The 56801-nt window shown below is 45.1% G+C and carries 64 protein-coding genes, 2 tRNA genes and 3 pseudogenes (2 of these 69 only partly in view); 35 read left to right on the forward strand and 34 right to left on the reverse strand.

Annotated elements, in window-relative coordinates; translation table 11 throughout:
* The 12 genes and pseudogenes from HFV01_RS11730 to HFV01_RS11785 all read left to right on the forward strand — a co-directional run.
* Positions 1 to 4, forward strand: the final stretch of a protein-coding gene (locus HFV01_RS11730) for a glycosyltransferase family 4 protein (RefSeq protein ID WP_006670207.1). Its footprint begins 1211 nt before the window's first position; only the last 4 of its 1215 coding nucleotides appear in the window; the start codon falls outside the window, past its left edge; the stop codon is at positions 2 to 4.
* 39 nt (positions 5 to 43) lie between these two features.
* Complete coding sequence (locus tag HFV01_RS11735; protein ID WP_318286244.1) at positions 44 to 808, forward strand: hypothetical protein; 765 nt, start codon at positions 44 to 46, stop codon at positions 806 to 808.
* A gap of 463 nt (positions 809 to 1271) precedes the next feature.
* Positions 1272 to 1595 carry a hypothetical protein gene (locus tag HFV01_RS11740; protein WP_006625613.1) on the forward strand — a complete coding sequence of 108 codons (324 nt, stop codon included), beginning with the start codon at positions 1272 to 1274 and terminating at the stop codon, positions 1593 to 1595.
* 89 nt (positions 1596 to 1684) lie between these two features.
* Positions 1685 to 2671: a hypothetical protein gene (locus HFV01_RS11745; protein ID WP_318286245.1), complete on the forward strand. Its 987-nt coding sequence runs from the start codon at positions 1685 to 1687 to the stop codon at positions 2669 to 2671.
* Between the two features lie 104 nt (positions 2672 to 2775).
* Positions 2776 to 3384, forward strand: a pseudogene (locus tag HFV01_RS11750) (IS607 family transposase).
* A complete protein-coding gene (locus HFV01_RS11755; protein WP_235720262.1) occupies positions 3347 to 4456 on the forward strand; it encodes an RNA-guided endonuclease InsQ/TnpB family protein in 1110 nt (369 codons plus the stop codon). Before HFV01_RS11750 ends, HFV01_RS11755 begins: the two are co-directional and overlap by 38 nt.
* Positions 4457 to 4661: 205 nt before the next feature.
* Positions 4662 to 5654 carry a chlorophyll synthase ChlG gene (chlG, locus tag HFV01_RS11760; RefSeq protein WP_006625329.1) on the forward strand — a complete coding sequence of 331 codons (993 nt, stop codon included), beginning with the start codon at positions 4662 to 4664 and terminating at the stop codon, positions 5652 to 5654.
* A complete protein-coding gene (locus HFV01_RS11765; protein ID WP_006625330.1) occupies positions 5644 to 5820 on the forward strand; it encodes a hypothetical protein in 177 nt (58 codons plus the stop codon). The genes chlG and HFV01_RS11765 overlap by 11 nt, the downstream gene beginning before the upstream one ends.
* A 10-nt stretch (positions 5821 to 5830) precedes the next feature.
* A complete protein-coding gene (locus tag HFV01_RS11770) occupies positions 5831 to 7951 on the forward strand; it encodes a transglycosylase domain-containing protein (protein ID WP_008051241.1) in 2121 nt (706 codons plus the stop codon).
* A gap of 102 nt (positions 7952 to 8053) precedes the next feature.
* Complete coding sequence (locus HFV01_RS11775) at positions 8054 to 8266, forward strand: ssl0294 family protein (protein ID WP_006619291.1); 213 nt, start codon at positions 8054 to 8056, stop codon at positions 8264 to 8266.
* 161 nt (positions 8267 to 8427) lie between these two features.
* Positions 8428 to 10029, forward strand: a complete 1602-nt coding sequence (locus tag HFV01_RS11780) for an iron uptake porin (protein WP_193521114.1) — start codon at positions 8428 to 8430, stop codon at positions 10027 to 10029.
* Between the two features lie 9 nt (positions 10030 to 10038).
* On the forward strand, positions 10039 to 11670 hold the full coding sequence (locus HFV01_RS11785) for an adenylate/guanylate cyclase domain-containing protein (RefSeq protein ID WP_006625333.1): 1632 nt from the start codon (positions 10039 to 10041) through the stop codon (positions 11668 to 11670).
* 10 nt (positions 11671 to 11680) lie between these two features.
* Here HFV01_RS11785 and HFV01_RS11790 read toward each other — a convergent pair whose 3' ends face one another.
* On the reverse strand, positions 11681 to 12601 hold the full coding sequence (locus HFV01_RS11790; RefSeq protein WP_006625334.1) for an NAD(+) kinase: 921 nt from the start codon (positions 12599 to 12601) through the stop codon (positions 11681 to 11683).
* Between the two features lie 89 nt (positions 12602 to 12690).
* On the opposite strand from HFV01_RS11790, the gene HFV01_RS11795 reads away from it, so the two are divergent.
* The 3 genes from HFV01_RS11795 (at position 12691) to HFV01_RS32305 (ending at position 14474) form a co-directional block, all read left to right on the forward strand.
* Positions 12691 to 13383: a ComF family protein gene (locus HFV01_RS11795; RefSeq protein ID WP_006625335.1), complete on the forward strand. Its 693-nt coding sequence runs from the start codon at positions 12691 to 12693 to the stop codon at positions 13381 to 13383.
* A gap of 99 nt (positions 13384 to 13482) precedes the next feature.
* Positions 13483 to 14064, forward strand: a complete 582-nt coding sequence (locus HFV01_RS11800; protein WP_006625336.1) for a TIGR04376 family protein — start codon at positions 13483 to 13485, stop codon at positions 14062 to 14064.
* 242 nt (positions 14065 to 14306) lie between these two features.
* Positions 14307 to 14474 carry a hypothetical protein gene (locus HFV01_RS32305; RefSeq protein WP_488193805.1) on the forward strand — a complete coding sequence of 56 codons (168 nt, stop codon included), beginning with the start codon at positions 14307 to 14309 and terminating at the stop codon, positions 14472 to 14474.
* A 298-nt stretch (positions 14475 to 14772) separates the two neighbouring features.
* On the opposite strand, the gene ald is transcribed toward HFV01_RS32305, so the two are convergent.
* Positions 14773 to 15858: an alanine dehydrogenase gene (gene ald / locus HFV01_RS11805; RefSeq protein WP_006625337.1), complete on the reverse strand. Its 1086-nt coding sequence runs from the start codon at positions 15856 to 15858 to the stop codon at positions 14773 to 14775.
* Positions 15859 to 16191: 333 nt separating this feature from the next.
* Here ald and murA point away from each other — a divergent pair, with 333 nt between their 5' ends.
* The 3 genes from murA to HFV01_RS11820 all read left to right on the forward strand — a co-directional run bounded on the left by murA (position 16192) and on the right by HFV01_RS11820 (position 18626).
* Complete coding sequence (murA, locus tag HFV01_RS11810) at positions 16192 to 17583, forward strand: UDP-N-acetylglucosamine 1-carboxyvinyltransferase (RefSeq protein ID WP_006625339.1); 1392 nt, start codon at positions 16192 to 16194, stop codon at positions 17581 to 17583.
* Positions 17584 to 17690: 107 nt separating this feature from the next.
* Complete coding sequence (locus HFV01_RS11815; RefSeq protein ID WP_006625340.1) at positions 17691 to 18566, forward strand: M48 family metallopeptidase; 876 nt, start codon at positions 17691 to 17693, stop codon at positions 18564 to 18566.
* Positions 18545 to 18626: transfer RNA gene (locus HFV01_RS11820), tRNA-Leu, on the forward strand. The genes HFV01_RS11815 and HFV01_RS11820 overlap by 22 nt, the downstream gene beginning before the upstream one ends.
* Positions 18627 to 19490: 864 nt before the next feature.
* Here the strand turns inward: HFV01_RS11820 and HFV01_RS30500 are convergent.
* From HFV01_RS30500 to HFV01_RS30520, 17 genes and pseudogenes are all read right to left on the reverse strand, one after another.
* Positions 19491 to 19820: a hypothetical protein gene (locus HFV01_RS30500; protein WP_006668239.1), complete on the reverse strand. Its 330-nt coding sequence runs from the start codon at positions 19818 to 19820 to the stop codon at positions 19491 to 19493.
* Positions 19813 to 20085 (reverse strand): hypothetical protein, encoded by a 273-nt coding sequence (locus tag HFV01_RS11825; protein WP_006622134.1) that lies wholly within the window; start codon positions 20083 to 20085, stop codon positions 19813 to 19815. Before HFV01_RS11825 ends, HFV01_RS30500 begins: the two co-directional genes overlap by 8 nt.
* A gap of 59 nt (positions 20086 to 20144) precedes the next feature.
* Entirely contained in the window at positions 20145 to 20390 is a 246-nt protein-coding gene (locus HFV01_RS11830; protein ID WP_193521115.1) for a hypothetical protein, read from the reverse strand.
* Between the two features lie 57 nt (positions 20391 to 20447).
* A pseudogene (locus HFV01_RS32085) lies at positions 20448 to 20657 on the reverse strand (hypothetical protein).
* A 36-nt stretch (positions 20658 to 20693) separates the two neighbouring features.
* On the reverse strand, positions 20694 to 21611 hold the full coding sequence (locus HFV01_RS30505; RefSeq protein WP_318286246.1) for a hypothetical protein: 918 nt from the start codon (positions 21609 to 21611) through the stop codon (positions 20694 to 20696).
* A gap of 358 nt (positions 21612 to 21969) precedes the next feature.
* Positions 21970 to 22602, reverse strand: coding sequence for a hypothetical protein (locus HFV01_RS11845; RefSeq protein ID WP_228116357.1), 633 nt, complete (start codon positions 22600 to 22602; stop codon positions 21970 to 21972).
* A gap of 104 nt (positions 22603 to 22706) precedes the next feature.
* Positions 22707 to 23084, reverse strand: coding sequence for a hypothetical protein (locus HFV01_RS11850; protein ID WP_006622127.1), 378 nt, complete (start codon positions 23082 to 23084; stop codon positions 22707 to 22709).
* Complete coding sequence (locus HFV01_RS11855) at positions 23081 to 23494, reverse strand: DUF1064 domain-containing protein (RefSeq protein WP_048895126.1); 414 nt, start codon at positions 23492 to 23494, stop codon at positions 23081 to 23083. The genes HFV01_RS11850 and HFV01_RS11855 overlap by 4 nt, the downstream gene beginning before the upstream one ends.
* Complete coding sequence (locus HFV01_RS11860; RefSeq protein ID WP_006668235.1) at positions 23484 to 23828, reverse strand: hypothetical protein; 345 nt, start codon at positions 23826 to 23828, stop codon at positions 23484 to 23486. The genes HFV01_RS11855 and HFV01_RS11860 overlap by 11 nt, the downstream gene beginning before the upstream one ends.
* Before the next feature lie 63 nt (positions 23829 to 23891).
* Positions 23892 to 24383, reverse strand: coding sequence for a hypothetical protein (locus HFV01_RS11865; protein ID WP_006668234.1), 492 nt, complete (start codon positions 24381 to 24383; stop codon positions 23892 to 23894).
* A 589-nt stretch (positions 24384 to 24972) separates the two neighbouring features.
* Positions 24973 to 25320 carry a hypothetical protein gene (locus HFV01_RS30510; protein ID WP_006668232.1) on the reverse strand — a complete coding sequence of 116 codons (348 nt, stop codon included), beginning with the start codon at positions 25318 to 25320 and terminating at the stop codon, positions 24973 to 24975.
* Between the two features lie 77 nt (positions 25321 to 25397).
* The gene (locus HFV01_RS11875) at positions 25398 to 25643 is read right to left on the reverse strand and encodes a hypothetical protein (protein ID WP_006622122.1); all 246 of its coding nucleotides are present in this window, start codon (positions 25641 to 25643) and stop codon (positions 25398 to 25400) included.
* 261 nt (positions 25644 to 25904) lie between these two features.
* Positions 25905 to 26285 (reverse strand): hypothetical protein, encoded by a 381-nt coding sequence (locus HFV01_RS11880; RefSeq protein WP_006622121.1) that lies wholly within the window; start codon positions 26283 to 26285, stop codon positions 25905 to 25907.
* 384 nt (positions 26286 to 26669) lie between these two features.
* Entirely contained in the window at positions 26670 to 26927 is a 258-nt protein-coding gene (locus HFV01_RS11885; RefSeq protein WP_193521116.1) for a hypothetical protein, read from the reverse strand.
* On the reverse strand, positions 26928 to 27185 hold the full coding sequence (locus tag HFV01_RS11890; protein WP_008052552.1) for a hypothetical protein: 258 nt from the start codon (positions 27183 to 27185) through the stop codon (positions 26928 to 26930).
* A 234-nt stretch (positions 27186 to 27419) separates the two neighbouring features.
* Positions 27420 to 27548 (reverse strand): hypothetical protein, encoded by a 129-nt coding sequence (locus HFV01_RS30515; RefSeq protein ID WP_257720166.1) that lies wholly within the window; start codon positions 27546 to 27548, stop codon positions 27420 to 27422.
* A gap of 20 nt (positions 27549 to 27568) precedes the next feature.
* Positions 27569 to 28266 (reverse strand): annotated as a pseudogene (locus tag HFV01_RS30520) (hypothetical protein); the annotation flags it as partial.
* 597 nt (positions 28267 to 28863) lie between these two features.
* Between HFV01_RS30520 and HFV01_RS11910 the strand changes: the two are divergent.
* From HFV01_RS11910 to HFV01_RS11925, 4 genes are all read left to right on the forward strand, one after another.
* Entirely contained in the window at positions 28864 to 29214 is a 351-nt protein-coding gene (locus HFV01_RS11910) for a hypothetical protein (protein WP_006625354.1), read from the forward strand.
* A 40-nt stretch (positions 29215 to 29254) separates the two neighbouring features.
* On the forward strand, positions 29255 to 30121 hold the full coding sequence (locus HFV01_RS11915) for a hypothetical protein (RefSeq protein ID WP_235677535.1): 867 nt from the start codon (positions 29255 to 29257) through the stop codon (positions 30119 to 30121).
* A gap of 125 nt (positions 30122 to 30246) precedes the next feature.
* Positions 30247 to 30546, forward strand: a complete 300-nt coding sequence (locus HFV01_RS11920) for a hypothetical protein (protein WP_006625356.1) — start codon at positions 30247 to 30249, stop codon at positions 30544 to 30546.
* A complete protein-coding gene (locus tag HFV01_RS11925; protein WP_006625357.1) occupies positions 30504 to 30860 on the forward strand; it encodes a hypothetical protein in 357 nt (118 codons plus the stop codon). The genes HFV01_RS11920 and HFV01_RS11925 overlap by 43 nt, the downstream gene beginning before the upstream one ends.
* 623 nt (positions 30861 to 31483) lie before the next feature.
* Here HFV01_RS11925 and HFV01_RS11930 read toward each other — a convergent pair.
* The 4 genes from HFV01_RS11930 to HFV01_RS11945 form a co-directional block, all read right to left on the reverse strand.
* A tRNA-Ala gene (locus HFV01_RS11930) sits at positions 31484 to 31556 on the reverse strand.
* Between the two features lie 163 nt (positions 31557 to 31719).
* Complete coding sequence (locus HFV01_RS11935) at positions 31720 to 31932, reverse strand: hypothetical protein (RefSeq protein WP_006625359.1); 213 nt, start codon at positions 31930 to 31932, stop codon at positions 31720 to 31722.
* A gap of 108 nt (positions 31933 to 32040) precedes the next feature.
* On the reverse strand, positions 32041 to 32826 hold the full coding sequence (gene hisF / locus HFV01_RS11940) for an imidazole glycerol phosphate synthase subunit HisF (protein ID WP_006616338.1): 786 nt from the start codon (positions 32824 to 32826) through the stop codon (positions 32041 to 32043).
* 41 nt (positions 32827 to 32867) lie between these two features.
* Positions 32868 to 34292 carry an alanine/glycine:cation symporter family protein gene (locus HFV01_RS11945; RefSeq protein ID WP_006625361.1) on the reverse strand — a complete coding sequence of 475 codons (1425 nt, stop codon included), beginning with the start codon at positions 34290 to 34292 and terminating at the stop codon, positions 32868 to 32870.
* 182 nt (positions 34293 to 34474) lie between these two features.
* Between HFV01_RS11945 and HFV01_RS11950 the strand changes: the two genes are divergently transcribed.
* Positions 34475 to 34651 carry a hypothetical protein gene (locus tag HFV01_RS11950; RefSeq protein ID WP_006670319.1) on the forward strand — a complete coding sequence of 59 codons (177 nt, stop codon included), beginning with the start codon at positions 34475 to 34477 and terminating at the stop codon, positions 34649 to 34651.
* Positions 34652 to 34731: 80 nt separating this feature from the next.
* Positions 34732 to 34857 carry a hypothetical protein gene (locus HFV01_RS30525; RefSeq protein ID WP_006670320.1) on the forward strand — a complete coding sequence of 42 codons (126 nt, stop codon included), beginning with the start codon at positions 34732 to 34734 and terminating at the stop codon, positions 34855 to 34857.
* Between the two features lie 6 nt (positions 34858 to 34863).
* On the opposite strand, the gene HFV01_RS32090 is transcribed toward HFV01_RS30525, so the two are convergent.
* Together HFV01_RS32090 and HFV01_RS11955 are read right to left on the reverse strand one after the other, a co-directional pair.
* Positions 34864 to 35127 carry a type II toxin-antitoxin system RelE family toxin gene (locus HFV01_RS32090; protein ID WP_006670321.1) on the reverse strand — a complete coding sequence of 88 codons (264 nt, stop codon included), beginning with the start codon at positions 35125 to 35127 and terminating at the stop codon, positions 34864 to 34866.
* Positions 35124 to 35342 carry a hypothetical protein gene (locus HFV01_RS11955; RefSeq protein ID WP_193521117.1) on the reverse strand — a complete coding sequence of 73 codons (219 nt, stop codon included), beginning with the start codon at positions 35340 to 35342 and terminating at the stop codon, positions 35124 to 35126. Before HFV01_RS11955 ends, HFV01_RS32090 begins: the two co-directional genes overlap by 4 nt.
* Positions 35343 to 35485: 143 nt before the next feature.
* Here HFV01_RS11955 and HFV01_RS11960 point away from each other — a divergent pair, with 143 nt between their 5' ends.
* The 4 genes from HFV01_RS11960 to HFV01_RS11975 all read left to right on the forward strand — a co-directional run bounded on the left by HFV01_RS11960 (position 35486) and on the right by HFV01_RS11975 (position 41500).
* Positions 35486 to 39025 (forward strand): CHAT domain-containing protein, encoded by a 3540-nt coding sequence (locus HFV01_RS11960; RefSeq protein WP_193521118.1) that lies wholly within the window; start codon positions 35486 to 35488, stop codon positions 39023 to 39025.
* A gap of 76 nt (positions 39026 to 39101) precedes the next feature.
* Positions 39102 to 39527 carry a hypothetical protein gene (locus HFV01_RS11965; protein ID WP_193521119.1) on the forward strand — a complete coding sequence of 142 codons (426 nt, stop codon included), beginning with the start codon at positions 39102 to 39104 and terminating at the stop codon, positions 39525 to 39527.
* Positions 39509 to 41029, forward strand: coding sequence for a hypothetical protein (locus HFV01_RS11970; RefSeq protein WP_193521120.1), 1521 nt, complete (start codon positions 39509 to 39511; stop codon positions 41027 to 41029). Before HFV01_RS11965 ends, HFV01_RS11970 begins: the two co-directional genes overlap by 19 nt.
* Positions 41030 to 41500 (forward strand): hypothetical protein, encoded by a 471-nt coding sequence (locus tag HFV01_RS11975; protein ID WP_193521121.1) that lies wholly within the window; start codon positions 41030 to 41032, stop codon positions 41498 to 41500.
* On the opposite strand, the gene mrdA is transcribed toward HFV01_RS11975, so the two are convergent.
* The 5 genes from mrdA to HFV01_RS12000 all read right to left on the reverse strand — a co-directional run bounded on the left by mrdA (position 41484) and on the right by HFV01_RS12000 (position 47573).
* Positions 41484 to 43277, reverse strand: a complete 1794-nt coding sequence (mrdA, locus tag HFV01_RS11980) for a penicillin-binding protein 2 (RefSeq protein WP_193521122.1) — start codon at positions 43275 to 43277, stop codon at positions 41484 to 41486. The genes HFV01_RS11975 and mrdA overlap by 17 nt on opposite strands.
* A gap of 91 nt (positions 43278 to 43368) precedes the next feature.
* On the reverse strand, positions 43369 to 44106 hold the full coding sequence (locus HFV01_RS11985) for a DUF502 domain-containing protein (RefSeq protein WP_006625371.1): 738 nt from the start codon (positions 44104 to 44106) through the stop codon (positions 43369 to 43371).
* Between the two features lie 123 nt (positions 44107 to 44229).
* Positions 44230 to 45486, reverse strand: a complete 1257-nt coding sequence (rodA, locus tag HFV01_RS11990) for a rod shape-determining protein RodA (protein ID WP_006670328.1) — start codon at positions 45484 to 45486, stop codon at positions 44230 to 44232.
* Between the two features lie 63 nt (positions 45487 to 45549).
* A complete protein-coding gene (locus HFV01_RS11995; RefSeq protein WP_006625373.1) occupies positions 45550 to 45912 on the reverse strand; it encodes a VOC family protein in 363 nt (120 codons plus the stop codon).
* An 80-nt stretch (positions 45913 to 45992) separates the two neighbouring features.
* On the reverse strand, positions 45993 to 47573 hold the full coding sequence (locus HFV01_RS12000) for a photosystem II high light acclimation radical SAM protein (RefSeq protein ID WP_006625374.1): 1581 nt from the start codon (positions 47571 to 47573) through the stop codon (positions 45993 to 45995).
* 261 nt (positions 47574 to 47834) lie between these two features.
* On the opposite strand from HFV01_RS12000, the gene HFV01_RS12005 reads away from it, so the two are divergent.
* From HFV01_RS12005 to HFV01_RS12020, 4 genes are all read left to right on the forward strand, one after another.
* On the forward strand, positions 47835 to 48218 hold the full coding sequence (locus HFV01_RS12005) for a DUF1830 domain-containing protein (RefSeq protein WP_008051205.1): 384 nt from the start codon (positions 47835 to 47837) through the stop codon (positions 48216 to 48218).
* Positions 48219 to 50046: 1828 nt separating this feature from the next.
* The gene (locus tag HFV01_RS12010; RefSeq protein WP_006670329.1) at positions 50047 to 50607 is read left to right on the forward strand and encodes a hypothetical protein; all 561 of its coding nucleotides are present in this window, start codon (positions 50047 to 50049) and stop codon (positions 50605 to 50607) included.
* A gap of 108 nt (positions 50608 to 50715) precedes the next feature.
* On the forward strand, positions 50716 to 51144 hold the full coding sequence (locus tag HFV01_RS12015; protein ID WP_006625378.1) for an EVE domain-containing protein: 429 nt from the start codon (positions 50716 to 50718) through the stop codon (positions 51142 to 51144).
* Positions 51144 to 51881, forward strand: coding sequence for an ABC transporter ATP-binding protein (locus HFV01_RS12020; RefSeq protein ID WP_193521123.1), 738 nt, complete (start codon positions 51144 to 51146; stop codon positions 51879 to 51881). The genes HFV01_RS12015 and HFV01_RS12020 overlap by 1 nt, the downstream gene beginning before the upstream one ends.
* A gap of 267 nt (positions 51882 to 52148) precedes the next feature.
* On the opposite strand, the gene HFV01_RS12025 is transcribed toward HFV01_RS12020, so the two are convergent.
* The 3 genes from HFV01_RS12025 to HFV01_RS12035 form a co-directional block, all read right to left on the reverse strand.
* Complete coding sequence (locus tag HFV01_RS12025) at positions 52149 to 52316, reverse strand: hypothetical protein (protein WP_193521124.1); 168 nt, start codon at positions 52314 to 52316, stop codon at positions 52149 to 52151.
* Between the two features lie 120 nt (positions 52317 to 52436).
* Positions 52437 to 52931 (reverse strand): type II toxin-antitoxin system VapC family toxin, encoded by a 495-nt coding sequence (locus tag HFV01_RS12030; protein WP_318286247.1) that lies wholly within the window; start codon positions 52929 to 52931, stop codon positions 52437 to 52439.
* On the reverse strand, positions 52882 to 53154 hold the full coding sequence (locus HFV01_RS12035; RefSeq protein WP_231296376.1) for a hypothetical protein: 273 nt from the start codon (positions 53152 to 53154) through the stop codon (positions 52882 to 52884). The genes HFV01_RS12030 and HFV01_RS12035 overlap by 50 nt, the downstream gene beginning before the upstream one ends.
* Before the next feature lie 7 nt (positions 53155 to 53161).
* On the opposite strand from HFV01_RS12035, the gene HFV01_RS12040 reads away from it, so the two are divergent.
* On the forward strand, positions 53162 to 53548 hold the full coding sequence (locus HFV01_RS12040; protein WP_193521125.1) for a hypothetical protein: 387 nt from the start codon (positions 53162 to 53164) through the stop codon (positions 53546 to 53548).
* Positions 53549 to 53624: 76 nt separating this feature from the next.
* Here the strand turns inward: HFV01_RS12040 and HFV01_RS12045 are convergent, their stop codons facing one another.
* Complete coding sequence (locus tag HFV01_RS12045; protein ID WP_006625383.1) at positions 53625 to 55031, reverse strand: UDP-N-acetylmuramoyl-tripeptide--D-alanyl-D-alanine ligase; 1407 nt, start codon at positions 55029 to 55031, stop codon at positions 53625 to 53627.
* A gap of 198 nt (positions 55032 to 55229) precedes the next feature.
* On the opposite strand from HFV01_RS12045, the gene HFV01_RS12050 reads away from it, so the two are divergent.
* On the forward strand, positions 55230 to 56522 hold the full coding sequence (locus HFV01_RS12050; protein WP_006625384.1) for a Sll1247 family protein: 1293 nt from the start codon (positions 55230 to 55232) through the stop codon (positions 56520 to 56522).
* Positions 56523 to 56740: 218 nt separating this feature from the next.
* Positions 56741 to 56801, forward strand: partial view of an RNA-binding regulator gene (rbp, locus tag HFV01_RS12055; protein ID WP_006670338.1) — the beginning only. It continues 221 nt past the right edge of the window; only the first 61 of its 282 coding nucleotides appear in the window; its start codon is at positions 56741 to 56743; its stop codon lies beyond the right edge, outside the window.

The raw sequence follows: 56801 nt of genomic DNA on the forward strand, positions 1-56801 counted from the left end.
TTGAAGGTCATCACCATAAAGTTAGGGGAGTCAGTTGCCAAATATGAACAATAGACAAGTCCGATTTAATCGACCCATAGACAAGAAATCCAGGGGGACTAATCAGAAACGCCAAGCTGTTTCACCCAGCCGCCAGAAACAACCATTATCACAGCAGCCCCCTTCCCGCCCCTTAGCCCAAAAGCCCAACGTGGCGGGTCAGGGCGGGGGCAATATCGGCCACCATAAACACAAGCCAACTGTCAGAACTCGCCAGTCCCCAAGCCCCCTATCAGTAGCACTAAAAAAGTGGTTAGCCGATAGTCTAGCCTTTAGCCTACTATTTGGTGGTTCAGCCCTATTCAGCGTCAGCGCTTGGTTTAGTTACCAACTGATTCTCAATCCTGACGTAGGAATTTGGCTTAATCAATTTCTACCCGCGAGTACCCAAATTCCCCTAAAACCCAACGATTATCTTTATAGCCTGGAGCAAATCCGAGAAGAACTCAAAGCCCAAGGTCGTTTTTTTGCTGAACCCCTACCCCTTCCTAATCGAGAAGTTTTAGGGGATATGAGCAATAGTGTCAGTACAGCTAGGCTAGAGGAAAGGTTATTCGCCCAAAATCCCTACCTCAAACCCTGGCGCTCATTCCTACTCCCCCATGAATCCCTCGTTCAAACACCCGTAGATCTGTTAATTCCAGTAATGCAGACCCGCGAATCTAGTACAACCATCCCCTGTCCCACTGGTTGTAAAGAAATTGTGGAACTGCGAGTTTATAAATCAGTACAAACTCCCTATCAAGCGGTGGGGACTCCTGAGTGGTAGGGGTCGAAAGGAAAGTCACCTTTCCCAACTCCCATTCAAAACCGTGCTTGAAAGTTTCCCTTCACACGGCTCCTGATGTGGATACCCTCTTTGTCAAAGGAACAAGGTTACTACCCCCTGCTTTATGACTTCAACTTTGGGAGCTATATGCTTGCGTTAGTCTTTAAACTCGCTTTCGCCATTAAACTCTTACTTATCGCAGTCTCTATATCCATATCGTGACTAGTGGGCATATCCCAACCATTACAGTTAGGCATTGGCTTTCAGTCACATCCCTTCCCCTTATGGGCTTGCGCTTACACTTTTCACTACTCTACGAGATGTACTCGCAGAGAGCCCAACAGGGGTTTCAACGTTCCGTATATATGGGCATTCCATCTTTAGATTTGTCCTATCCACCGGGGTACATTTTAAAGGTCTGTGTAGGTGATGACATAATTACCCTACTTTTCCCCTTGTCCTTTTGGACGCAGCGTATCAGCCTATTTCGCTGCTAACTAGTTACGGTGGTTCAAGCCAGACATTCGGTTTCCCTAATCATGGATGGTTGGCAGTGGTCGCCTCTGGTAGTAGGTTCTACTTCACGCCTTCCGTTCCCCGCTTCAATCCCAGATTTGTGATTTCTGAAACTGGGGGTGGCTACCGCCTTTACTCTTTCCCAAATCACCCCAAGTGGGTTGAAATACTCCTCCTTGTAGTATACTTGGAAGATAAAAGTGTATTCTGTGATTTCTTAAATGGGATTGACCCTGAGTTCCCTGCCTTGCTTAGATTCACAACTCCCTAAGCGTCGGGACATATATACAGTTGAGGGGTTAGACCGATACTGAGTAACCGTGTAAAGGTCTAATTGCCCTCTAGGAGGTTATTTCGGCATTGCAGCCTTATTTGACTCCTAAACGTTTCGCACTATATCGCCTAGTTTATGAACTACCCGTCAACGGACCAGCAGAGTCTTTTGTACTGGCATCTTTGATTGGAACTCGTGCTAATCAGCAGGGCGGTAATAGACCACTACCCCTAACTGATATCACGACGTTTAAAAATAGGGTTCCTGAATCGGGAGTATGGTTTAACTTATATGGAACCCGTCTGGTGGGGGATACCCGAGTTCCCTACGGACATATAATTCATTACAACCCCAAACATTATCACCTCAGTTCGATGTTGGAGTGGAAAAGTGCTGCGGGACAGCATCCTATATGGGAAAACGTCACCGGGGGACCTTACCCAGAATTATTAGTTGAACAAACCATGGGACTTGAGCCACAATTCAGCATTTATCAAGTCCGACCCCGCCGCTTTGTTCCTAACCCCATTGAGTTAGTTAGCATCTCCCTAGATCAAGAAGTTGTTGACCACTATGCTTATCGAAGAGCTATTAGACTAGCTCGCAGCGGTTTGTGGTCTCCGGCTTTAAGTCTGATGCAACCCCTCAAGAACAATTCCGGCACCGGTGGCGATTATCCCCAAAAATGGCCAGCATTAGCGGAGGCACAACTGCAATTAATTCAGTTCCATGCCAGCATTACAGATGCTCAGGCTACAGCAGCTTGGGCAAGTCCGACTCAAAAGGTACTCGCGGGACTTATTGATGGTCGTTGGAGTGAAGCCCTAAATGTGGTTCAAAGCGCGAGCCTTAACCAAACCGAACTGTTAAACCTCCTACAGGCTGACGGGGGAAGAATCAAAAACCGCATTCAAGCAGCGCTGCTGGAAAACCCAGAAGAACCAGATTTGCAAGCCTGGGGCGCTCTCATTTTGGTGGCCCAATTCGGGAGAGATGAAGCGATCGCATGGTTAGAAACCCAATCTCAAGCCTCCCCAGACAACAAAACCCGCATTCGCCAATTGTTAGATTAATCCATTGGCTCTGGTGCTCTCTTAGGAGCATGATTTAATCTCAAATTAGGTTAATATTTTAGGGCAATATGGTATAAGAAGCGAGAAGAGTTGAGGATAAACCTATTGCCAGATATGTCAAACCCAAGGAAGCGGCTCAAATCCTTGGAGTCCATGAAAGAATACTCCGCAGATGGGACAAAAATGGCTCAATCGAGACCATCAGAACCCCCGCTGGGCAACGACGATACAACGTTGAGTCATATTCTGATTCCATATCAGGCAGTGACAAACGCAAAGTCGTTATCTATGCCAGAGTTAGTAGCCGCGCCCAGCAGTCCGACCTCAACCGACAGGTGGCCGCACTGTCCAACCTCTACCCCGAAGCAGAAGTCGTCTCAGAAATCCGAGGCGGGCTCAACTTCAAGGGAAAGAAAATGCTGGCCTTACTGGGACATCATTTGTCAGGAGATGTCCGCATGGTTGTCGTTGCCCACAAAGACTGATTGGCAATATGGGGATTTGACTTGTTTCGATGGCTCTGTGAGCAAAACAGGTGTTCACTCATGGTTCTCAACCAGACAAGTCTCAGTCCAGAACGAGAAATGGTTGAGGACATCCTCGCCATCCTCCACTGCTTCAGTTCCCGATTATACGGACGGAGTAAATACAAAACTCAGGTCAAAGAAGATCCGGATTTACCCCAGCCCCGAGCTAAATCAAGTCTGGCGTAAATGGCTGGCTGCTTGTCGGTATTGCTACAACCAAGCAATTGCATTATCCCGGAGTGGTAAACGACTAAGCAAGTTAAAGTTACGCAATAAAGTGATGCAGAGCGACTTACCCGAATGGGTCAAAGAAACACCCTGCCACATTCGGCAAAATGCCATCTTTGATGCCTATCAGGCTTTGAGCGCCAGTCCTGATGCCAGGTTTAGAAGTTGTCGTGACAGCTCTCAAGGGATTAAGTTCAATAATACTAATTTCTCTTCAGGGAGTTGGTATCCAAGACTCACGAAAGGATTAACTTTCATGGTTTCCGAAGCTATCCCTAAAACTTGCGGGCAAGGGACTCAGTTGGTGTTTACCAAAGGTCGATGGTTGGCGATTTTCCCTGAACCAGTTGCCGTTACCCCAACTGAAGCGAATGGCGTAATTGCATTAGACCCGGGTGTGCGAACTTTCATAACTGGGTTTGATGGCTCTCGATTTCTGGAATTGGGCTCCGGGGATATTGGACGCATTACTAGGCTATGTCAACATTTGGATGATTTGATGAGCCGAATCGCCAAGGAACCCTGTCGTTCAAGAAGGCGACGGATGAGGCAAGCGGCTCAACGAATGAGAACCAAAATCCGCAATCTAGTTGATGAAGCCCACAAACAAATTGCTCACTACTTGACTCACAACTACAGCATAATTTTTCTGCCGACCTTCGAGACTTCCAACATGGTTGCCAAAGCCAAGCGGAAAATCAAATCCAAGACTGCCCGCGCCATGCTGACATGGGCGCATTATCGATTCAAACTAACCCTGAGACATCAAGCCGAGATAACTGGAACCACAGTTGTAGATGTGACGGAAGAATACACCAGCAAAACCTGTACTCACTGTGGTCACATGCATTCCCAGCTAGGTGGCTCAAAAGTGTTCCGATGTCCGGAGTGCGGGTTCACTCTACCCAGGGACTGGAACGGTGCTTTTGGAATCTTTCTAAAAGCTTTGCGGGATACCGCCTCTGTTACCTTAACGGGTAATAGTGCTATCGTCGCATTGTCAGGCAATAGCCGGATAAATGTCGCGTAAATGTATCAGCAGCCAGATTCTCCGTTTCCCCATATTATTGATGTGTCTGACGCACCCGGCGATAATGCGCTAAAATTCTCTTCGGGTTTTTTCGTAATTGTCAATCTGTGCCTTGCCAATCAATCCCGACACTGGTTTATTGGGATCAGGCAGGCCTTATCAAAAACCATAGCGATAACCCCGAAATAATAGCTAAAAAAATACTATGTCTGATTCCCCAACCCCCGAAACCTCTTCAGAAGCTATCCCTAACTCCGGGTCAAAAACCCGCCAGTTACTAGGGATGAAAGGGGCCGCCCCCGGAGAAACATCCATCTGGAAAATTCGCCTGCAACTGATGAAACCAATCACCTGGATTCCCCTAATTTGGGGTGTAGTCTGTGGTGCGGCTTCCTCTGGAGGCTATAGCTGGACACTAGAAGATATCCTTAAAGCAGCCGCCTGTATGCTGCTGTCGGGTCCTTTAATGGCAGGGTATACCCAAACCCTCAACGACTTCTACGATCGCGACCTAGATGCCATTAACGAGCCATATCGCCCTATTCCCTCCGGTGCAATTTCCATCCCTCAAGTCGTATCCCAGATTCTGATTCTCCTGGCTGCAGGTATCGGTCTTGCCTATATCCTAGATGTCTGGGCAGGTCATGAGTTCCCCATGGTCACAGTTCTCTGTATTGGCGGCGCTTTCGTTTCCTATATCTACTCTGCGCCTCCCCTAAAACTCAAGAAAAACGGCTGGTTAGGTAACTATGCTCTCGGAGCCAGTTATATTGCCCTTCCCTGGTGGGCGGGTCATGCCCTATTCGGAGAACTCAACCCCACTATTGTGGTACTCACCCTATTCTACAGCTTGGCGGGGCTAGGTATTGCCATTGTTAACGACTTTAAGAGTGTCGAAGGCGATCGCCAACTTGGCTTACAATCCCTCCCCGTTATGTTTGGCGTAACCACCGCCGCCTGGATCTGTGTATTAATGATTGACATTTTTCAAGCCGGAGTTGCCCTATACTTGATCAGCATTAAGCAAAACCTTTATGCCACCATCTTGTTATTACTCGTGATTCCACAAATTACCTTCCAGGATATGTATTTTATTCGCAATCCCCTGGAAAATGATGTTAAATATCAGGCAAGCGCTCAACCTTTCCTTGTCCTAGGAATGTTGGTTGTGGGTTTAGCCCTAGGTCATGCAGTTTAGTGGGGGAGCAATTGGTGCGTCAGATGAACCAGATTTTGCCTTGACCTATCTCATGGATTTCTCCGACGCACCCTACCAGCTTATCAATAACGCTTTTCAAGATTATATCTGGGCAATTGCCACCAGTCGTTTTTCCTCCCCTTTTAGCAAGGGGCTTCCCACATAAGGAGGTTTACGTGACAGAATTTTCCCCAAAAATTACCGACGAATCTAGGGATAGTCAAAATACTATGCCCCCTACCTCCGTTTTGCACCAAGACTCCGAGGCTCCAGCCCCGCCTCCCCCTGCCGAAACCCCCCTGGGGGTAGGACCCCGTCGCCGTCCAATTAGGCGTTGGCAATGGAAACCTCGCCCTAGATTGTGGATAGGCGTTGGTATCATTACTATAGTCGGAAGTGCGATCGCATTAGGAGCTTATCAGTTCCATCGCCTTGAACAAAGTTTACCCGAGATTTCTGACCTATCAGCCTACAACCGAGATGGAACCCTAACCATTCAAGCCGCAGATGGTACCATTATCATGCAAACCGGACCATCTACCAGGGAGCAGGTATCTCTCGACCAGATCCCAGAGGAGTTAGTCCAGGCATTTATTGCCATAGAAGACCGACGCTTCTATGAACATCGTGGCATTGACTACCAAGGTATTATCAGAGCTTTATCCGCTAATGTCATGGCTACAGGTGTAGTCCAGGGAGGTAGCACCATCACTCAACAATTGGCTCGGATGGTGTTTTTAGACCATGAACGCAGCCTGACTCGTAAACTTAGGGAAGCTATCCTCGCTCAAAAACTTGAGAAAACTCTCACCAAAGAAGAAATCCTCGAACGCTATCTTAATTTAGTCTATTTGGGTTCGGGAGCTTATGGGGTAGCTGATGCAGCTTGGGTCTATTTCAGCAAACCCGTAGAACAACTCACCCTCTCGGAAATGGCTACCTTGGCGGGTTTGCCTCCCGCTCCTAGTCAATATTCGCCCCTGGTGAATTTAGACCTAGCTACCGAACGCCGGAATGTTGTACTGCGCCGAATGCAGGAAATGGGCATGATTTCTGAGGGTCGCGCCAATTCACTGATTCAAAGTGACCTAGTTGTAAATCCTAGCCCCCATAAACGTCTACAGGTTAAGGCTCCCTATTTCGCTAATTTTATTCAAAAGGAACTACCATTATTTGTATCAAAAGAAGCCCTAGAAATTGGGGGCTTGGTGGTGGAAACGAGTTTAAATCTGCAATGGCAGGAAATAGCCGAGCAGGTTGTTAGAGAAGCCGTAAAAATAGACGGGCGCGCCGCTGGGTTTGACCAAGCCGCATTAGTGGCGATCGACCCTACTACCGGAGAAGTTCAAGCTATGGTAGGGGGTGCAAATTACGGGGAAAGTCAGTTTAATCGCGTGACCCAAGCTCAACGACAGCCCGGATCGACTTTTAAAGGGTTGGTCTATGCGGCGGCGATCGCAGCAGGTTTCTCCCCCTATGATAGCTACAATGATGAACCCTATCGAGTCGATGGATATCGCCCCCAAAACTATGGAAACCGTTACGGTGGTTGGCGATCGATGCTTAACGCCCTCAGTAATTCCACTAATGTTATTGCCGTTAGAGTCCTAATTGATGTCGGCTTTGAACCCGTTATTTCTCTCGGTACGAGCATGGGTATCAAATCTGAACTCAAACCCACCTATTCCCTCGCCTTGGGAGCCTATGAAGTTAATCTTTTGGAACTAACCAACGCCTACGGAACCCTCGCCGCCCAAGGCCAATATATCCCCGCTCATGGTATCCGCCGAGTCATCAACCAGAAAGGCGAAACTATCTATCAGGCTCAGTTTACACCTAAACAAGTTCTTGACCCCGACAGCGCCGCTATTACTACCTGGATGCTAACTGGTGTGGTACGCAACGGCACAGGTGGGGCCGCTTACCTTGCCGATCGCGATGTCGCAGGTAAAACTGGCACTTCTGAACAAGCTAGGGATCTCTGGTTTATTGGTTATATTCCGCAACTGGTGGCGGGAGTATGGCTAGGAAACGACAACAATGATCGCACTTGGGGCGCTAGTAGTACCGCCGCCTTTAATTGGCGTGAGTTTATGAAACGAGTAGTTGAGGATTTACCCGTTGAGGAGTTTCCGGAACTTCCCGACCTCGACAGCCACCGGGGAAGCATTAAAGCTAAACCCCATCAACCTAAATGGGTACAAACTGGACCGGCCGCCATTCGTCCTGATGATGACGACTACCACAAACATATTAATAACTCCAGCGACTATGGAAATGATGGCTATTACTACTAACCACTCCCTGTGCGTAGGCAGGCCGGTTTACTGATTTTTGCCGATTCAGCTAAAATTCAGTCAGAATAACAATAAATCTCTTTACAGGAGCTTTCTCTAATCATGGATGAACTGACACCCATCTTCAAAGAATTTACCCAAGATCCGATCTCGTTTTTGGGTGGCTTTGTCTCTAGCGTCCTGCGACTCAACTTATCAGAAGACCCAGTGAAAAGCTGGTTAGAAAAGGAAACCGGAACCCCAGTCTCTTCCTCAACCTCTGACCGAGACAATAATGGCTCGAGTAATGGGCCTCAATCAATTACCATTGACTAAACAGCCGGCTATATTTTCACCGAGAAACTATTGTCCCTGAGCGCTAATGTTCAACCTCTGCGCCTTGAGTACCAGCAACCCTCTTTCATAGCCGAGGTTGGCGTAGCTGTCGCATACGGCTTAATATGTTGGCAGGTGTTAATTCTGAGGAGTGTTGTTCTATGAGCAAATTATGGGGCTATAGTTTCTGGTCAAAAGTAGCAATGATTCTTCCCCTTACCAGTGCGATCGCTTCTATTATCCATACCAATACAGCGATCGCCCAACTCTCCGAAGACATCATTAGCAGCGATGACCTAGTAGAAGTTCAGGGACAAGTTACCTCCGTTTCCCAACTCTCAGACGTTCAACCCACAGACTGGGCATTTCAAGCCCTACAATCCCTAGTTGAACGCTATGGCTGCATAGCAGGATATCCCGACGGAACCTATAGAGGCAACCGCGCGATGACCCGCTACGAATTCGCCGCCGGACTCAACGCCTGTTTAGAAAGAATTAACGAACTGATCGCCGCCTCCGTAGTTGATAAAGTCACCCGTGAAGATCTCGCCGTCCTCCAACGTCTCCAGGAGGAATTTGCCGCCGAACTCGCCACCTTGGGAGGTCGTATCTTCGCCCTTGAAGCCAGAACCGCAGAATTAGAAGCTAACCAATTTTCCACTACCACCATATTCGGTGGTGAAGCCATCTTCGGCTTTGCGGGTGCTGTAGGCGGAGACCCTCCCGGCACCGGAGACAACCATCAAGCTACCCTCCACTATCTCCTGCGTCTCGGAACCGTATCTTCCTTTAGTGGTCTGGACCGTCTCCGCATAGGCTTCGTTTCCGGTAACTTTGAAAACAGAGGATTAGCCGGAACCGTCGAAAATCCAGGGTTTGGAAATATGGCTCTGCTGTCATACCAAACTGATACCAATGATCAACTATTCCTCGATTACCTAGAATATAGATTTCCCGCCTTTAATAACCGGGTAGTCTTCACCGTCCGCCCCGTAGGATTTAGTCTCAGCAACGTCCTCACTGCTAACTCACCCTTTTTTGATAGCGGTCGGGGTGCTATTTCCCGCTTTGGCGAGGGTAGCCCCCTATTTAAAATCGGCGCTTTAGATGGAGGCGCTGGGTTCGATTGGTTAGTTGCCGATAGGGTGCGACTACAGGTAGCCTATGGGACTCGCGGCAGCTCCGATGCCAGACTCGGCATTAGTCATTCCGATCATAGTGCTTTAGGAGTACAATTGTTACTCAAGCCCAGTGCTAACACCTTGGCAGGTTTAACCTATATTAATGCCTACTCTGCCAATGGTCGCTTAGACACCCTCACCGGAAGTTTTAGCGCCGATACCTCCGGTTTACTCGATGAACCTATGAACTTTAATGCAGTAGGGGGGTCATTCCAGTGGCGTATCAAGTCTAATATCACCCTCGCAGCCTTTGGGGGCGTGACCTTTGGGGAATCAACCACCAGCAACGCCTATGCCAACACTACTACCTACAGCCTTTCTCTGGGTTGGTCTGAACCCTTCGGCCGTAATGGCGACCTATTTGCCTTTATCTTTGGTCAACCGCCTAAACTGGTAGCCGGCCGTAATTTGCCCTTGGGAGAAGATCGCGATACCTCCTTACACTTCGAGACTTTCTACCGTTTCCGTGTCAGTGATTATATCTGGGTGACACCGGGTGTATTTATGGTGACCAATCCAGAACATAATGCTAATAATGACACAGTTGTAATCGGTGTTTTGCGTACCACATTCTTATTTTAATCATTTTTCATGGATGAACTGAGGCTGCGACTGATTCTTGAAAACCAACCCGAAAGGCTAATTCCAGTCGATCGCAATGAATTTATTATTGGGCGATCGCCTGAGTGTAACTTGCAACTGCCTTTTATTGAAGTATCGCGCCGTCATACCCGCATTTATAAAGGGACTGATGGTGGTTGGTGGGTGGAAGATTTAGGTAGTAAAAACGGCACTTGTCTAAATGATATATCCTTAGCCCAGCCTCACCCCCTCAAAGTTAACGACCAGTTGCGAATTGATCAGATCCGCTTAGATATCCTACCACCAGATACCAAGAAAAATGGCGGGCGCAAAATTGGGACTCTGGTGGAAGGAACTAATTTAATTGGTCGGGTTCAGGATCTGAAACAACAATGGATTCAAAGTAACACCCAATTTGATGAGGACATTAATAATTATCGTCGCTCTGTAGCCCGCCTACAAGACCTAGTAGAAATTGCTAAATGTTTGAATAGTGCTGAGTCTATTGATGCCATTTTCTCACAAACTCAGTCCGTGATTTTTCATGATATCCCCATTATTGAACGCTTGGCTTTACTGGTTGACCTCAATGGCGACGGACAACTAGAACTCGTCAAAGTTGCCTCCAAAAAATCCAGTCACAGCCTAGATATCTATAATGATGGAAGTTGGATTAGTCGCAGTATTTGTAAGCGAGTTTTTCGTGACAAAATCGCCATTAAAACCGCTGATGCCCAACAGGATACACGCTTTGAAAGTGAACCCAGTATCCTGGTTAAAGATATCAGATCTTGCATTGCAGTTCCCCTGTGGGATGAGGATAATGTGGTGGGTGTTTTATATGGAGATGCTCATTTTTCCTTTGAATACTGGACTCGTGGCGGTGATGAAGATTTGAGCTTTTTCTCAGCTTTGGGAAATTTAGTGGCTGCTAGTATTCAACGTTGGTTACTTACTCAAAAATTGCAGCAGGAAGGCACTATCCGTCAACGTCTTGAACGCTACCACACCCCGGCGGTCGTACAGCATTTAATCAATGTGGGCGCTTTAGACAATGGACGTTTGCCTTCCACAGATGCTGAAATTAGTATCTTATTTGCTGATATTGTCGGTTTTACAGCCCTTTCGGAACGCTTACCTGCTAATGAATTAGCTACATTACTTAATGCTTTTTTTGAGGAAATGTTGCAGGAAGTTTTTGCCCTGGGAGGAACTTTAGATAAGTTTATTGGTGATTGTATTATGGCGTTTTTTGGCGCGCCCGAACCCCAAGCAGACCACGCAGAACGCGCTGTTAATGCCTCTTTGGGAATGTTAGAACGCCTGGAACAACTCAACGCTAAAGGCAAGTTATCCGAACCACTACAACTGCGAATTGCTATTAATAGCGGTAGGGCAGTAGTTGGGGATGTCGGTAGCTCCCAACGAGTAGATTATACCGTATTGGGGGGAACAATTAATTTGGCGGCGAGAATGGAGCCGATTTGTCCCCCAGGAAAGTGTGTCATTAGTCAGGCGACTTATCAAATGTTGCGATCGCCTGAGCAATTTGCTCTAATGGGAGACTACACCTTTAAAGGCATTGATCATCCCGTCACCATTTATCAAAATGTGGAAGTTGGAAAACCTGGATCACCCTAGTCTAATTGGATTAATTCCGGTGATTATTAATATGTCTAACTCTCGCCCCCGCCCATTGCAATTTTTCCCGCAGGGTTTGATAAAACGAATAGTCCTCCCGCAGAATGATAAATTGAGCCTGACAGTCTGCTTTCCTCACATCAACCCGCTGTCCCGGCCAAATCGATGTGGCCAATACCCCATCAGTCCATAATTTAGTATCATGTTCGAGGTCAGCTAGGGGCCAAATACTGACCACTGACCCCGAAGGAATTACCACAGGACGACTGGAAAAGCTGAGGGGACAAATGGGACTAACAGTGATCGCATCCATCCCCGGATGCACAATCGGACCGCCTGCAGACGCATTATAGCAGGTAGATCCCGTGGGGGTTCCCACAATTAAGCCATCCCCTTGATATTGATCAATTACTTCCCCGTCAACTTCCATTTCTAAGATAGAAGTAGGCATTCGATACGCAGAAGCAGGCTTTACGCACATCTCATTAAGGGCTAAAAAGCGATCGCTTAACGGTTCCAGGTTATGGCGGGAACCTTCAAAAACCGCCGCCTGTAACATCATCCGCTGTCCGATAGCGTAGCGATCCTCAAATAAACGATCTATAACCGTTTCCGTATCCTCTATATCCTCAAAGGACTCTGTTAAAAATCCTAAATGCCCCCCCACATTCGCCGCTAAAATGGGGATACCTACTTCCGCTAAATGTCGCGCCGCCGCTAAAGCTGTTCCATCCCCCCCTAATACCACCGCCAAATCAATAGGACTACTACTAGAAGCTAGAAACACCGGATAGGGGTTATCTTTCGCCCCACTCGGTCCCATCAGAACCTGACATCCCCGCTGTTCAAATTGTTTGGCGTACTGTTGCGCCCAACGCTGACTCAGCCTATCCCTAGATTTATGAGCAATGATGACTTGTTTAATCTGCACAGTCCCAGTTAACCTTGGTTTAATCTATGATTATCCACCAAAACTGCCGAACACAGCAATTGTCTGATTCTCTGTTTTTTTAACTCGCCATGACTAATTCTATTCTTCAATCTGTCCTTAATCTCTTTTTAAAGCCAGAATGTCCCATCTGTGCCAGACCTACGGATCAGGAGTTCTGCCGCTATTGCGAACAACAATTGTTAGAATGTCAATTTACCCACGGAGGAATGTTCCCCGGCGAGGTGCCGATTTTTGTTTGGGGTCGTTATGGGGGAGTCCTTAAACAAGCGATCGCGGCTTTAAAATATGATGGGAACCCACAGATCGCCAAAATGTTAGGCTATTGTCTAGCCGAGGGCTGGCTCGATACTGTGAAGCGCGTTCCCCAGAATTTAGTTGTAGTTCCTATTCCCCTACACCCCGCTAAACTCAAACAACGGGGTTTTAATCAGGCCGAATTATTGGGGCGCGGCTTCTGTGAAATCACCGGTTTATCTATGAAACCCCATGGTTTACAAAGGCTCAAAAATACCGAAGCCCTGCACGGCTTGTCCCGCCCAGAACGATATCAGAATTTGCAGGGGGCTTTACGAGTCGGAAAAGACCCCCTTCCCCCTCGCAGTTCTGTGTTGATTATTGATGATATTTATACCACTGGGGCTACGGTTAATGCTGCTATTCAAGCCTTCAAGTTGAGAAAAATTAAAGTAGCTGGAGTGGTCGCATTAGCTACCACAGCTTCCCCTAAATCTTCCCCTCGTTCACTATCATCTATGGGCTAGGTACTGACAACCCTACCAATAACTTATTCCTTTTGGTTGAGATATCCCTAGATTGGGCTAAAATCTAATTAGCCATCATAGCCATCACCGACAATCATTATGGGCTTATTTGAAGATTTCAGCCGCTTTCTGGAAACCCGCCTAGAGGAATTTTTGCGAGATCATCCTGATTTGGAATTGCAAGCCATTGAGGAACAATTGCGTCAACAGGAAGAGGACACCTTCCGATTAATTGCTGACCTCCAGCGTGAGGAAAAGAAATGCACTGAAGAAATTTTGGCGATCGCACAAGATATCCAAAAATGGCATAAATGGGTCGCTAAAGCACAAGCCGCCAACCGCCCTGACCTCGCTGAAGCCGCCCAAGAAAGAGAAGCCGCCCTATTGCGACAGGGAAATCAGCGCTGGGGACAAATGCAGGGCGTTAAAAACCGCATCGAAAAGTCTAAGGAACTCTATCGCCAGATTCAACAGCGACGCAAAGAGGTTAAAATTAAACAGCAGGAATTAGCTGCTAACCGCGCTAAAGCTACCCAAACTAAATCTTGGGAAACACAGGGATGGAACCAAGGAAATGATTACACTCGCTTTCAAGCTACCCCTGACCCCCTCGAACAGCAGTTTCGTCAGTGGGAAATGGATGAGGAACTCGAACAACTCAAGCGCAATATGCGTCAATAACTTTGTGTTAACTTTTGTTACAAAAAATTAAGAAATGTTGCAAAAAATTTTTTTTTCGGGGGGAGGGGTTGCTTTTGGTGGCGCTCCCGGCTATACTTTATATAATGGGAATAGTGACTTTTTTCAAATTTAAGTATATATTCTCATTATTAAACTGTATGTCAATATCCTACCACAAGTTCCCGGCTGTTGTCAACCCTCGGCGCAGGAGGGGCCGAACAAATTTTTTTTTTGAATAAAAAATCAACAGTGCTAAAGCTACCCAAACTAAATCTTGGGAAACACAGGGATGGAACCAAGGAAATGATTACACTCGCTTTCAAGCTACCCCTGACCCCCTCGAACAGCAGTTTCGTCAGTGGGAAATGGATGAGGAACTCGAACAACTCAAGCGCAATATGCGTCAATAACTTTGTGTTAACTTTTGTTACAAAAAATTAAGAAATGTTGCAAAAAATTTTTTTTTCGGGGGGAGGGGTTGCTTTTGGTGGCGCTCCCGGCTATACTTTATATAATGGGAATAGTGACTTTTTTCAAATTTAAGTATATATTCTTATTATTAAACTGTATGTCAATATCCTACCACAAGTTCCCGGCTGTTGTCAACCCTCCGCGCAGGATGGGCCGAACAAATTTTTTTTGAATAAAAAATCAACAGTGATTCTGGGAAGCCGACCCTAGCGGGTCGGTACATGGAGAATGGCACGCCTAAGCCAAATCCGGGAAAACTTCCCTAACAGCAGGATGAACAAGTTGGTGATTTTCGACATTTAACCCCTTAGCTAAAGCGGCATCTTCAGCTAAAGCGCGAAGTCCTCGATCGCCTAATTTGAGAACATAAGGCAAGGTGCTATTATTTAAGGCTTGGGTAGCGGTACTGGGTACAGCCCCCGGCATATTGGGAACGCCATAATGAACCACGCCATACTCAATATAAGTGGGTTGACTGTGAGAAGTAGGTCGGAGAGTTTCAATACAACCGCCTTGGTCAACCGCCACGTCAACTAATACAGAACCGGGGCGCATTTTAGCGACCAATTCACGGGAAACTAAAATCGGGGTCCGAAAACCTGGAACCAAGACCGCACCAATGAGTAAATCAGCCTGGGGAACAGTAGCCTCAATGTGGGCTGAATTACTGTAAAGCAATTCTACCCGGGAACCAAACAAAGTTTCCAAATAGGAGAGGCGATCGACATTAATATCAATAATTGTGACCATAGCGCCCATACCCACGGCAATGCGGGCGGCTTCGGTGCCGACGATACCACCACCCAAAATCACGACGTGACCGGATTTGACACCGGGGAAACCACCCAGGAGAACGCCGCGCCCCCCTTGTTGGCGTTCCAGATATCTGGCTCCAAACTGTACGGAAAGGCGACCCGCAATGATACTCATGGGAGTGAGTAGTGGTAAGCGTCGGTCTGATAATTCTACTGATTCGTAGGCGATCGCATTCACCCCACTATTAATAAGGTGTTCCGTCAATTCCCTAGTCGCCGCCAGATGTAAATAAGTGAATAGAAGTTGTCCCTTCTGAATAAAGGGATATTCTGAGGGTAGGGGTTCTTTGACCTTGACCACCAATTCACGATTCCAGGCTTCTGTGGGTGAGGAAACCACCTCAGCGCCTGCTTCGAGATAGTCCTGGTCAGAAAATCCCGCCCCCACCCCGGCTTCTGTTTCTACAAAAACCTGATGGCCTTTTTCACAACAGACTCGGACACTACTGGGGCTTAATCCCACCCGAAATTCCTGATCTTTAACTTCTTTGGGGACACCAATTTGCATCTTACCTGAACCTTAATTTTGTGATAATGGCTGAACCGCAAACGCTCTCCACCATCTAGGGTATCATTTCCCGCACCACCAAACAGGAACCATAATCATCAGACTGCGATCGCCTACCGAATCACCCAATAGATCAACTCTCCCGCGCCGGGATATCTTTACCTGGTCTGTAGGGTGGCGGTAAATTGGCACCCCACTTAAATACTGTTTTCCTTATGGTCTCAAATCCTTTTCTGATAGGGGTTTCACCCCATACCGATCCGGCGTTTCCTGTTTTACCCCTAGACATTTAGAATCTTTCGGGTAGAATCAGAACAAAAAAATTAACCACCAATGCACAGTCAAAACCCAATTTTGGAGGGTAGACCCATTACACTCACTCTCAATTCGTCTAACGTTTCTACGGCCTCTGATGCCGATCAGCCTATTATCAAAATAGCGGGCCGCTCTTCCCTGAAAGGACAGGTAGCTATTAGCGGTGCTAAAAATGCGGCGCTAGTCATCATGGCTGGCGCTCTACTGTGTTCGGAAGACTGTCGGCTACGGAATGTTCCGTCATTGGTTGATGTCGGCACTATGGGGCAAATTCTATCGGCTGTGGGGGTAGACCTCAAACGAGATGGTAGTGTTATTGATATCAATGCTAGAGAACTTACTCACTCTGAAGCACCCTATGAGTTAGTTAGTCAGCTTCGAGCTAGTTTCTTTATTATCGGACCGCTTTTGGCGCGATTAGGGATAGCTAAGGTTCCCTTACCGGGGGGATGCGCTATCGGTGCTAGACCTGTGGATCTCCATGTTCAGGGACTACGGGCGATGGGCGCTCATGTGCAAATTGATCATGGGATCGTTGAAGCATACGTGACTGGGAGCGATCGCCGTCTCAAAGGCGCTAAGATTTATCTGGATTATCCCAGTGTGGGAGCCACCGAAACCCTGATGATGGCTGCAGTGTTAGCAGACGGGGAAACCATTATTGATAACGCGGCTCAAGAACCCGAAGTTATTGATCTGGCTAATTTCTGCCGGGCTATGGGCGCGAAAATTGAGGGCGCGGGAACTAAGAAATTAGTCATCTCTGGAGTTAGCCATCTGCACTCGGTGGATTATTCTATCATCCCCGATCGCATTGAGGCGGGGACTTTTTTATTGGCCGCAGCCATTACTGGCTCTGAACTAACCCTGGCTCCGGTTATTCCAGATCATCTCACCGCCGTGATTGCTAAGTTACGGAAAACTGGCTCAACTATTGTCGCCGAAGATAATCAAGTGATTCGGATTATTCCCGGTCAGGAAATCCTACCCACAGATATTGAAACCCTACCCTATCCTGGTTTCCCTACGGATATGCAGGCCCCTTTTATGTCTTTGCTAACTCTGAGCAAGGGTAATAGTCTGATTACTGAAACTGTTTTTGAAAACCGTCTACACCATGTGGCGGAATTGATTCGCATGGGCGCTGATATCCGCATGAAGGGTAATACGGCGATCGTTAGTGGTGTTCCTATTTTATCTGGTGCGCCAGTCAGGGCTACAGACCTAAGAGCCGGAGCCGCCTTAGTATTGGCTGCTTTAGCCGCTGAGGGTGAAACTACTATTTCCGATTTACAACATCTCGATCGCGGTTATGAACGCATCGATCTCAAGTTGAAAGATTTAGGCGCTCGGATAGAACGTATAGAGCCACTACCGGAATCGGAAAATTCTTCTGCCAAAGATAAGTAAACTAGGCTAATAATTAACTATAGGGGCATTATAGCTAACCTCAAGGTACTCCCTAGGTGTTGCTAACCCGCCCCTTGTTGTATTTCCCCAATGTTTGATTGAATACTATGGCTTTGTCTCCTAATCCTCTCATTGGTCTGAAAGCAGATCATTTCCGCCATCCCCTTGATTTACAAGCCACTAATGCTTTAAAGCAAATTCCCGGTTTAGATGTGATCGTCCGTCAGTTGCTCGGTTCCGTCGGTGAGCAGTTTTTCTATTTGGAAAATATTGCTTCGAGTGTTCTCGTCGGTGAAAAACAGCTTCCATATCTCCATAATCTCTTGTTGTCCGCTTGTCAGACTTTGGACTTGGAACCGCCACAGCTTTATGTTAGGTCTTCCCCAGTCCCTAATGCTTACACTTTGGCTATGCGGGGAAAACAGCCTTTTATTGTCCTACATACCTCTTTAGTGGATTTGTTGACTCCTGAAGAAATTCAAGCCGTGATTGGTCATGAGTTGGGACATCTCAAGTGTGAGCATGGTGTTTATCTGACTTTGGCGAATTTGATTATTTTGGCGGCGGGTCAATTCTCTACTTTGGGTGCGCTTTTGGTTCAGTCCCTACAAACTCAGATTCTTGAATGGGTCCGCTGTGCTGAGTTTACTTGCGATCGCGCTGCATTGTTGGCTACCCAAGACCCTAGAGTGGTGATGTCGGTTTTGATGAAGTTGTCCGGGGGTTCCCCAACTTTAGCCCCTCAACTTAATTTGGATGCTTTTCTTGAACAAGCGATCGCCTATGATCAAATGAGTAGTGATGAGTTGGGAGAGTTACTTAAACAAGCCCAAACCGCTCAACTCACCCATCCTCTACCTGTACTAAGGGCCAGAGAAATCTATCGCTGGGCCAGTAGCCCAGATTATAATTTTTTGTTGCAATCTGGAAAAATCGTGTATAATAACAAAGTAACCAATTCGGGCGGATGGCGAAATTGGTAGACGCACCACACTCAAAATGTGGCGACTTCGGTCATGTCGGTTCGAGTCCGACTCTGCCCACTATTAACTGACCTAATGCTGGTAGGAATAACCGGGATTTACTTAACCCGATAACTATACCTAGTTACTCAGATATTACTCACAATCTAGTCCTAGCACAGGAAAATAATTCTGTCAATAGGATGATTACTCAGTCAACAAGCACAACTTAATCAATCTGTCAAATACCCATACCACCCCCCAACCAAACACCGATAGGGTAACTCCCTTGTGATACCCGTCAATGGCAAGCCTATCGGTTCGTTCCTCACCATTGACTGCTATCACGTCGGTCGCACCCCCAAGAGTGTTTGTTCCGGTTGGGGGGAGGATATGTTTCAAAATCAACCACGACAACAGCAGAAGATAATTCCCCAAGCTATCAATGTACAAAGATACACCTATCAATGTACAAAGATATCAGACCGCCTTTCCATGGACTAGACCTATAGGTAAACCTATGAGCGATCGCCTATCCGGTTATCTATGGGTCTGATTCATAATCCTCGGTGAGGGGAAACTATGGGCTATCATCTGGCTGATATGAAAAGTGCGATCGCCTAATCTAAACTATCTCCTACCGGAACCAACCCGATACCCCTAAACAACTTTTCAACTGGTGACAATTACCGAGCAGAAACCGATACCAACATAATCAGTTCACCCCCAAAATCTTAGCCGTAGGTTGTAGGTAAAGCTATCTGTTGGGGGTAACTTAGTTCTGGGTAATATCTGGACATGATAGGGTAGGCATTCATATTTTAGAAGTTACATAATGTAAATACATTATGTAAATGAGAAAATACATAGACACCCCCTACAGTTAGAAACCATAGGGGGCTATTAAGTTATTGGAGTAGCTGTTAGGCTGTTAGCTGTTAGGGCTTACGCCAACTTGGGGTTGCACCGATAAAACATAGCTATAGCAGCCTGTTGAATCTTCTCATTGGTAGTCTGGTCAGATTTTCCGATATAGATATGGTGGTTGATTTTACCGTCCCAGCCCTTCAGGTTCCAGTACGCGAAATTGTTGATAGATGTTTTTTTGCAAGCCGTAAACCTTTTGCCGTTTAACTCAACAGAGAATGACTTGTTTTTTCTCAGGTAGTCAAACCACTCGGGCGTATCTAGTTCTACACAAGTTCCACCGGGGCCCTGTAGAAAATTGCTGAAATTTCCAGTATGTAGGCTGATTACTGGCAATAACTTAGGCATTGAAGTCACCCCCCATAAAGATATCGCTACTGTAACCATTGCCACTAAAGTCGGGCATAAATGATGCTGGCTGAATAACTGTCTCTTGAGACGATACCCACTTTTCTTGTACCGCCATAAAATCAACAGCGGCGTTATGGGCGATTTCGGCTAATTTCACCCTGGTATCTTGGTTAGCGTAGGGGATATCTCGTGACATCATTTGGGCGTAAATATCACGTGCTAATTCCGCGATAACCATTAACCTTGCTTGTTCTTCGTTCATGGTTTTGTGTTTCCTTTTTTGACGAAATTATTTAACTTACTTGAGGATTTATGGCATGATTAAAACTCATCCTCATTGTCTTCTTCGTATTGCTTGATTTTCTCGTTCAACAATTGATTGATTGCTGTAATCAAGGAATTGTGCATAACCAGAAAAGTGCTTTCAAGCTCCAACAGACGACATTCATCAAATTGTGTAGGACAATCGGCAAGTTCTACAGCGTCCAATATAGAGACTAGCTTGCTGCTTAACCTATCACTATGATAGGTATTCGGGTTAAGTAGTTTACCCAAGTCAATTGTCATGGTTTTATCCTCTTAGTGTGTTGTTTGCCGTAGTTTACCGTCATCGCGGACGGGTATTTACTGGACTTTATCTATTAAGTGCTTTGTGTAATTCAGTTCCTTAATCAGCAATTGCTTTTTAAGTTCAGTAATGGTTAATTCTTTTTCGCAATCATCTAGTATTGACTTTAATGTTGCCAAACCATCTTCTTTGTTAATGTTGTAAACTCAACTGTCTACCATAGTCTTAAACTTCACAAACATCTGATGTTTGATATCTGCCATCATTGTGTTATTCTCCTAGGTCAATGAACTAATTGGAAGTCAAATGATTTGCTTCCACAGGTTTTTACCGTTAACATTAATCATGTTATAACCTCTGTTTTTCATTAAATTGGTTAATTCATTTACAGTAACCCGTGAATCTAAATAACCATCATTTTTGGCGGTTTCTATGGCTATCTTCAGAGTCTTAGGGTCAATGTCTGTAACTGGTTCGATTAATTCAGGAAAACCTGCTTTTGTTGCTTGCTTATTTTGCTTAGTTTTGCTCTCAAGACTTGGAGCGATAAAATGGTCTAAGAATTGTTCTGTTCCGCTAGATACTGCGAATATTTTGGTTTCTGCTAATTCCCAGTAACGGTTAAATGCTTTGATTGAATTATCTATTGATGTTTTGTATATCATTGAATGAGTAGCAATTACATCAATGGATAATCTGTAGTTAGCTATATCTTGTTTCCTTTTTTGTAGTCCTCTTTTGGTTTGAGCGTAATTAGTGCAATTATTCATATCTCTCCAAAACATTTCTAAGCGAGATGATATCTTACCAAGATTTATATCCTCAATATCCGAAAGTTCTGACAATTCAAATTGATTACCTGCATATTCTTCACTTGTCATTGATTGTCTATTTTTAAACCACATAGGAAACATCCTTATTTTAAGTTCGTTAAGTTGCCAAAACGTCCATAAAGGATGTATTGAGTTAATTACTTTTAAAGCGAAAGCATTCAAAATCATGTTGTGACCGGGTGTTTGGCTGCTAATTGTTATTCGACTATTTTTCCTGTTGAAGACTTTAAACAGTGAAAGCATATTTTCATTTTCAATTAATAAATTGGGGGTGATATCTTCCCAAACCAATAAAAAATTACGTTCCAACTCGCTTTGTAACGGGTCGTCATATCTCTCTTGCTGTATCTTGTTTCTCAGTGAAGCAAATGTGCTGTTAGCTAACACTGTGTCGGTGCGATACAGTGAAGCCGCAATAGTAGCTATCTGGCTTTTACCCGTTCCACTAGACCCCCAAAGAAACAGACACCCAGCGGTTTACATTAGCGTGACAGGTGAGCAAATAAAGCTAGTAATAATTGGGAATTGAACATCCGGATAGGGTAGGATAGCACAAGCCCTACATATTGACTCAACTTGTGTCCCTAATGTACCGTCAACAATTATTTCCTCTAATTCATCTGCCAATGAGTCGCGTATTAGCCTATAATCTAAATAGTCCTCAGACATGGTAGTGACCTCTTAATATGTTGGCTTGCTGTATGGTAGTCATCCCCCCCAATATTGGGGGGGATTTTTGTGGTAATTAGCTGAGTTTCATTAACTCAAGTAACGCGATTAGGGTATCAGCGTCCAATTTTTTAACCTTGCTGTATAGGCTATCAAAATCAGGCTCACAATCAAGAATTTTTGCTGTAGACTCAACCCGTTCTTCCCAGGTTTTATATTTGGCCTTACCGCCAAAACTACCATTTTTTTTACTAGTTTTTGATTCAACAAAATCAATAGCTTCTTGTACAGTGTACCCGGCAACAGTGGATTCAAAGGTATCTAATCCTGTGCTGTATTCGAGGATAAATCGTGCTAAATCATGCTTATTCTTGGCTGATTCAAAATCATTTGAATTCTCACTATTTACCTCAAGGAGTCGCTCGGCTACCCGTGTGGCTGATTGTCCTAGATTTACAGTTCCGGTAAACATCATTTTACCGTTTGTCAGCATAGCGTCACTTTCGACTAAATGCAGTAACGCTAATTCAACCGAAGTAGGCTTGTATTCCCGTTTTTTCCCTTGATATTCACTAGAGTACTCAGCAATACAAAAGCGTACTGCGATTAATTGCTCTTCAAATTTCCACGACCTATCATTGAAGTTCTGGAAATCACCACTTAATCCATAGCCAATAAGCCACAGGTGAGGCGATTGTACAACAAACATAGCGCTAGTGATTTCCAAATATGTTCCAGATTCTCCCGGCTTAACCGCGCTACAGAATGCGAATTTATCGTCATCTTTTTTACCGTAATATCCAATACTCGTGATTACTCTTCCTCAGTTAATTGTTGATTGTTGATTGTGTTAGGTGATTCGATTCTGGCTGCAATTTGGCGACAAGCAGCCCAAAACAGTGGATTGCCAGATAAATAGACTCGAAGTCTTGACTCCTTAACAAGTTTAACTAAGTGAGTTTGCTTGATAAGTCTAATAATTGCAGAGCCTTGATAATCACCACGTGGTCTGTAACTACCCATTACCTGATAGGTAATATTCTTTACTTCAGGTGTTTTGTGTTCCTCAATATGTGTCAGAATTTGATAAGCCACAATGATTGCAGTTTTATCAAATTCATGCGGATTGTAGTGAGTTTGCACAAGTTCACCATTGAGGCTAAATATGCCTTTATAGTGTAGATTTCTCACGGTTGATGTTCTCCTATTAACTTAAATTCTTGTGCTTTTAGGTGTCGTTGGAACTCATCGATATTCATTAAATAAATACCTTGCCAGCGATAAGACCTGTTCCGAGTGACAAACCAAATATCTTCAATCATTCCGGGATTAAGGTAATGAAGCAATTGCATCTTGAGCTTAAACTCAGGTGTTAGCGTTCCTTTTACTTCGATGTATTGGTTGAAAACTGGACTATAAAAGTCAGGTTTCCAAGTAATTGGTCGCCAAGGTTTCTTGCCATCAACCAAAGTTAATCGGGGGTGTATTGATAGGTTGTCATCATACTTTTTGAGTAGGTGATAAACCTTGCTCTCTAATGTTGACCCAAAGTAATACCCGTCGTAGTATTGTCCTTTGGCATGATACTTGTTAATCATCATTTATCTCCCCAAAATAAGTTTCATTATCTGGCTCTCTATCGCCGCCAGATTCAGTTTGATAAATGTTCCATTCCGCTCGATAATATTCGAGTGCCTCGTTGAGAATTTCCTCAATTTTATCTGGGTGTAATGGAATTAATTTTTTAATCATTTCTCCCAGACAATAAGCCAGAAATTCTTTATCAAACTTAACGGCTGTTAATTGCCATTGAAGTCGTCCTCTTCCTGCATAGTTAGGAACCTTTATAGCAAACGACGTTCCCACATACATCAACGGGTCAAGTTTAATATTCCTGAGATTTAACCGCACTTCTTTCCAGTGCTTTGATATCATGGTGATAGTCCTCGATGTTTGGTGTATTGGCTACCTTTTCACGGGTAGCCTTTTTTTTGCTAATTAGGCGTTAGTCTGAAGCCAATCTGAAAACGGGTCAGGGTCAGGCAATGATTCGGGCATATCAGGGTCAACATGATTATCGGAGAGATTAAAAAAGTGACCCTCCAAGGCAGCGATATCGTCAGCAATAGCACCAGAAACTTTACGTGGCACCCTGACACCACCACCAAGTTTAATCAGAGTTAGAATAGCTTTAATGCTATTCTTTAACGCGATAATCTCAGAGTAGGTTAATTCCAGATTAAAGTCCTTTTCGTCCGTTACAGATGCAAACACCAACTTTTCTTTTAATGTGTAGATAGGTGATGTTTTGGGATATGGCAGATAAGGAACTACCTGGTCAAGAAATCCGGCAAAGTTGCTGAACCTTTTTAAGATTGCCAGATATTCACTAGGTGAGAGTCCATGTGTATCCTTGGTTTTTACGCTGTCTTTGTCAAGCTGGTAAATAGCGGTATTTTGGTCTACTAATGTATTTTGGTTTTTACGCATCTGTCAGTGATTTTCAACTCATGGACAAAATCATTTTTCCAAAATACGATTGAGTTATTGAGTTGGAAATCACTGTTTTTGATATTTTTTGTTGTTGATGATGATTATTTTTAATCTAATTAATACTTATAAATACATAAGAAACATATAAGCCCAAAAAAATAAAAGAATTATTGACTTTATACCATAATTGTGAAATGTTTAAATTATCGCCACATACAACTCAAACAAAAGACCACTATTTTTTTATATAGTGGTCAATTCTCTTTGTCTACTTTTTGATGCTGATTTATTTTTTCACACTCTTATTGCCTTCGCTGCTAACAGGAGCATCAGCGAAAAGTTCACCCTGTACTTGGTTTGGTGCTTCACTTCTCTCAACAGTTAATTCACCCAGGTTAGCTAGGGCAAGCCCATCGCTGCTAGGAATTCTGAACATACTGTTATAGGTTCTTAATGATGCTGGCTTGATAGTAAAATAGTGAGCAAATACATATAACAAGCCACTAACAGAAACGATAGGAGGTGCTTTAATACTGATAAATCTCAGTATTTTTTCGCCTACCCGTGTTTGGGTGTATTTACGCCACTAGCCAGGATTAACCGGAGCCTCAACAAAGAAGCGGGTGTATTCAGACTTCTTGTATGCTCTTACTCGAGTTCCTCTTAGGATATTACGTCTGTTAGCATTAGGCGTGGAAGTATTGCTAACAGGTGGTCTCCAAATGGTTAATTCCCTAACATTGGCTGGCTCATTAGTTACTGAACTTCCACTTAAAATGTGGAGTAAAAGCATAGGCATAGGTACGCCTATTTTTGAAGTTGCATCCACTGGAACTTCAACTACTAAACTTCTGCCTAGGTGTGGACCCTTGGCTGTTGCTAAGTTTGCTATCCAATCATCTTTGTATTTGTTCCATGCGTCAGCTAAAGGCATGATATCAGTTTCCTTTTTTCTAAATTGTCTAAATCAGGGTAGGTAAAACGATGATATTAGCGCCTACCCGATATCCATTAATCAACAAATAGCTCTGTAGCTATTACATCAATACTGCCGTCAGTAGGGTCTAAAACATCGTCTGTTGGAATTGACAATGAAACAGTTACGAGACCTGTAGCCATATTTCGGGTATAAGCAGTGACTACGGTTGCACCATCAGGATTATTACTTGCAGTAGATTGCATTCGTTGGGTTGGCTCAATAATTTCAAGTAATTGGTTTTCCAGTGTCGCAGCGCCTAGCGTTTTCTTAGTAGCCATAATCTCACCTTGATTTTATTCAATACCTAGACTATAGCAGTGTATTTGCTGATTGTGGCTGCTATGGTTCTTTCAACAGAAGCTACATATATGTAGCAGCTTTTGAGTTAAACGCGACGGTACGCTACCAATACCAACATTACGCTAACTACCAGTTTAACCATGTCTAAGTATGTTGGTAATCTCTTTCATCGTGGATGATAGTTAGTGACTGATATGACTCAATGATTAGGTTGTAGTTGGGGGTTGATTTCCAGTTTTTCACTCTAACGATGTCCTCGTAGCTTTCCGTATGACATTATCAACCCAACTAGGTTTTCTCTGGAAATGTAGAGGAATTTTGACTTTGGTTTTTCTAGGGTCCTGATACATCGCCAAGACACTACCTTCACCTAAGTCGATTTTAGCTTGTTCAAATTTATCAATTAATTCCCAGTTAAGTATTTTCACTTCACTGATATACATTTTGCTCTCTTTAATTCTTTTCGCATTTTCCCTACCGCCAAAACCTTTTCTTTCCTCGAAGGTAATAGGATACACGATTTTAGCGTCAGTTAAATCAACTAATTGTTTACAGATATTTTCTGCCTCATTTTGACTAGATTCATTCATAAAAAACGCAAATCTTCTGCCATTACTCATAGTACAAGTAACCTTAATATTCCCTTTAGTAAATGCTGATTTACTGGGTTGAGTAAATATCCTTTGTCACCTATCCCATGTAATTTTATCCCTACTAACCGACGGTAACTCTATTTGAGTTTTTGGCAGTGTTGACCGCCTATCTTTAGTCCAGTATGGTGGTTTTTCGTAGTTGTACAAAACCAAAGTTAACTGTATTTTAAGATTAGCTGACGTACTGATTTCCCGAAAATCACCTGACCCCATAAATTGACCTATATCCCTATTCCCTAGTATTTCAGTTTGAGCCAATGTACTCGCAACATTTTCCGGCAAATTTCTCAAAGATGACACAAGTCTGAATCTTTCTCCACCAGCTTATACTACAGCATTAACTAATTGTTGTTATCTATTTTCTTCTATTCTTTGCAGTGCCATATATTCATCTAAACCTTGAGCGACTAAGATGATAGCTTCTTTACAGTTATCGCTAAACTCATCCCCGAATTCCTCGGAACTGTCTTGGTTCCAAATAGTGTTTATATTTCCATCATATTTTTCTGGTAATTTCTCCCTAGCTTCCCTTCTCTGTTTTCCCAAAGACCATTCTTCACCTTTTTCTTCACCCCATTTTTCAATCGTTCCTTTACCACCAGGAACCATTTAAACAATAGACCTTGCTAGTGTTGTTGGGCTTTTTGTTAAAAACATTTTAACAACCCATCTACCGTGTTTAAATAACGTCCATGCTATTGCTTTCATAGCCATGTTAAATGACTGTTTAACGCATGAACCGAATGCTGTAGATACTTCCATAAGCATTTCAGGCCCCTTGCTTAATGCTACGTGCATAGCAGCCGCTTTATTGATAAATGCAAGACCTGCTACTGGTAAAACACCACATACTAATTTCCCAGCCATATTACCTAAAAACCCAGCCGTGGTGGTTATAAATTGTCCGGCAATATTTGGGATGTTTCTATCAATATCACTATCGCTAATATTCCCATTAAAATTCCCAAAGCTGTCCCAATTAGAGGTAATAAATCTCGCTACTTTCTCAAAGCTAAAGTTAGATAAAAACTTAGTAATTCCTTCCCATAGCCAACCTCCAAAACTTTTGCCCCATTCAACAACTTTACCAGTAAATTTGGCTCATAATTTGCCAAACCAACCCATTTCCTGGGTAGATGTTCTTTGGGCTAAATTAACTTGTCTAACGCCATTTCTACCTATACTGCTACGGGTTTGACGACTAGACAAGCTACGAGTACTCCTTAGCATTCTTGCACTTCTGGCAACCATTACAAAGTCCCTCTTAGTGGGTTATCGCCATCAATCAATTCGGTTTCTATCTTGATATCAGGAAAGTCTTTTTTCAGTAATTCTTGTACTTTTTCGGTTTCCTCTTCTCTGATATCATCCTGTTTTTTCATTGAATCATATAACCGCGTTAAATCGGCTAATATGTCTTTTGCTGGGTCATTACTGTTCACCTGTAAAGTACCTTGAGCGCGTAAGCAAATATTTATTGAATTTGATTTAATGTTGTTTGTAATGTTTCTTTTGCATCCTTCTGGTTGGTAATCTTAATTTTGCTTTCATTGGGTTCCAGTAGCTCCTCAAAATTATCAGCCTCCGGGGTAAATGCTGTTTTAATTGTTTCATATTTTTCCTCGGTAGCGAATCCCAAATCATCAATTATTTCAGATACTTTCCTACCAGCTTTAAAAGCGGCAGCATGAGCCAAACCTGCTTCATGTAACGCCGTTAAAACAGCGTTTTTTGTAACCTGATGAGAGATAGCAATTTCCATTACCATACCAAATATTTCAGCAATTGATTCAGCTAAGTTAGGTAATTTGATTTCGGCTTTTTCTTCGGCTTTGGTCATGAGATTGACATCATCAATCTCTACTTTAACTTCAAATTCACCCCATCTTTCGTCATCTATGTCAAATCTGTACATTAGCCATTCTGGCAATGTGTTTATTCGTTTAAGAAACAAGATGTGTTACAAGGTTCTATAGACTTACAGATATTTGATGGGAACCTAGCCACAGAAAACGGGTTAAATCTAGGTATCATAAAACTCCCTTATTATGGGGGAATCCATACCGAAAATTTATTAATCGAATTGATTACCAATCAGACAGAAGGATTAGCTATAGATTCACATTCTGTATGACAAGCTAGATGTTTAAATCAATTACACAATAATGATTCAATTAATATTTTTGGTATGGCAGAATACCAACTTGATACCTTACCCAAAACACCATCATTAACTCAACCCGAAAATTTTGGGATTTCCGTAGGTAATACCCCTACACTTATCCGCGCAGCCAATACTTAGAGATATCGCTTACACCTACAGAACACGGGTAGCGTTGGGGTTTGGTTTAGTCATGGACACATCAGCAATTGCATACCAGGTCAATGTTTATGGCTACCGCCTAACACTGCATGGGATGACGAGTTAAAATCTACTGCTAGTATCTACGGGATAACAGAGGATAGTGTTTCGCAGATTGTCGGGTTAGAGCAGACAATCACTTACTAACCGGCTACAATGGAATTATTTAGGAGGTAGGTGATTATGAGTTTTTCGGTTTATAGTAGCGCTCTAAATTTAGACACTCTCAATATTACTGCTAAGATACCGGGTACTCCCGTTACAACCGCTATTAGTTTAACGGCTAATACAGTTGCCGAATTAGTGGCAGTAAATGCTAACACAAACGGGCGTAATGTATTTATCAAAAATCGGTATAATGTACCCGTTCATTTCATCTTAGAACCCACAAAAAATACCGTAGCTAATGCCGCATTTTCTGTGAAGCCGGGTGATACTGTTATGCTCACTATTGGCGCTAGTAAACTACAAGCTATTGCCGAATCAGTTGCTGATATTTCAGTGACCTTGGTTGAGCTGGTCACTGTAGATTAAATAGTTGGGGGATAATCCCCCTTTTTTCGGAATCTTTATTATGACTAATTTCAATATTTACTCTAGTAAATTTGGGCAATCAACCGATGACTTGCCAGAAGCTGAAGTTAATCTGTATTTAACTAATGAACGGATACAAGCAGTTATTGACTCAAATACTAATTTCGCGCCATCCGGTCACGGTCATATATGGGGCGACATCAGTAGTGCGCCTGCTACCGCAACCAGGTGGCCTACTTGGTCTGAAGTTACAAGTAAACCGACAACGTTTACTCCATCAGAGCATACACATTCAAACATTACATTAACCGCAGGAGATGGTTTATCAGGAGGAGGAACATTAGCAGCTAATAGAACAATTAATGTAGATTCAACTGTAGTAAGAACTACAGGCAATCACACTTTCACAGGAATTAAAACATTTAACATAATAAATAATCCCGTATATTTTTTAAATAATGAAAGTTGTTTTGATAAAAATATGCTTATTAATTTTAATGTTTGGAGGGGGTTTGACATACGCCGGATAGGGTCTACTGCTGGTTCGGCAAGTTTAGTACTAAATAGTAGAGTTGGAGGAAATAGCTGGGCGTTTTCTCATCAGGGAAATTATTCTATGCGACTTGAAGCAGAGGCTAATCCTAGAGTATTTATATATCATGGTATTAATTTTCTTGAAAGTAATGTTTGGCGAGGTGCTCCTAGCGATAGATATGCAATACACTTATATAACGGGCAGACATATTTTATGAAGCACTCAACTCTTTCATCATCTGGAGTACATACTAGATTTAGAGTAGGAGGCACAAACGTATCTTTGATTAACGATAGTGGAGATTATGTTAAAGGTTCTTCGGATATGAGATTTACAACAGTTTTTAATGAGAGTATTAATAGCTTAGATTGACTTCAAAAATTATATTTAATTAAATTTAAATATAATGAGTTAGCAGCCATGGATTTTCTACACAATAAACTAAAATCGGTTTAATCGCACAAGAAGTTCAAGAGCACTACCCGGATGCAGTTTAAGTGGTTCAAAATGACCACACAGATAGCCCTGAAGTTGACGACAAAAAAATAGATTATCTGACGATTCTTTATGAAAAATTAGTTCCTTTATTAGTGGCAGGGATTCAAGAATTATCTCAAAAATTAGACGCACTAGGTAAACCCACAGCATCTACAAATGGTAAGATCAGTAATTTACCGACAAGCCCTATCGGTTTAAGTGTAGGTGATTTATGGTGTGACACGGATAACGATAATGTAATCAAGCAGGTGAGATCATGTCTAACAAATATGATATATCTGAAACTAATTGGTTTTTAGCTTACAACCAATACTTACTCAAAGAGGATGATACAGCACACGGAAGTAAACGATTGCCAGATATATCAGGTAGCAAATTTGTGAGGATATTATTTGATGCAGACCAAGTTTCTATTTATGGGAAAATGGCAGGATGGTTAAAATTTTACACATACAATGATATGAAGCAGAATATGATGGTTAAACGTGAAACTATTTGGCTAAATGAATATCAAATAATTGAATCACCACCATATAGTAATTTTTACGCAATCTTTGAACCCTTGGAGAGGATTAAATGGTTTACCCTTTATTTTTGGAGATTAATGCAATGAGTATAATCATACTAGAGGTGATGTTATTGATAACTGTTATTGTTGATTTTGGCATTTATTGATAGGCAATAACATAGGGGTGAACTGATTATGTTGGTATCGGTTTCTGCTCGGTAATTGTCACCAGTTGAAAAGTTGTTTAGGGGTATCGGGTTGGTTCCGGTAGATGATAGTTCAGGTTTTGCGATCGCACATAGGTTTACCTATAGGTCTAGTCCATAGAAAGACAGCCTAATATCTTTGTACATTGATAAATTAATAAGTCCCTTTCTATGGCTACCTACGGCTATCATGTTGACTTTGAAACATACCTCCCCCCCCAACCAGAACAAGCACTCTTGGGGGTGCGACCGACGTGATAGCAGTCAATGGTGAGGAACGAACCGATAGGCTTGCCATTGACGGGTATCACAAGGGAGTTACCCTATCGGTGTTTGGTTGGGGGGTGGTATGAGTGTTTGACAGATTAATTAAGTTGTGCTTGTTGACTGAGTAATCATCCTATTGACAGAATTATTTTCCTGTGCTAGGACTAGATTGTGAGTAATATCTGAGTAATTAGGTACGACTATCGGGTTGAGTGTTTCCCGGTTATCGCCGTTAGGATAAGGGTTCAACTGAAATGGAGCTAAGCGGACTCGAACCGCTGACCCCTGCAATGCCATTGCAGTGCTCTACCAACTGAGCTATAACCCCGGACAAGACATCTTTTAATGTATCACAGGATGATTGGTTAAGTCAATGATTTTGGCAAAAATTTTTTGATAGCCTCGCCCAGAGGCAGGAAAATCGATCGCCCCCCACTGGTAATGGTCGCCCCACGGGGTCTAAAGGTGGGACTGTAGGCGATCGCACCAGATCACATATAGGAGTAAGCATGATGAGACATTTGGGTAAGGTGGTCGATACACGAACCCATGAGAAAATAAACCACAACCATAGCGACGGCGGAAATAGCCACTAATATACCAGCCAGGACAAAGGAAGACTCTCGATATCGAGCCGCTTGCTGCATCAGATGTACAGACCAGGCCACCAGAGCTATATCAATTATTAGAATAGGAATCAGCATAAGTTACGTTTTGTAACATTTCTTCCATTCTAACAGGAGTTTCGTAACTGAGCCGGTAATGCGGAAAATTTAATCTTTTGTTTAGGTAAAACTCCCGTGGGGAAACCATTAGACGTGGGGGAGTGCGTGGGGACGGACGGGAATATGGCGAGTGGCGAGATAGGATTTGATTTCAGCGACGCTTAACTGTCCGTAATGTAACAGAGAAGCCAATAAAGCCGCCTCGGCGCGTCCCTCGGTTAAGGCTTCGTAGATATGCTGAGAGGTTCCCGCGCCCCCAGAGGCAATCACGGGAATTTCGACACTTTCAGCGATAGTCCGGGTTAATTCCAGGTCATAGCCTGCTTGTGTGCCGTCTGCGTCCATACTGGTGACCAGAAGTTCTCCCGCGCCTCGTTGCGCCAATTCTTTCGCCCAAGCGATCGCATCAAGTCCGGTATTTTCGCGACCACCACGGACAAAAACATCCCAACCGGGATTATTTGGGTCAGTGCGCCGACGGGCATCAATAGCGACTACAATACACTGAACACCAAAGCGATCGCTGGCTTTATTGATTAAATCTGGGTCACGGACCGCCGCCGAGTTAATGCTGACCTTATCAGCCCCCGCCCTTAACAAATTTTTAATCATTTCTAAGTTTTGGATACCCCCCCCGACGGTCAAAGGGATAAACACCTGTTCAGCGGTACGATAGACCACATCAATAATGATATCCCGGTCTTCATGGGTAGCGGTAATGTCCAGAAACACCAATTCATCAGCCCCCGCGTCATTATAGGCGGCAGCCAATTCCACCGGGTCGCCAGCGTCTTGGAGATTAACAAAATTCACACCCTTGACCACCCGACCGGCTCTAACATCTAAACATGGTAAAATGCGTTTAGCAAGCATAGCAACTCCTCGATTATGGGGCAAAAAATTCCTTTTCTAGTTTAACTGTTTTGGGCGACCTGATTAGATGTTGTTAATTTTTGCCAATAGTCAGTCAAATCTCGCGCCACTGTGGGGGCTAGAAAATATAGTCCCAATAGATTAGGAATTGACATGGTTAGATACATGGCATCACTGAATTTAATCACCGCTTGAGGATTGACGATCGCCCCTAAAAATATGGCGGTTAAAAATAGGAGTTTATAAATAATCGCCCAGCGTTGTCCTAATAAATATTGCCAACACAATTCCCCATAATATCCCCAGGCTATCATCGTGGAGAAAGCAAAGCAAAATAAAGCGGCAGCCAACACATAAGGGAACCAATGAATCACGGAACCAAAGGCGGCGGATGTGATTTCTGCGCCTCCTAAATTAGCCCAGGCGGGGTTATTATAGGCTCCGGTAATAATGATAACTAAGGCGGTCATATTGCAGATAATGACGGTATCAATTAATGGTTCCAGGGTGGCGACTATTCCCTCTCGGATAGGTTCATCTGTGCGAGCGGCAGCATGAGCGATCGCCGCAATTCCCAAGCCCGCCTCATTAGAAAAAGCCGCCCTTCTAAACCCTTGAATTAAGGCTGCCAAACCTCCCCCCACGACAGCTTGAGCGTCAAAAGCGGAGGCGAAAATAGTAGCGATCGCATCAGGAATTTTTGCCCAATTGACCAGCAGAACCCACAGCGCGGCCATTACATATATAGCACACATGACCGGAACCAGAACGGCGGTAATTTGAGCTATACGGCGAATACCCCCAATAATGACCAATCCGACCAAAAGCACCAAAACGGAGCCATAGAGCCACCCCTGAGAGGCGAATACGGGAAAAACTCGTGCGATCGCGACCTTAGACTGATTAGCTTGAAAGATGCTGGAACTCCCCAAGGCAGCGGCGATCGCCAAAACAGCAAACATAGCCGCCAAAACCCGACCCAAGTTTTTTTGTCCCAAGTCCTGTAAACCCGCCGATAGATAATACATAGGACCCCCGGCGATCGTACCATCTGGGTTAACGAGGCGGTATTTTTGAGCGAGGGTACATTCCACAAATTTACTACTCATTCCCAGAAAACCGGCGAGAGTCATCCAAACCACAGCCCCCGGACCTCCCAAACCAATAGCGATCGCCACTCCCGCAATATTTCCTAATCCCACAGTAGCGGATAAAGCGGTAGCCAATGCTTGAAAGTGGGAAACTTCCCCCTCATCTTCCGGGTTATCATAGACTCCCAAAACCACTTTAATAGCGTGTGTGAAACCCCTAAGATTAACAAATCTCATCCACAGGGTGAAAACCAGACCACCCGCCATAAACCAGACCACAATTAAGGGTATCCCCCCGACTTCCACAAAGATAATTCTGTAGACAATCTCCAGAATCTGGGCAGCTATAATCGATATATTAGGCAATTTATCCATCTGGCAATTATAACTCCCTTGGTAGCCAAAGCTGGGCAGTCACAAAAGATTTCCCTAAGAAACGGGGTTTCTGAAAGTCTGGGGATGGGGTAAAATGGGGATACTATCCTGAAGAGGTGGGAATATCTGAGTTTTGGTGTAAAGCCTGAATAAACTCTCTGTTGTTACCTAGTAAAATAACCATGAATATCAGGCAATTGATTGATGAGGAAATTAGCAAACTAGACGAGGATGAGTTAGCACAACTCTATGAAATTGTCAAGAATTTTTCGCGTCCCAAAACCAACAACAGTTTATTTTCCAAGTTAAAGCAGGTCAAAATTGAGGGTCCCGTTGATTTTGCGGCCAAGGTCACTTAGTTAGGAAAAAGCGATAAACAGGATTCAATGTTGGGGGGATTGGGTAAAATTGTGGTGGTATCCCTATCCGGTGCGTGGTCATGGATGAACAACGAGTGCAAGCCTATCTCTCCCTGATTCAAAAACTCCTCAACTGTGACAGTGGGGAGGAAGCGGCGAGATTGAGCAAGCACCGGGAACTCCTCTTATCAAAGCAAAGGCTGTAACTACATCTACCCTAACAACTTGTCGTAGTCCGTATGCGAACCGATCCAAAACCAGATCACTGTATCTCCATCTACTTGGCCGACTGCTCGGTAGTTTTTGTTAATACGAGCCGAATAAATGGGTAACTCTGGATGCACTTTTTTGAACCGTAGACTTGGATGGTTTGGGTTATTCTGGAACTGGCGATAAGCAGCGCGAGCCTGTTGTTGAACCGGCTTAGGCAAGTCACTAAATAGTTTACGAAACTGGTCAGTAGTGCGCGATTTCACAGCTTTTCTGGGTGAAGTGGGTGGGTTTTACCAGCATGATATTCCGCCATTGCTGAAGCCGCGAGTTGAGCCAGAATATCTGGAGAACGTGAGAATGATTCATCCCAACGACGCTCATCCTCAATTTCTTCTAGGATGATTGCAGCGATCGCATTTTGCTCACTCTCAGACAAAGTTTGTAACCGGGCGATCGCACTTGCGAGTAATTCCGTCATGGCTATTTTACCCCATATTGATCCTCACTCCTAGTATTACCGATTTCAGACCAATTGACGACTCCCCCGACGGGATATTGTCTGTCGTCGATTCTAGCCGCATGGGGTAAAATTGTGGTGGTATCCCTATCCGGTGCGTGGTCATGGATGAACGACGAGTGCAAGCCTATCTCTCCCTGATTCAAAAACTCCTCGCCTGTGACATGGGGGAGGAAGCGGCGATATTGAGGAAGCACCGGGAACTGGTGGATGAGGGATTAGTGCAGGTGATGCGCGACGAAGCCGAAAAGAGGGCGCAACAGGGGCGGGGGAATGTAGGCTGGTTGCGGGATTTTGCCGATACAATCGAAGCGGTTAACTATGAGTTGCCTCGGCTAGAAACTAAACTGACAGCAGATGCTCTGTTGGATCAAGGATTTCAACAGTATCAACATTCTGAATATCCCCAAGCCTGGGAATCTTTGCAACAGTCTCTCGCCTTGTATGAGGAAATCGGGGATAAGGCGGGTATTGCATCCTCTTGGGTATGGTTGGGTCGTATTGATCGAGATCGCGGCAACTGGGACGAGGCGGAGCGTCTGGTTCAGCAATGTTTGGCATTGAGTACCGAATTGGGCGATCGCCAAGGGATAGCAACCTCTTGGGGAGTGTTGGGAGATATCCAGCGAAATCGGGGCAACTGGGACGAGGCGGAGCGTCTGTATCAGCAATGTTTGGCATTGAGAACCGAATTGGGCGATCGCAAAGGGATGGCATCCTCTTGGGGAGTGTTGGGAGATATCCAGCGCAAGCGGGGCAACTGGGACGAGGCGGAGCGTCTGTATCAGCAATGTTTGGCAATTGAAACCGAATTGGGCGATCGCTCCGGGATGGCAACCACTTGGGGAAGTTTGGGAGATATCCAGCGAAATCGGGGCAACTGGGAGGAGGCGGAGCGTCTGTATCAGCAATCTTTGGCATTGAGAACCGAATTGGGCGATCGCAAAGGGATGGCAACCTCTTGGGGACAGTTGGGAGATATCCAGCGCAAGCGGGGCAACTGGGAGGAGGCGGAGCGTCTGTATCAGCAATATTTGGAAGTGATGACCGAATTGGGCGATCGCAAAGGGATGGCAACCTCTTGGGGAGTGTTGGGATATATCCAGAACATTCGGGGCAACTGGGAGGAGGCCGAGCGTCTGTATCAGCAATCTTTGGCATTGAGAACCGAATTGGGCGATCGCAAAGGGATGGCAACCTCTTGGGGACTGTTGGGAGATATCCAGCGAAATCGGGGCAACTGGGAGGAGGCGGAGCGTCTGTATCAGCAATATTTGGCATTGAGTACCGAATTGGGCGATCGCGCTGGGATGGCTACCTCTTGGGGACAGTTGGGAGATATCCAGCGCAAGCGGGGCAACTGGGAGGAGGCGGAGCGTCTGTATCAGCAATATTTGGAAGTGATGACCGAATTGGGCGATCGCAAAGGGATGGCATCCTCTTGGGGAGTGTTGGGAGATATCCAGCGAAATCGGGGCAACTGGGAGGAGGCGGAGCGTCTGTATCAGCAATGTTTGGCAATTGAAACCGAATTGGGCGATCGCGCCGGGATGGCAACCTCTTGGGGACAGTTGGGAGATATCCAGCGAAATCGGGGCAACTGGGACGAGGCGGAGCGTCTGTATCAGCAATATTTGGAAGTGATGACCGAATTGGGCGATCGCGCCGGGATGGCTACCAGTTACAATGTTCTCGCCCTTGTCTATCAACACTTTAACCGAATTCCTGAAGCGATCGCCGCCTGGAAAGAAGGGTTAACCATTTGTCCCCCAGAGCAATTCCCCCTAGAAGCCTTGAAACTCGGTCGCAGATTAGGCGATGCTGCCTTTGAGATTGAAGACTGGGAAACCGCCATCTATGGCTATGAGGCTGCGATCGAAGCCGTCGAAACCCGTTGCACTTTCACCGACTCCTACAGCGAGAAACAAAAACGCCGAGAAGCCGCCCTAGACCTCTATCCCCAACTCGTGCAAGCCTGCATCAATGGCGGCGATATCGGGAAAGCCTTAGCCAGCGTCGAACGCAGCAAATCCCGCAACCTGATTGAACTCCTCAGCAACCGCGACCTTTACCCCAAAGGCGACATTCCCCCAGAAATCCTGCAACAACTCGACAAGCTGCGTCGGGAAGTCACCGCCAAACAGCGACTCCTCGAAACCCTCGAAACCCCCACCAACCCCGATAATCAGGACATCGGCGGACTGGGACAACGGGGCAGCAGTGCCGCCAGCTTCACCCCGGAAGTTATGAAGAGCCTGCGTCAAGAGTACGAACAGGCGCAACAGGACTTAACCAAACTCCTGGAAACCATCAACACCTACGACCCCAACTTCAGCCTCACCCAACGAGTCCAACCCATCCAATTCTCGAAAATTCAGGCGTTATTGGATAAAGATACCCTGTTGATGCAATGGTATCTCAGCCCCCAAGGAATTTATACCTTTATCGTCAGGGGCGAAACCGGGGAAATTTCCGTGCATCTTTCCCCCCCAGAAAACCTGGAGCAATTACAGGAGTTGCGCGAAACCTATCTCCAAACCTATCAACGCCACCACTCCGACGACTGGGAAACCAATCTCGACCACTTCCTGCGCCGTCTGCGGGATATCCTGGAATTACCCCAACTCCTCCCCCAAATTCCCCCCACCTACCGCCGCCTAATTGTCGTCCCCTATCGCGAGTTGCATTTATTCCCCCTCCACGCCTTACCCCTGGGGGATGACGATGAACCCGAATATCTCGCCGATAGATTTCCCCTGGGAGTCACCTATAGCCCCAGTTGTCAATTCCTGGAAGTCTCCCAACGCCACCAACGCCAAACCAGCAACCGCCAGCGCCTCTTTGCTATCCAAAATCCCACGGAAGACCTAGACTATGCGGACTTAGAGGTTGAAGCCATTTTAGCCAACTTCTCCACCAACGCCAGCCGTCTCACTCGCCAGCAAGCCAGCAAAACCAGCCTGAAGGAAAACCCCCACCGCCAAGCATTCCAAGAGGCGGACTATCTCCATTTTGCCGGACATGGGGCGTTCAATTTCAACAGTCCCCTCCTCTCTCCCCTCGTCTTAGCCGGGGCGAAAATCTCGGTCAGTGACACAGAAGGGCAAACCCTCTGCGAGGAAACCCCCCCCTCTGAACCCACCGAGACTCGTTTTCTCCCTTGGCGCAAAGGCACGCAGATTGACCTAAGCAAATGTTACACCCTGGGAGAATTGTTTGAACTATATTTACCCGCCTGTCGCCTAGTGATTCTCTCGGCTTGTGAAACGGGGTTAACAGACTTTTCCCCCAACTTGGAAGAGTATATCAGTTTGGGGCTAGGGTTTCTGTATGCGGGGGCGGCGAATGTGATTTGCAGTCTTTGGGCGGTGAATGATGTCTCGACGGCGATTTTGATGGTAAAATTGTATGAGGAAATGCAGACCCAGCCCTCGGTGGCGTTAGCCTTGAAACAGGCTCAAGAGTGGATGAGAGCAGTCACGAAGCAGGAGTTAACGGCGTGGCTGAATGAGCAGGACTCGGCGGGAAACCCTTATCCCAAGGCGAAACTCCGAGATAACTTGGGGTTAGGTCTTAAACGCGCGGATTACCGACCCTATCAACATCCTATCCATTGGGGGGCATTTTGTGCGATCGGAGTTTAGTCAATAATTAATAATTAATAATTAATAATTAATAATGAATTGCAGGACCCAATAATCTATTCCCAACCAGACAACCATGAAAGACTCAACCGAAACTCTGCTGATGTTCGCCGAACTTCTGGAAGCTGAACCGCCAATCCTACCGCCAGATGCTTTGGAACCCGCTAAGGAATTGGCAGCCAACTTGCAGAATCTATCTGAAGCCGATATCAATCAGGCATCAGATCTGATTATAGACTGGATGGCACGATTTCCGCAAGCCCAAAATCACTTGGAAAAAGCGCGACGACAAAGAACCCGCAAGGAAGCCAACAAAACCCGCAAGGAAGCCGACGAACTCGAAGAAGATTCTCCCGGTGAAATACAATACACAATTCCCAACTTCCAAATCATCGAAGAAACGGAAACCAGGGTGATTATTACTCCGGCTCCCAATTCCTCCCAAATCTCCTTGTTTATCTATGTTCGGGAAAGTTTGATCCAATGGATTCAAAAAAAATAATTCCCCACACGGTTTATGCTCCCAATTTGCACCTTTTCGCGTTTCATCTGTGGCGGGGATTGACGGGGGAAACGGATTCCCTTGCGCCGCACCCGAAACAGTTATGGGAAAGGGGAGATGATATTTTAGAGACGCTGGGTTTTACCGAACGCCTCGACATTCACGGCTACCCAGACAACTCCCCAGAACCCGTCGGCTTGGAAGTTAACCTGAATCCTAAGAACCGTCTCCACCTCACGGGAACTCTGCCTAATTCCGACTTAAAAATAACGGGGAATATCTACACCCACCGACTGAATGATAGTTATAGCTTAACGGTTAATTTATGTCGCCCAGAATCGGAAAATGGCAACAAAACCCCAGAGGTCGATATTTCGTTTTGGCGCAATTTAAACACAGAAAGCCTGGTTTTTCTGCCAGATTTCATCCAAAGCTCTCTGGAACAAACATTGCTATTAACGGCATTTTTGCCAGTAAATGAACGCACAAAAAAGCCGGAAGATTTGGCAGATTTAGCGCACAGTTGCTTGGCGCAGGTAATGCCTTCCCGTAAGGTTAAACGTCCACCTTTGCACAAAATGGGGGAGTTGTTTGGTAGCCCGTTTTTTGAGTTTGGCGGTCAAGTTGTTGACGGGAATTTAGAGGGGGAAGCGCAGGTGCAACCCCATATCATCATCTTCCTGTTTCGGGACGATTTAGCCAGTGGTAAGTTGGTGGATGCTTATCGCCAATTTATCAATCTATTTTACTATCGAAATAAGGTGCTTTCCGCCTACCGGGAAACGCGGACACTGTACCGCAAAACCTACATCGCCTATACACAGTTAGAGCATAAAGTCAAGTCTTTTAAGCAAGAATTAACCCAAAATGAAACCCGTCTAGCGTTGACTGAGAGGCAACTGGAAGACCTGAAAAAGGTGTTAAAGGAATTGGCGGCGTTAGATTTGGAATATGCGCGACTGTTGCGAAACTATAAGCATTGTCGCAATACGATTAGCATCAATACGAAAAACTATCAGGTAACATTGACGGATATTTTTGACAGGCTGAGAAAGAAGGGTTATGATTTACAACAGCAGGAAATGGATGTTTTCAGGGAGTTTAGCGATCGCACTTCTCCCTATTTCCAAACCCGCATTAGTGACGAACTCAACTACTTTGTGGAGGGGTCAAGTTTAGCGGATAAAGCGATCGCCTCAATTCGTGGTATAGTGGAGATTGAACAAACCCAACGCGATCGCACCCGAGAACAACAAAACCAAAAACTCCAAGACGAAATTCAGGCTTGGGGTGTAGCCATTGGGACGGGAGCCATTATCGCCTCTACTTCGGGGTTAATGTTTGAGGAACCGAGGATTTTTCCCCTACCAGAAAATGGCGGGGGAATTTCCCATCCTTTTGCGATCGCTCTTTTCGCCAGTGTTGCGGGTGCTATTGTGGGGTGGAGTGGGACTAAATTTCTCATCTGGTTGAGTCGTCGGAAAGGGTTTCCTTTTCGTTAGGTGGTGGGGGGAAAGAAACCCGGTTTCTACCAGTCTCTCTGTTTCTCAATCAAGATTTTACCTAAGAAACCGGGTTTCTCGGTGTCTGGTGGGGGGAAAGAAACCCTAAAGAAACCCGGTTTCTACCAGTCTCTCTGTTTCTCAATCAAGATTTTACCTAAGAAACCGGGTTTCTCGGTGTCTGGTGGGGGGAAAGAAACTCTAAAGAAACCCGGTTTCTACCAGTCTCTCTGTTTCTCAATCAAGATTTTACCTAAGAAACCGGGTTTCTCGGTGTCTGGTGGGGGGAAAGAAACTCTAAAGAAACCCGGTTTCTACCAGTCTCTCTGTTTCTCAATCAAGATTTTACCTAAGAAACCGGGTTTCTCGGTGTCTGGTGGGGGGAAAGAAACTCTAAAGAAACCGGGTTTCTCGGTGTCTGGTGGGGGTCAAATAGGAGCGATCGCTGCTGATGCTATTTTCTCCCATTGAAATAGGTCTGAAAAACCGCCTTAGCAATAGGTGCGGCGGACACAGAACCATAACCACCTCTTTCGACCAAAACTGCGATCGCAATTTCTGGTTGATCCGCAGGTCCAAAAGCCACATACATAGAATTGTTGGGGTGTCCGGGAATTTCTACGGTTCCAGTTTTCCCTCCGGTTAAAGGAATAGAACCATCATTCAAAATTCTAGCAGTTCCCTCCTTGACAGTATCAATTAATCCCTGTCGGACCACATTTAAACTACCCGCCGAAATGGAAGTTTTAATAGGTTTAGTTTCATCGGTATTAGTTTGGGAAGCCAAGAGGTGAGGTTGTACTCGATAGCCGCCATTAGCGACGGTACTGGTCATAACCGCCAATTCCAAGGGAGTAGCTAAAACCAACCCCTGACCGATCGCCATAGTGACAGTATCCGCCACATACCAAGGCTCACCATACCATGCTTGTTTTTGTTCTGGGGTAGGGATTTGACCATGATTAGCGCCATCAAGTCCCAATAAATCCAAATTAATACTACCACCAATCCCTAATTCTTTCCCCCATTTAGCAATTTGATGAGGTCCCGCCGCCATTCCCACCTGATAAAAAAAGGTATTACTACTAACAGCAAGTGCCTTTCTAAATCCAATAGTACCATAACCACTATTACTATGCTCATGAAAACTCACGCCGCCAATGGTAATAGCCCCCGCAGTGGGTACAGTTGAATTAGGGGAAAATTTACCCGATTCTATACCGGCGATCGCCGTAACAATTTTAAATGTACTACCAGAGGGGTAGCCCTGTACAGCCCTATTTAACATAGGATTTTCGCGGCTTTGTAATTGTTCCCATTGTTGTGCAGTCATCGGACCAGAGAATATATTAGGATTAAAGCTAGGATGACTAACCATAGCCAAAATCGCGCCAGTTTTCACATCTAATACTACTACAGCACCAGAGCGATCGCCTAAAGCAGTTTCGGCGGTTTTTTGTAGTTCCAAATCTAAAGTTAACTGAAGCGGCTGACCGGGTTTTGGTTGTTGAATACCTAGTTCTTGAATTTCCTCTCCCCGAGAATTGACCTCAATTAATCGATTTCCCCACACTCCCTCAAGGGAAGAGTTAGCTATACGTTCTATCCCCATTTTCCCCGTTAGCATTCCCATAGGGTATTGAGGATTAGCCTTTAATTCCTGTAAACTAGCAGCGCCAATATATCCTAAAATATGGGAAGCCAGATGATTGTGTGGATAATAACGTTGAGACTCCCCGCGAACTTCTACCCCTTTAAAATACTCAGAACGTTCGGCGAGAGCAATAAACATTCCTGGGGTAATATCCTGTTTAATTAGCACAAAAAGATGGGAATTATAGCCCTTATTTTCGATAAGATTAATAATTTCTTGTGGAGTGATATCAAGAATCGGACCCAGTTGGGTAGCAATTTCCTGCCACTGTTGGGGTGACTGTTCCCTAGGCCAAATATAAACTGATCGCGCCAAACGACTGCGGGTGAGTCTTTGATTATGGCGATCGAAAATTTCGCCTCGTTTTGCCGGAATAGGAACTAGGCGAAGTCGGTTATTTTCCGCTCTGTCCCAATTGATAGCTCCTTGAATCAATTGTAAATTAGCGAGTTGAACAGTGTACAAACAAAACCCGGCAGTAATCAATAACAGCAGGATAATACCACGATGCAGACGGCCACGGTAAGACTGATGCCGCTGCGGTTTATCAGAAGTATATTGATTGTGAGGGGTAAACGGAGATTCACCAGCCATAGTTATCCTATCCAATGACCTACCTTTTATTTTTCAAAAGTGGTGTCATGAATCCGGAAAATCTATAGGCTGATTATTCCGTCGTGTAAACCTAAGGAGCAAATTGTTGTTCTTCCAGGGTGACAGGTTGTTCCGCATTTTTCTTAGAGATAATAGGGTCTAGGGGAGTTTCCACAGGAGGACTAGCGCTAGGCTTTAGAGAAGTGGAAGCATTAACAATACCACCGGAGACGATAATTTTAAATGCTTCTTCTACCGATAGGGATAAGTCGATCGCTTCATGGCGGGGAACAATAGCATACCAGCCACTGGTAGGGTTAGGAGTAGTCGGCACAAAAACACCAATCATATCTTCCGACAGGTGAGATTGAATGGTTGCATCTGCTGATCCGGTGACGAAAGCCAGAGTCCAAACTCCCCGCCGAGGATATTCTATCAGAACCACCCGCCGAAACTTATCATTTGAGTCTCTGAGGAGAGTTTCCAGAAGTTGTTTGAGGGTTTTGTAAACTGACCCCGCCAAGGGAATGCCTTGTAAAATCTGTTCACTGAGGTTAAGTAACCACTGACCAGCGATATTTCTAGCCATCAGACCAATGAACAGAATACCCATTAATGGAACAGCTAACCCCACCAAAATATTAAGTAGATTGACCAGAATGGGATTGAGGCCATCAAAAGGGTTAACTTGTTTAGGAATGCGGGTCAGAAATTTAATCACCGCTGTAGCCACGGTAATACTAAGCCAGATAGTAGTCGCCAGGGGAATTACCACCAGCAACCCGGCAATCAAATCATTTTTTAAATCATGTTTGAGGTTTTGGAACACGAGGCGTTCACTCTCCTGTTGACTAAAATGATGGGTTTGTGAAAATGGCGACTGCTTACGCCAAAGGGGTTAGGGGGACTGGCTGACTGAACCCGACAAAGAACCCCCCAGGAATTGGTAAGCCTAGAAAATGCGTTTTCGCTGTCGGTGGTTAGCAACAGATTCTACTAATCCCATGGCTAGAAAATTACTTAGGAGTGCCGATCGCCCATAGCTGAGAAATGGTAAAGGGATGCCTGTAACTGGTGCTAGTCCAATATTCATGCCAATATTTACAAATACTTGGAACATCAACATTGACAATACCCCGATCGCAATTAAGGAACCAAAACTATCCTTAGCAGTTTGGGCAATAATCACCAATCGCAGGCAAATTATCCAGAACACTGCCAAAACAATAATACAACCGATAAACCCCAATTCTTCCCCAATGGCAGAAAAGATGAAGTCGGTATGCTGTTCGGGAATAAAATCTAGCTGAGTTTGGGTTCCCTGATACAAACCTCGGCCATATAACTGTCCCGAACCAATGGCAATGCGAGATTGAATTAAGTGATATCCTGCTCCTAGGGGGTCTTGCTCTGGGTTTAAAAAGCCAATCAGTCGCTGCTTTTGATAATCTTGCAGAAACCCCCAGAAAATATCTCCTAATTTTCCGGCCCCCAAATTCATACCCAAGGCGAGAGGTCCGGTCACATACCGCCAAGGTAAACTCCACCAGCCTACAAACCCCATGGCTACAGCCCAAATGATGCCAGCAGGTTGATAGACTGTTGTTAAAATAGCTGATATAATCGGGGACAATAACAGGATTAACCAACCGGGATGGACATTGCCCCAATACAACATTCCCAGGGTAATCATACCAAAGACTAGGGAGGTTCCTAGGTTGGGTTCAATTAATACTAACCCCCAGGGAACAGCCGCGATAATCAGCATTTTGATGGTGTCTGGAATGCTGGGTATCTTGACCTCGTGCAGAAGTGCTGCCAAAACAATAATTATCCCCACCTTGGCAAATTCGGAGGGCTGGACGTGAAAACCACCAATATTAATCCAGCGTTGGGCTCCTAGGGCTGTGGTTCCGATTAATTGAACGGCAATCAGGGAGAGGTTAACGATAATATAAACTATCCATTTCCAATTGATTAGTGTTTGGTAGTTACTCTTGGCAATTATCATCGCCAGGATTAACCCTACACCTCCGGTGATCCAGTGTTGCCACCAGTCTGTCAGTCCTTGGGTAACTTCTACACTACGGATCATGATGCCGCCTAATCCGGTGAGGGCGACACAGGCGACTAATAATAACCAGTCTACTTCTGCCCAAGCTGCTAGGGGCGATCGCCTATAGCTTTTTAATCTGGCTCTGAAAAACATATAATTTTTGGCTGAACTGTTTAACTCTTAACCTACCCACGGAAACAGGGATGATTAAATCACTCAATTATCACCTTTTTTGATGGGTTCATAGAGATACTCAAAGGCGTTACCGTCCGGGTCGCGACCGTAAAAGGAGGCGGTACCGTCTCGGTGTTCGTGAATGGGGGTAATTTCTGCCCCTTGTTGTTGTAATTGCTGATAGGCTGTTTCTATTTCCGTGCGATCGCTAAACACAAACCCAAAATGGGATCTGGCTTGGTTGTAACCTGGACCCAGCAAGGCAAGTCCATCATCTCCCGCCTTCAAATAAGCCCAATCGCTATCTTGCCATACTAATTCCATACCCAAATTTTGGTAAAAACTGGCGGCGGTCTGAATATCTTGGACACAGATGGCTACATGGCCTAAGCGTTTGAGTTGCATAATCAGAAATTAGGGTTTATGGTTGCTATTCTACGAAGAAAGTGGGCAAAATCGCCCACTCTCCGACACTGTGAATGATTTTAACCTGCCTTGACCAGTTGTTTGTCAGCAGGGCGATCGCTTTGGACAGGCGCACTCAAAGCCTCTTCTAGGGATGATTTCCCCAGACGTTCTTCTAGGATATCCATCACTCCCCGTCCAAAATCATTAGGGTTCCGTTTCCAGGCTTCTAAACAGACCTCCCCAAAGAAAGACCCCAAGGGTTCCGGGTTCCATAGAAGTTTCCGGGCTGTCCAAGGCATCAAACTCATGGGATTATAATTGCGATCGAGTATACCGTTGTTAAAGGCATATTCTTCTAAATGGGTGTGGGGTTGTAAGCCAATAAAAAAGATGGCAGGTTCCACCTTATCCGCCCCAAAAATCGCCTCCAATTCCCGATGATAAGCAATGGTCTGACGGATAGTGTCAAAGGTTTCATCAATCACATTAAACGAATAGTTAACAGACACCAAATCATTAAATCCGGCTGCTTTTAAATCTCGGCAGTTTTCTAATACTACACGCAGATTATAGCCCATCCGCATTTTTCTGACCAATTCCTGGGAACCGCTGGTGATACCGATTTCAAAGTAATTCATTCCGGTTTTAACCATCAGTTCACACAATTGGGGGGTGAGGTTATCCGCCCGAATATACGCCGCCCAATTTATATCATTCATGCCAGCATCAAGGATTTTTTGTAGCAGTTCTACGGCATCATCAATAAATCGACGGGCGGGGATAAATTGAGCATCGGTAAACCAAAAGTTACGGATTCCACGATGGTAAAGTTGCTGCATTTCTGCGACTACTTCATCAGCGGGATTAATCCGCACCTGTTTACCTTCAATTACGGTATAGACACAATAACAGCAGTTGTGGGGACAACCACGCTTAGTCTGAACACCGATATAAAAATCCCCATCCTGAAAATAGTAGTCAAACTCCGGCCAAACTTGGCTAATATAATCATAGTTACAGGCGGTTTTCTCAATATTAGTCGGTTTTTCATGAATCATGCGATCGCGTGGTTGAGTTTGTCCGACCACATAACAGCGTTCATTACTGAAGTCTTCACCCCTCAATAATTTTTCTAATAACGCCTCCCCTTCCCCTACGGAAATAATTGTGCCATCAGGGAGACTCTCCCCTAATTGTTCATAAAACACACTCACCGCGCCGCCACCTACTACCGCGCGTGCTTGGGGTTGATAGCGTCTGGCTCGGTTGAGTCCCTGCCGCACTAAACTGGTATTACGCCACAGTTCGTTATAGTAGGATACTGCTAACCGTAATCCTCCGAAAGCACCCCGCAACTTAACTAGGGGGTTTTTGGCATAGTAAAACTCAAAGGCATTTTGCAAAGGATTTCCGCCCCGTCCGCCCACGGGAGCATAAATTTGGATATCCCGCCACGAAAATACTAACAGTGTCGGCTGGAACTCGTCAATGCAGTTATTGAGGGCTAAACTATAGTCTAGGGGGGGAACAGTCCCTAGGTCAAAGATTCGCTGCTCTACAGAACCAAATAGCTTATGTACATGGTCTGCTAGGTAAACTACCCCTATGGGGAAGATGGGGTTGCAGGGGAGGCGAACGTATAGGATTTTTTGGTCCATGATTTTAAATGAGTGAATGGGTTGCTTATTAATATAACTTAACAATATAGCTGGCTGTTTTCATCTTACAATCAATGGCGAGGGCGGGTTAATGGGCTGCGATCGCTTAACTTGAGCCAGATGGGGGGATCGTCGAATATATGATAGTCGGTAGGTTACAGGCAAAAATCATTATCGATTGGTAGTCGCGATTACAGCCAATAGCGATCGCAAAATGTTAGTTTGGCTGTATACAAAACTCATATTGCAATACTCCTTAACATGGCTCAAATTCTTGATCCCCTACCCTATAACAGTCCTGGCCGAGTTCTCTGCTGCTACGTTAACGCTACTAGCAATATTCAGATTGCCAGAATTAGCAATGTCCCAAATTGGTATTTTGAACGGGTGGTATTTCCCGGTCAGCGTTTGGTGTTTGAAGCTATACCAGAAGCCCTGTTAGAGATTCACACAGGAAAAATGGCTAGTGCCATTCTATCCGATAAGATTCCCTGCGATCGTCTGCAAATTGACCAAGAACTCCCACCTATTGATGAAGTCCACCCCAGTGCCGCTGCCCTAGCTTACCACGAACGGATCACAGGTCGCAGTTCTGAAGGAAAGCCCTCAGTTTTGACAACTCCGGCTTTGAGTTCTGTTGATTAACCCCTAGAGTGCGTCAGACCGAGATAATCGTAATCACCACCAGAGTATAGCAGTTCCCGGACGGATGAGGTACTTTTCAAAGCCCCTCTCCCGTATTGGGAGAGGGGTTTGGGGTGAGGGCTGTATTTCAACGCACCAGATAATCCCCATCATCGGCAGATAATCGGAATCACCACCAGAGTATAGCAGTTCCCGGACGGATGAGGTACTTTTCAAAGCCCCTCTCCCGTATTGGGAGAGGGGTTTGGGGTGAGGGCTGTATTTCAACGCACCAGATAATCCCCATCATCGGCAGATAATCGGAATCATGACCAGAGTATAGCAGTTCCCGGACGGATGAGGTACTTTTCAAAGCCCCTCTCCCGTATTGGGAGAGGGGTTTGGGGTGAGGGCTGTATTTCAACGCACCAGATAATCCCCATCATCGGCAGATAATCGTAATCACCACCAGAGTATAGCAGTTCCCGGACGGATGAGGTACTTTTCAAAGCCCCTCTCCCGTATTGGGAGAGGGGTTTGGGGTGAGGGCTGTATTTCAACGCACCAGATAATCCCCATCATCGGCAGATAATCGTAATCACCACCAGAGTATAGCAGTTCCCGGACGGATGAGGTACTTTTCAAAGCCCCTCTCCCGTATTGGGAGAGGGGTTTGGGGTGAGGGCTGTATTTCAACGCACCAGATAATCCCCATCATCGGCAGATAATCGGAATCACCACCAGAGTATAGCAGTTCCCGGACGGATGAGGTACTTTTCAAAGCCCCTCTCCCGTATTGGGAGAGGGGTTTGGGGTGAGGGCTGTATTTCAACGCACCAGATAATCCCCATCATCGGCAGATAATCGGAATCACCACCAGAGTATAGCAGTTCCCGGACGGATGAGGTACTTTTCAAAGCCCCTCTCCCGTATTGGGAGAGGGGTTTGGGGTGAGGGCTGTATTTCAACGCACCAGATAATCCCCATCATTGGCAGATAATCGTAATCACCACCAGAGTATAGCAGTTCCCGGACGGATGAGGTACTTTTCAAAGCCCCTCTCCCGTATTGGGAGAGGGGTTTGGGGTGAGGGCTGTATTTCAACGCACCAGATAATCCCCATCATCGGCAGATAATCGTAATCACCACCAGAGTATAGCAGTTCCCGGACGGATGAGGTACTTTTCAAAGCCCCTCTCCCGTATTGGGAGAGGGGTTTGGGGTGAGGGCTGTATTTCAACGCACCAGATAATCCCCATCATCGGCAGATAATCGGAATCACCACCAGAGTATAGCAGTTCCCGGACGGATGAGGTACTTTTCAAAGCCCCTCTCCCGTATTGGGAGAGGGGTTTGGGGTGAGGGCTGTATTTCAACGCACCAGATAATCCCCATCATCGGCAGATAATCGGAATCACCACCAGAGTATAGCAGTTCCCGGACGGATGAGGTACTTTTCAAAGCCCCTCTCCCGTATTGGGAGAGGGGTTTGGGGTGAGGGCTGTATTTCAACGCACCAGATAATCCCCATCATCGGCAGATAATCGTAATCACCACCAGAGTATAGCAGTTCCCGGACGGATGAGGTACTTTTCAAAGCCCCTCTCCCGTATTGGGAGAGGGGTTTGGGGTGAGGGCTGTATTTCAACGCACCAGATAATCCCCATCATCGGCAGATAATCGGAATCACCACCAGAGTATAGCAGTTCCCGGACGGATGAGGTACTTTTCAAAGCCCCTCTCCCGTATTGGGAGAGGGGTTTGGGGTGAGGGCTGTATTTCAACGCACCAGAGTAGGAAAAATTGATGCACCATATAAATGTCTGCTGGCTGATTGGGTATTAAAAAAATGATGGATGTCGAAGAGATAGCATTATCAGAAAATGTGGTTTTTCGTATTTCCCCAATTGTGCGAATAACCTTGCTAAGTTTGTATGGTGCGTTGATGATTCCGCTACCATTCCTGGCTATCGTCGCCGATACACCTATTTCTCCCCAGGTGTTGTGGGGGGGTATTGTTTTAGGGGGTGTGGCTGTCTACGGGGCGCTGAGTGAGCGAGTAGTGGTGAACGATCGCACTATTGAAGTCACCTATCCGAGGTGGGTGCGAGTGTTTTGGCGGCGGGGTTGGTGTTTAAGTTGGTCAGAGGTGCGATCGCTACGTCCGAGGACCACCGGACAAGGGGGATTAGTTTATTATTTCGTGAGTGAGTCCGGGGAAGGTTATTTGCTACCCATGCGAATTGCTGGCTTTGCGAAGTTAGTGGCGATCGCGCAACAACAAACCGGAATTGATACTACTGACGTGCGACCTTTATCTCAGCCCTGGATGTATTTAATTCTGTTCTGTTGTACCCTCCTGTTAATCCTAGTCGATATTTGGACAATTGCCAACGTCTTTAACGCTTAGGTTAAATTCTCACCTTCCCCAACGCTGATCAGATGTATGATCAGATCATCCCCCATGGCAATATTGTCGGGTGGGAGTGTTGAATGAACAGAGAGAGAGTGGCATTTAATGGCATACTGGCTATTCCAAGGTAATCCCAAATATTATCGGGTGCTTGATGGTATCCGTGATTTCCAGGAAATGCCCTGGTTAGTCACCCGCTACCGTAAAGATATCAGCGTGGGGGATGGTGTATTAATTTGGAAAGCCGGAACCGCCGCCGGAGTATATGCAATTGCGGAAGTAATCGCACCCGCAGAGCCTCTCCAAGAAGTTCCCGATCGCAACTACTGGATTGATCAAACTCGCTTAGGTTATAAACCCTGCGCGCAAATCAAATTCACTACCAAGCTATTAGATAACCCCCTACTGCGGTCTGACTGTAAACAAGATCCCATCCTCCAAACCCTGTTGGTGATTCGCGCCCCCAACAGTACCAATTTTAAGGTCACAGATGAACAGTGGCGGCGAGTCCATGAGTTAACCCGTGGGAATTGATGTTAAAACTTCAGCAGGTCTCTGTCAAATCTCCAATTATCCTCAAACCTCTGTTGCTCGATATTTCTGCCTGTGTTCAACCAGGCGATCGCATTGCTTTAATGGGAGTTGCTGGGTCGGGGAAAAGTCTGTTGCTGCGATTAATTAATCGGCTAATCTCTCCCTGTAGTGGTTGCCTGTATTTCCGGGAGAGTAATTATCAAAATATTGACCCCGTTTGGTTACGCCAAAAAATCACCTTGGTTTTACCAGAACCCAGACTTTTGGGGATGAGGGTTTCGGAAGCGATCGCTTATCCCTTACGGTTGCGAAAAATGTCCGAAGATGAACTGACCACACGGGTTAATCTCTGGGTGGAAAGGTTAGCCATTCCCCCCGATATTCTAGCCCTAACTGAGGTGCAACTTTCCAGCCGACAGCAACAATGGATATCTCTGACTAGGGGTTTAGTTATTCAACCGGATATCCTGTTATTAGATGAACCGACGGCTAACCTTAACCCACAACAGCAACAGTGTTTGGCACAAATTTTAACGGATTTTTACCAGGGGGAAAATATGGCGATCGTCGCTACTCATAACCCTGATTTTGCGCGTCAGTTCGCCACTAGGGTTTGGTATCTTCACCAGGGAGAGTTAGTTGATGACCTGCCAGTAGAACAAGTCAATTGGGCTGAATTTACTGAGGTTTTACAATCTCAAAAAACCGCAGTTTCTCAAGAGTGGGATAATCTCTAATCAACAATTATCCCCCCAAAGATGTCTGGTCGGCTATTCCATAACTTTTGCTAATTCATCCCGCCAGATAAATTTAATCTTCTCAAGATTATTAAGAATTATTACGATTTTATCGCGAATAGGTGTCAAAAAGTTGACGAGATTATGGGGGTTGTGCTATCATCAAATAAATCGCACCCAAGGGGTTACTATGTCTACTCGCCAAAATATCGGCTAAAACCCCTATTCCGTCGCGCGAAAAGTTATTCTCCCAGCACAAATAAAAAATCACGATGCACGAGTTTTGGGTGGAGAGGCGATCGCCTTTTTTGACCCCTCTTGACAAAAGCGACATTTTGTGCATAGCAGGGGAACCGAAAGGGCGAAAAGGGGACTGGGAGGGCTGTCTAGGGTAATCTTCAATGGTTGATGATTAATTGCGATCGCCCTGTTCACCCCTTCACTCTAGCGCGTACCTTCGGGTTGAGCTTTCCCCCCCAGAGTGTTTTAGAAAACTTCTCAGGCTGAACTATCCAGTCGGGCGAAACAGTTAAAAGCCGCCGGAATTTATCATATTTAAGCACTGGGTATGATGACTTTGATTTCAGTCTGCCAATTAAAATCATCTGCATTAAATGTATAAATACTTTCGACTTGATGGCATTGCATAATCGCGAGGTGCATCAAGTCAAATACTCTCGCCCCGCTGACGGGGTGTATTTTGAGCAATTCCAACCATTGCTGGAATACTTCATCTGACATGGACAGAAATTCGATATTCGGCATTTGCATAAATCTTTCGATTCGCGAAATTGTCTCTTGAGGGGTTAGGGGATGGGCTACAGATTTAGAACCCGTTACAACAGAATAAAACTCGGCAACTACCTGAGAAGACAAACAGAGGATTTCTAACCTACCAGGTCTGAGAATTTCCAAAGCCGCCCGATGTTTTGGTCTATTCTCCCGACTCAAATCAATTGAATAGACCAAAATATTAGTATCTAAATATCGTTTAGTTTGCTCAGTTGATACCATAGATATCACTTCTGGCGATCGCGTCTTTTGCGCCAATATCGGCTACCAACCAATCAAATTCTCGTTCTATTTCTGGCAATTCTCCTCTGGGGATATCTTGGGGGTGAATTAAATGGGAGGAGAATGCGTCCTTTTGTCGGGCTACCAATCTGAACGCCGCCACAATTTCTTCGATCGCTGTAATTTGTTGAGGCGTGAGGTCGCTTACATCAATGACTTTAGGGTTCATCGCGGGTTGGGAAATGTCGAAAATTACCACAGTTATTATGGTAGCAGTTCTCCAGACAGGTGGGAACCATCAATCCCATCATAGCGATCGCGCCTCCGTAGTTATTTTGACTCATCTCTGTCTCCGCTGGTCTGCTAATTACATAACTTATGCTAATTCATCCCGCCAGATAAATTTAATCTTCCAAAGATTATTAAGAATTGTTACGATTTTATCGCGAATAGGTGTCAAAAAGTTGACGAGATTATGGGGGTTGTGCTACCATCAAATAAATCGCACCCAAGGGGTTACTATGTCTACTCGCCAAAATATCGGCTACAACCCGCATTCGGTCGCGCGAAAAGTTATTCTCCCAGCACAAATAAAAAATCACGATGCACGAGTTTTTCGGAGAGAGGCGATCGCCTTTTTTGACCCCTCTTGACAAAAGCGACATTTTGTGCATAGCAGGGGAACCGAAAGGGCGAAAAGGGGACTGGGAGGGCTGTCTAGGGTAATCTTCAATGGTTGATGATTAATTGCGATCGCACCCCTTCTACAACGCGGTTCATTCCGACAGAATTAGAGGCTTTAAACAGAACGCGATCGCCCGGTTTAAGGAATGCGAGAACCTTGTCAATCATCAGTTGATGAGCTTGGGGGGAACCGAGGTCTTGAATATCAATAAAATCGATTACCATAGCGCCCTCAGCCATAGCTTGAGCCTCAGCCAAATCAGCCAAAATAAATAAACCATCTAAATTGAGCCTTTGAGTTTCCGCCCCAACTTGCTGATGAAATTCAAGCGATCGCTCACCCAACTCCTTCATAGTACCCAACACTGCGATATGACGATTACCGGGAGTTTCCGCCAACAATTTTAACGCCGCCAAAGTTGATTCTAAACCCGCATTATAAGTTTCATCTAACAACAGAATATCCTGAGCCAGGTGGTAACGTTTAGCCCGTCCCTGTGGCATTTGTAGGGATAAGCCGGTGCTGAGGGGTGCATAAAGTTCTTCGGCGGAAGTTTCCCAACCAGCGATCGCCCTAAGCACAGCCAAAGCCGCCAAAAAATTAGAGGCATTATGGGAACCCGGTAAAGGTAAAGGCAACTCTATACCTGCCACGCGGATAGTTTCATGTCCTAATAATTCCCCCTGTAAAATCCCCCCTTCCAAACCATAGGTAATAGTTGTTCCCGACCAAACTTGAGTCGCGGTTGACATGAGGCGGCGGTTATCATGATTAAGCACAGCGATTGATGTATCCGGCATTTCCGCCAGCAATTCACACTTAGCACGAGCGATCGCATCTTCCGAACCCAAACGGCCGATATGAGCAGTTCCCACATTGACAATTACCCCCACCGTAGGACGGGCTATGCGAGTCAAGTCAGCAATTTCTCCCGGTCCGCGCATAGCCATTTCAATGACAGCAAAATCATGATCCGAGCGCAATTCTAGGAGAGTTTTCGGGACTCCTATTTCGTTGTTGTAATTCCCGAAGGTTTTGTGAACCTTACCATGATGAGAAAGTACAGCGGAAATGAGTTCTTTAGTAGTAGTTTTTCCCACGGAACCCGTCACGCCAATTATAGGAATAGAAAAGCGATCGCGCCAACTGCGTGCGAGGGTCTGATAAGCGCGTAAAGTATCAGCCACTGGAATTAAGGGAAATTCCGGGTGAGAGACAGCAAATTCCCGATTAACCACCGCACAAAGGGCCCCTTTAGCGATCGCCGCCACGACAAAATCATGTCCATCAAAGCGATCGCCCTGCAATGCCACAAATACCTCTCCCCGTTGGAGGGTACGAGTATCAGTTGTGATACCAATCACAGGAAAGTTATTAGACACATCACAGGATACTTCCCCATTTACTGTTAAAATCTGCAACAGTTGGGTCAGGGTAAACAGCTCAGACATAATTTATCGCATCTACTCGCATCAATAGGAATAAGTAACCAAAGATAATTTTGGCAATCACCCAGAGGTTATAGTCAAGATTACCATGGTTGCATTTAGCCCGAAAGTCATGATAATCTGTGGATTCCTATTATCCCCAATTATCAACTTGGTCGTGCAGTCTAAGTTTGCCATAGCAACTATATAACCCTGAGTTCAATGAATAATATAGCAGGCGATCGTCATAATCGACCGATATCCCCCGAAGAACAGCAACTATATAATCACTGGCTAGAGCAGGTGGAAACCGAAAGTACAGATATCCTGGTTGAGCGCTTTCGGTTGCTTTTTATTCAAGGAACAGGCTACCCCGATCATCACATAGCGCAAGTGATGCGGAAGTTGTTACGGGCGAAACACATTGAGGGTGACTTTAATTTTATCATCAACCGATGTTGCTACATTCTGAGCAACAGATGGCACACCAACCCAGAACGCCGAGCAGCTATTTATCGCTTAGTTCATCTCTTTGATAGCCAAAAGTCCGTTTCTGCTGCGCCTTCTGCTATCAAGTCCCGATACATTCAGCAACTATCTTATTTAGTTAACAACTTCCGAACCAGCCCCCAGTATCAAACTATGAAACGGTTTGCTGAGGTTTTGTGCGAGCCATTACAGTCTAGCCCCAATTTAATTGAGACTCAACCCCTGAGAACCCTAATTCCCCGTTATCCATACTTATACCGATATTGTCTAATTAGCGATGATAGTCCCTACGAACATCAACAAATGATTCAGACAATTAAGCTACAGAAACAGAAAAAATTTGAACTGGAATTGTCTAAATATGCCTTGTATCAAATCAGACAAAACGCGCGCTCTGCTAAAGGACAAGAACAGACCACTACCGCCACCATGGCTGCGACTAACCCGACACTCCTGAGCGACAAGGAGCTATTTTTGGCTCTGCAACAATTTGTCGGTAAAGTTCAAGGGTCAAATACCTATCGAGACCTAGCCCATAGTTTGATCTCCCATAGCAATTATAACCAAACCTTTAGGGAGTTTAAATCCGATTTATATGAATACCTCCGTGATAACTCTTTTAAGTCAAGTTACCTGAACAGACAATTTTACGAAAAACTGTATAAGCAGTTACAAAATACTATCCCCCAAAGTGATGATCAACCTTTTAGTGAGTTCTTAATGTTAAGAACCTGCTCTCAACTGTTAAACTACCTGGTGGTGGAAAGCCCCCAAAAACCTCAGCATTTTGTATTTATCGATCTGATTGCCAATATTGGTCCGACCCTTATGGTCAGCTTGTTACTGAAAATTGTGCTGCTGTGTCGTCAGGTGAAGCCTTCCCTAGAAAAACGGTTCGCAGTGCTATTCAACCATTATGAATCATCCTCTACCCAAGGGCTACAGTGGCTGGTGAAGGTTCTGGAAAACTTGAATGTGGCTTTGACTACCAATTTTGGCAAAGTTGACCTGTCCTTTATTCGCTAGGGAAACCAAAGAACAGGGGGAAGAAAAGGCGATCGCATAGTGATCAAAATCATTGTTGTCGATCAGAAATTTTGTGATAGAATTGTCGGCGTGAGTCAGCTTCGGTTCTGTACTTCCCAAACGGTTACAGATCTACTTACAGATTCTGCCTATTCTGTGTCGGCAGGTATTGCTCCGAAACTGAGTTATGTCAAGCGTGTTAATGTTGGAGTCATTCCATGTCGATATACGTCGGTAACTTGTCCTATGACGTTACCCCAGATGATTTAAGCGAAGTTT

The organism is Limnospira fusiformis SAG 85.79, assembly GCF_012516315.1.
GTDB classification, from domain to species: Bacteria; Cyanobacteriota; Cyanobacteriia; order Cyanobacteriales; family Microcoleaceae; genus Limnospira; species Limnospira fusiformis.

What these genes read in the sequence shown, in the direction of transcription:
- HFV01_RS11735 (WP_318286244.1), top strand. Translation starts at nt 44, where the DNA reads ATGAACAATAGACAAGTCCGATTTAATCGACCCATAGACAAGAAATCC.
- chlG (WP_006625329.1), top strand. Translation starts at nt 4,662, where the DNA reads ATGTCTGATTCCCCAACCCCCGAAACCTCTTCAGAAGCTATCCCTAAC.
- HFV01_RS11765 (WP_006625330.1), top strand. Translation starts at nt 5,644, where the DNA reads ATGCAGTTTAGTGGGGGAGCAATTGGTGCGTCAGATGAACCAGATTTT.
- HFV01_RS11775 (WP_006619291.1), top strand. Translation starts at nt 8,054, where the DNA reads ATGGATGAACTGACACCCATCTTCAAAGAATTTACCCAAGATCCGATC.
- HFV01_RS11780 (WP_193521114.1), top strand. Translation starts at nt 8,428, where the DNA reads ATGAGCAAATTATGGGGCTATAGTTTCTGGTCAAAAGTAGCAATGATT.
- HFV01_RS11785 (WP_006625333.1), top strand. Translation starts at nt 10,039, where the DNA reads ATGGATGAACTGAGGCTGCGACTGATTCTTGAAAACCAACCCGAAAGG.
- HFV01_RS11795 (WP_006625335.1), top strand. Translation starts at nt 12,691, where the DNA reads ATGACTAATTCTATTCTTCAATCTGTCCTTAATCTCTTTTTAAAGCCA.
- HFV01_RS11800 (WP_006625336.1), top strand. Translation starts at nt 13,483, where the DNA reads ATGGGCTTATTTGAAGATTTCAGCCGCTTTCTGGAAACCCGCCTAGAG.
- ald (WP_006625337.1), bottom strand. Translation starts at nt 15,858, where the DNA reads ATGCAAATTGGTGTCCCCAAAGAAGTTAAAGATCAGGAATTTCGGGTG.
- murA (WP_006625339.1), top strand. Translation starts at nt 16,192, where the DNA reads ATGCACAGTCAAAACCCAATTTTGGAGGGTAGACCCATTACACTCACT.
- HFV01_RS11815 (WP_006625340.1), top strand. Translation starts at nt 17,691, where the DNA reads ATGGCTTTGTCTCCTAATCCTCTCATTGGTCTGAAAGCAGATCATTTC.
- HFV01_RS30500 (WP_006668239.1), bottom strand. Translation starts at nt 19,820, where the DNA reads ATGCCTAAGTTATTGCCAGTAATCAGCCTACATACTGGAAATTTCAGC.
- HFV01_RS11825 (WP_006622134.1), bottom strand. Translation starts at nt 20,085, where the DNA reads ATGAACGAAGAACAAGCAAGGTTAATGGTTATCGCGGAATTAGCACGT.
- HFV01_RS11830 (WP_193521115.1), bottom strand. Translation starts at nt 20,390, where the DNA reads ATGACAATTGACTTGGGTAAACTACTTAACCCGAATACCTATCATAGT.
- HFV01_RS11845 (WP_228116357.1), bottom strand. Translation starts at nt 22,602, where the DNA reads ATGTTTGTTGTACAATCGCCTCACCTGTGGCTTATTGGCTATGGATTA.
- HFV01_RS11855 (WP_048895126.1), bottom strand. Translation starts at nt 23,494, where the DNA reads ATGATGATTAACAAGTATCATGCCAAAGGACAATACTACGACGGGTAT.
- HFV01_RS11860 (WP_006668235.1), bottom strand. Translation starts at nt 23,828, where the DNA reads ATGATATCAAAGCACTGGAAAGAAGTGCGGTTAAATCTCAGGAATATT.
- HFV01_RS11865 (WP_006668234.1), bottom strand. Translation starts at nt 24,383, where the DNA reads ATGCGTAAAAACCAAAATACATTAGTAGACCAAAATACCGCTATTTAC.
- HFV01_RS30510 (WP_006668232.1), bottom strand. Translation starts at nt 25,320, where the DNA reads ATGCCTTTAGCTGACGCATGGAACAAATACAAAGATGATTGGATAGCA.
- HFV01_RS11875 (WP_006622122.1), bottom strand. Translation starts at nt 25,643, where the DNA reads ATGGCTACTAAGAAAACGCTAGGCGCTGCGACACTGGAAAACCAATTA.
- HFV01_RS11880 (WP_006622121.1), bottom strand. Translation starts at nt 26,285, where the DNA reads ATGAGTAATGGCAGAAGATTTGCGTTTTTTATGAATGAATCTAGTCAA.
- HFV01_RS11885 (WP_193521116.1), bottom strand. Translation starts at nt 26,927, where the DNA reads ATGGTTCCTGGTGGTAAAGGAACGATTGAAAAATGGGGTGAAGAAAAA.
- HFV01_RS11890 (WP_008052552.1), bottom strand. Translation starts at nt 27,185, where the DNA reads ATGGCTGGGAAATTAGTATGTGGTGTTTTACCAGTAGCAGGTCTTGCA.
- HFV01_RS30515 (WP_257720166.1), bottom strand. Translation starts at nt 27,548, where the DNA reads ATGCTAAGGAGTACTCGTAGCTTGTCTAGTCGTCAAACCCGTAGCAGT.
- HFV01_RS11910 (WP_006625354.1), top strand. Translation starts at nt 28,864, where the DNA reads ATGAGTTTTTCGGTTTATAGTAGCGCTCTAAATTTAGACACTCTCAAT.
- HFV01_RS11915 (WP_235677535.1), top strand. Translation starts at nt 29,255, where the DNA reads ATGACTAATTTCAATATTTACTCTAGTAAATTTGGGCAATCAACCGAT.
- HFV01_RS11925 (WP_006625357.1), top strand. Translation starts at nt 30,504, where the DNA reads ATGTCTAACAAATATGATATATCTGAAACTAATTGGTTTTTAGCTTAC.
- HFV01_RS11935 (WP_006625359.1), bottom strand. Translation starts at nt 31,932, where the DNA reads ATGCTGATTCCTATTCTAATAATTGATATAGCTCTGGTGGCCTGGTCT.
- hisF (WP_006616338.1), bottom strand. Translation starts at nt 32,826, where the DNA reads ATGCTTGCTAAACGCATTTTACCATGTTTAGATGTTAGAGCCGGTCGG.
- HFV01_RS11945 (WP_006625361.1), bottom strand. Translation starts at nt 34,292, where the DNA reads ATGGATAAATTGCCTAATATATCGATTATAGCTGCCCAGATTCTGGAG.
- HFV01_RS11950 (WP_006670319.1), top strand. Translation starts at nt 34,475, where the DNA reads ATGAATATCAGGCAATTGATTGATGAGGAAATTAGCAAACTAGACGAG.
- HFV01_RS30525 (WP_006670320.1), top strand. Translation starts at nt 34,732, where the DNA reads ATGGATGAACAACGAGTGCAAGCCTATCTCTCCCTGATTCAAAAACTC.
- HFV01_RS11955 (WP_193521117.1), bottom strand. Translation starts at nt 35,342, where the DNA reads ATGACGGAATTACTCGCAAGTGCGATCGCCCGGTTACAAACTTTGTCT.
- HFV01_RS11960 (WP_193521118.1), top strand. Translation starts at nt 35,486, where the DNA reads ATGGATGAACGACGAGTGCAAGCCTATCTCTCCCTGATTCAAAAACTC.
- HFV01_RS11965 (WP_193521119.1), top strand. Translation starts at nt 39,102, where the DNA reads ATGAAAGACTCAACCGAAACTCTGCTGATGTTCGCCGAACTTCTGGAA.
- HFV01_RS11970 (WP_193521120.1), top strand. Translation starts at nt 39,509, where the DNA reads ATGGATTCAAAAAAAATAATTCCCCACACGGTTTATGCTCCCAATTTG.
- mrdA (WP_193521122.1), bottom strand. Translation starts at nt 43,277, where the DNA reads ATGGCTGGTGAATCTCCGTTTACCCCTCACAATCAATATACTTCTGAT.
- rodA (WP_006670328.1), bottom strand. Translation starts at nt 45,486, where the DNA reads ATGTTTTTCAGAGCCAGATTAAAAAGCTATAGGCGATCGCCCCTAGCA.
- HFV01_RS11995 (WP_006625373.1), bottom strand. Translation starts at nt 45,912, where the DNA reads ATGCAACTCAAACGCTTAGGCCATGTAGCCATCTGTGTCCAAGATATT.
- HFV01_RS12000 (WP_006625374.1), bottom strand. Translation starts at nt 47,573, where the DNA reads ATGGACCAAAAAATCCTATACGTTCGCCTCCCCTGCAACCCCATCTTC.
- HFV01_RS12005 (WP_008051205.1), top strand. Translation starts at nt 47,835, where the DNA reads ATGGCTCAAATTCTTGATCCCCTACCCTATAACAGTCCTGGCCGAGTT.
- HFV01_RS12010 (WP_006670329.1), top strand. Translation starts at nt 50,047, where the DNA reads ATGATGGATGTCGAAGAGATAGCATTATCAGAAAATGTGGTTTTTCGT.
- HFV01_RS12015 (WP_006625378.1), top strand. Translation starts at nt 50,716, where the DNA reads ATGGCATACTGGCTATTCCAAGGTAATCCCAAATATTATCGGGTGCTT.
- HFV01_RS12020 (WP_193521123.1), top strand. Translation starts at nt 51,144, where the DNA reads ATGTTAAAACTTCAGCAGGTCTCTGTCAAATCTCCAATTATCCTCAAA.
- HFV01_RS12040 (WP_193521125.1), top strand. Translation starts at nt 53,162, where the DNA reads ATGGTAGCAGTTCTCCAGACAGGTGGGAACCATCAATCCCATCATAGC.
- HFV01_RS12045 (WP_006625383.1), bottom strand. Translation starts at nt 55,031, where the DNA reads ATGTCTGAGCTGTTTACCCTGACCCAACTGTTGCAGATTTTAACAGTA.
- HFV01_RS12050 (WP_006625384.1), top strand. Translation starts at nt 55,230, where the DNA reads ATGAATAATATAGCAGGCGATCGTCATAATCGACCGATATCCCCCGAA.